Source organism: Algoriphagus sp., assembly GCF_030694375.1.
In the GTDB taxonomy this organism is placed as follows: domain Bacteria; phylum Bacteroidota; class Bacteroidia; order Cytophagales; family Cyclobacteriaceae; genus Algoriphagus.
Genome location: NZ_JAUXYL010000040.1, coordinates 115,344 through 173,014 on the forward strand (window position 1 = coordinate 115,344; position 57,671 = coordinate 173,014).

Sequence of the window (57,671 nt, forward strand, 5' to 3'; positions counted from 1 at the left end):
ACTTGTCTCCTCTTGACGGTTCTTTGGATGAAGTAGTGGTAAGCGGCACAATGCAGGAAGTTTCCAAGCTGGATAGCCCTGTGCCGGTTGAAGTGTACAAAGCCGCCTTTTTCAAAGCAAATCCTACACCTTCCCTTTTTGAATCGCTACAAAATGTCAACGGTGTCCGTCCACAAATCAACTGTAATGTTTGCAATACCGGTGATATACATATCAATGGTTTGGAGGGTCCGTATACCATGATTTTGATTGACGGGATGCCGATCGTAAGTGGATTGGCAACAGTATATGGATTGACTGGAATTCCGCAATCGCTGATTGACCGGATCGAAGTAGTCAAAGGTCCGGCTTCCACGCTTTATGGTTCAGAGGCAGTCGGGGGCTTGATCAATGTGATCACCAAAAGACCCGAAATCGCCCCATTGGTATCTGTGGATGCTTTTGCCACCGGTTGGGGAGAAGTCAATGCTGATCTGGGGATCAAAAGTGCCCTATCGAAATCAATCCAGTCACTGAGTGGAGTGAATGTGTTTTGGTATGACAACCCCATCGACAACAACAGAGACGGGTTTACCGACCTGACTTTGCAAAAGAGGATTTCGCTTTTCCAGAAATTTGAAATTCAACGAAAAGGAGGAAGAGCCTTTAACCTGGCAGGTAGGTATGTGAATGAAAACCGCTGGGGAGGTCAGATGAACTGGACCGAAGCTGATCGGGGAGGGGATGATGTGTATGGAGAAAGTATTGAGACTAATCGCTGGGAAGCCTTTGGAACCTACCAATTGCCGGTAAAAGAACTGGTTAATTTCCAGTTTTCAGCAAATGGGCACAAGCAGAATTCTTACTATGGAACGACCTTTTATTTGGCAGACCAAACTATTGCTTTTGGGCAGCTGACCTGGGTAAAAGAGGCCGGAAAACATAATTTATTTTTGGGTTCAGCCTATCGGTACACCTATTATGACGACAATACTACCGCTACTTCCAAAGAAGGAGGAAGTGAAAATTTTCCTTCTGAAATCCATTTACCGGGGATTTTTGTGCAGGACGAGATTCGCTTCAATTCCAGCCAAAGTTTATTGGCCGGGATCCGCTACGATTACAACAGTGTTCACGGCAATATTTTTTCCCCAAGAGTCAATTACAAGTGGGTATCCCAAGATAGAAGTACGGTGTTTAGGATTTCGGCCGGTAATGGATTTCGGGTAGCCAATGTTTTCACAGAGGATCATGCGGCTCTGACAGGTGCTCGGGAGGTAGTATTTGCAGAGGAATTAGCTCCGGAAAGGAGTTGGAATACCAACTTGAATTTGGTGAAAAAGATCTATTCGGATCAGGGAAATTATTTCGGATTGGACGGATCGATTTTCTACACCCATTTTACCAACCGCATCCTGCCCGACTACGAAACGAACCCCAATCAGATCATTTATGCCAATCTGGATGGTAGCGCAGTGTCCAAAGGGATATCTTTGAATGTGGATGCAGTTTGGAACTCAGGTTTCAAGGTATTGGCCGGCGCCACTTTGATGGATGTAAGTTTGAATGAAGGTGGAGAAAAAATACGCCAACTGCTCACTGAGCGATTTTCGGGTGTTTGGACCATTGGCTATGCGTTTCAAAACTTGGGTTTGAGCATTGATTACACCGGCAATGTGTACAGTCCGATGCGACTGCCGCTCTTGGGGGAATTGGACGATCGTCCGGAGTTTTCTCCTTGGTGGAGCATTCAGAATATCCAGTTGACAAAATCATTTGGAAAAAAGTGGGAGGTCTATGGTGGAGTGAAAAACCTGCTGAATTTCACTCCTCCTGCCAATAGCATTGCGCGGTCATTTGATCCTTTTGACAAGGGAGTGGAGTTTGATCGGGGTGGAAATGTGATTCCTACACCAACCAATCCCAATGCATTGACTTTTGATCCTACTTATGTCTTTGCCCCGAATCAGGGAATTAGAGGATTTCTTGGGCTGAGGTTTACTTTTGATTAAAAAAAAGCCCGAGGTTAATCGGGCTTTTGAGGTGTTTCAATTCTGGTATTAACTGAAGTAATTTTTTAATCCGTCTAATCTTTCCACCAATTCACCCTCAACTTTTCTGTAATCTTTTGGATCGGAAAGCGGGGCGCTCACGGAAAAGTAATACTTGATTTTTGGCTCTGTTCCAGAAGGTCTCGCTGAAATCTTGCTGCCGTCTGATAGATAAAACTGCATGACATTGGACTTGTCCATTTCCAAATTTTCTACCTTTCCTGTTTTTAGATGAGTGATCGTAGAATTCTTTACATCCACAATTCGCTCTACCTCGATGCCGTTCATCTGCGTTGGTGGATTTGTTCTGAATCCGTTCATCAAGGCTTGAATCTGTTCTGCACCGTCTTTTCCTTTTTTGGTCACAGAAATCAAAGACTCTTTATAGAAGCCAAACTTGGAATAAATTTCAGCCAAAACATCGAAGGTGTTTTTCCCCTGTTGTTTATAGTAGGCGATCAACTCAGCGAAAATCGCAGCAGCACTTACTGCATCCTTGTCTCTGACAAAATCGCCAACCAGGTAGCCATAGGACTCTTCCCCACCTCCGATATAGGTTTCTTTGCCCTCTAGTTTGAGTATAATGGCGGCAATATTTTTAAAACCGGTCAATACATTAAAGCATTTCACACCGAATCCTTCGGCAATTTCATTGATCAATTCGGTGGTGACAATGGTGTTGACCATAAATTGATTTCCGTCCAGTTTACCGGCTTCCTGCCATTTACTAAGGAGATAATAGCTCAACAATGCCCCCGACTGATTTCCATTGAGGAGTTCAAATTCACCTTTTTCATTGGGGACGACAGCAGCATATCGGTCACCGTCGGGATCACAGGCAAGGACAAGTTCGGCGTTTACCTTCCTGCCTAATTCGATTGCCATAGTTAGGGCCTCAGCTTCCTCCGGATTTGGATAAATTACAGTTGGAAAATTTCCATCCGGTTCAGCTTGTTCTTTGACGATATGTATGTTTTCAAATCCATAAGCCTTGAGAGCGGCAGGGACCATTTTGCCAGAGGCCCCATGGATTGGAGAGAAAACGATGGGTATGTTTTTTTGACTGCTAATCGCCTCAGGCGATAAGCTTAAGCCTTTGACTAATTCTAAATAGATAGCGTCAAAATCTTCCTCAATGTATTCGAATAAGGCTTCGTTTTTATTCCAATTAACTTGGTCAAAAGAGGTGATCTTCTGAACTTCCTTAATGATGTTGGTGTCATGAGGCGCCACTACCTGCGCTCCGTCTTCCCAGTAGGCTTTATAGCCATTGTACTCTTTGGGATTATGTGAGGCAGTGATCATTACTCCGGATTTGCAGCCAAAATGGCGTACAGCAAAGGAAAGCATAGGCGTTGGCCTCATTTCTTTGAAATAGAGAACCTTTATCCCGTTTGCGGTGAAGACATCAGCAGTGGTTTTTGCAAATAGCGTATTATTGATGCGGCAATCATGTGTGATCGCTACTTTGATGTCCTGCCCGGGAAAGGATTTCAAAAGGTAATTTGCCAATCCCTGTGTGGCCATTCCAATCGTGTAGACATTCATTCGATTGGTACCCACACCCATTAGTCCTCTTAATCCTCCGGTTCCGAACTCCAGATCTTGATAAAAGGAATCCACCAATTCGGTGGGATTTTCCGAAATTAATTTTTTGATTGATGCTTTGGTGTCAGCATCTACATTTCCATCCAGCCAGCTTTGCGCTTTGCTAAGGATTGCAGGGTCGATTGAACTCATTTTTTTAAAAATTTCTGTGTGGTTCCAAGTTAGATAAAATGTCAAAAAATGCCACTTCTTATCAATAAATGATCGAATATGATTTGCAATAGCGATTACAGGTGAATTTTATAAGAAGTGGATTTTTATATGTTAAGATAAAAGTTACTTTAGAATCTAAATTACTTTGATTTCTAGCGTCTATGCCCTTTCAGTTCATAATTTCCATGATTTTGTTGGTTAGTCCAATTGCAAATAGTAACCATAGTGTTGTTCCAAATTTGGCTTTTAACTTTGAGGAATTTGTTCCTTCAGATAAGATTTCGGTGAGGGAATCAAATACCGAATTACAAGTCACTGTCGGGGAGAAAATTTTTGTTTTTGGAAAAGCAAGAGGAACATTGGACAAGGTGAAAGTGGGAATGCATGTATTGCATTTCTCCCAAGTACCTAATAATGAAGGTAATTGGAGCACGTTTACTAACGTAAATTGGAAAAAATTAAAGGACGGCTCGATTCAAATCCAATCTTCTTATAGACCTTGGCCTCATGTATTAACCTGGACAGTCTTGGAAAATGGACAATTGAAGATGGTAGCCTCTGCTCCGCCGTCTGACTTTTCGGATTTGGGATGGTTGGGCTTGGGGTTTAACTACCCTGACCAAATGCTCTATCAGGTTTCTTGGAATTCAGCAGGGGCTGGTTTTGGTCAATGGAAAAATCAGAATTTCACACCCATGGCAAGTCCCGAAATAGCGATTCAGTCAGAAGATTCCGGATTTTTTCAACCATTTCAGACCGCTAAGCTAGAATTTGAATCCGTGACAATTGATGTAAGCACCGAAACAGCCGGCTTATTTTTAGGTCTTGGCCAATCTCACTTCGGTAATTCCACCTTGCCTTTTTTAAAATCAGATTTGGCTTTCTTATTTAATCAACCTGAAATCCAGCCTGCCAAGGAACCTCAAACTCCTTCAGCGCTCGGATCAGCAGATCAGAGAGTTTCTTCAAGCCCCCTTGTACTTTGGTTTCATTTTCAATAAGTTTAATCTTCACCGTCCCTACCTACTATGAGACCTTTTTTCTTTTTTACTCTTTTCCTGTTCTCCACTGTCAGTTTATCACAAACCACCCTAAAAACTCCATGGACTGACTTGGTTAATATGGAGAATCCCCATCCGGAGTATCCAGAACCCCAATTGCAACGGCAAGCATGGCAAAGTTTAAATGGATCATGGGATTTTGCGATTTTGCCAAAAGGCAGCAGTCCTGAGACAGGATTTGCAGGAAAAATCACTGTTCCGTTTCCTGTAGAGTCCTACCTTTCAGGGGTCCAGCTCACTGTGGGACCAGAAAATGAACTTTGGTATGAACGACGTTTTGATTTGCAGTTGAGTCCCAAAGGAAAGCGGATAATTCTAAAGTTTGGTGCCGTGGATTGGGAGGCTGAAGTCTGGGTTAACGAAAAAAATGTAGGAAAGCATCAAGGAGGCTTTGATTCTTTCAGTTTTGACATCACTGATTTTTTGGTAAAAGGGAAATCGCAAAAAATTCGGGTGAGGGTTTGGGATCCAAGCGATGCCGGACCTCAGCCAAGAGGAAAGCAAGTTAAAGAACCAAAAGGAATTTGGTATACTCCGGTAACAGGCATTTGGCAAAGTGTTTACATCCTTGAGGTTCCCTCATCACATGTTTCCTCAATCTATTCAACTACAGATTGGGAAAATTCAGCGCAGATATTCTATCCTGAAATCACCAATCCAAAGCCAGGTCAGGAAGTTGAAGTAACCTTATTGGACGGAGGTAAGCTTGTGTCAAGCTTCAAAGCCCAGGCTAATAAACCGCTGCCTGTTCGCCTTCAAAATCCAAAAACATGGTCGCCTGATTCTCCATTTCTATATGAGGTTAGTATTAAAGTACTGGAAGGAAAAAAGATTGTCGATCAGGTTACCTCCTATGCAGCTTACCGAGACATAAGAATGGGGAAAGACGAAAATGGACACCAACGAATGTTCCTAAATGGGAAAGCTCTTTTTCAATATGGCCCTTTAGATCAAGGCTGGTGGCCAGACGGATTGTACACGGCCCCGACAGATGAAGCGCTCCTTTTTGATATCCAAAAAACCAAAGAAATGGGCTTCAATATGATCAGAAAGCATGTAAAAGTAGAGCCAGCCCGCTGGTATTACCATGCTGATCGGCTGGGAATGCTTGTCTGGCAGGATATGCCAAGTGGCGATATGGGCAACCGTTGGGAAATCCGACCCGGAGTGATCCGAGAGGGAATGAATAAAAAACGAACCGCAGAATCTGAGGAAATCTTCAAAACTGAATGGAAAGAAATTATCAATGAATTTCGATTTTTTCCCTGCATAGTTGCTTGGGTTCCATTTAACGAGGCTTGGGGACAGTTTAAAACAACAGAAATCACCGAAATGACCCGAGAACTTGATCCCAGTCGCTTGATCAATTCTGCGAGTGGTGGAAACTTCGAAATGGAAGGCACAAAAGTGGTTGGAGATATCATGGATTTGCACAATTATCCGGACCCGGTGATGCCGGACCCCAGAATTTTTGGAGCGGAAAATATTTTGGTTTTAGGAGAATATGGAGGCTTGGGATTGCCAATCGAAGGGCATACCTGGCAGATCAAGGATAATTGGGGCTATCAGAGTTTCACTTCAAAAGAAGAGCTGAAGGCTCGCTATATGATTCTGCTGGAAGATATGGCTGAATTAATACCAAAGGGTCTAGCTGCTGCCATTTATACCCAAACCACAGATGTGGAAGTTGAAACCAATGGGCTCATGACTTATGATCGGAAGGTTATAAAAATCGCACTAGAGGAGTTGAGAAAGGCCCACGAAAAATTGTACAAATAAAGACCACTTTGGAGAAACCGATAGAGGTCCTTTAAAAAAAAGCTTTGGCAGCAAGGCAATTTGGGGAAGATTAAAGCAGTATTTAAAGTTTATCAGCTTCCAAAATTTTGGACTACCATAAAGTAGGGCATGTTGTAAAAGCTTTTTTCGAGGTAAAGTCTTGCACCACAACCGAGCGAGGTAAAGTTGGGATTGAGGATGTTTTGGCGATGTCCCGGTGAATTCATCCAAAGTTTCACCACCTCTTTTGCAAAGGAAATGTAAGTGTGAGGAGGGATTTTTTCACGCTTGGAAGTAAGTGCATAAGTAAATTCTCCGGAAGGATAGGGGGGATTTACCTTTCGTCCACTCTGATACTGTAACCCATAAGTTGAGCAAATATTTTCTCCGTAATATTTTGGATTTAATCCTTCCAAGTGAAATCGATCCTGCACTGTTCTTTTGATACGTATACTGCTAGTATGGGAGTAAAAGCCATATTTGACCATATCCTGGGCGTGTCCGGCAGCGACATTTTCGATTTTGGATTGAAATTCAAAAGGCTTAAGATTAGCCTTTTTTCGTTCTTCGTTGGTGACATAGAAAATTGCTGCCTGGAGCAGATCAAAGTTTACTTTTTTGAAATCAATCACTTCGTAGAGCGATTCTAAGCGGTAAAAAGTGCTCTCATTATAAACTTTATAGGATTCAGGAGTCCAAGTTTGAGCCTGTGCAATAAAAGAGAGCAAAGAAAAACTCAAAATCAGCAGTGTTTTCATCTCTTTATAATTTGATTTTTATTGGTCAGATGCCCGCCTGTCGTCGGACAGGGAATGCCCTGATCCCCGATAGCTATCGGTGGGGCATTCTCCTGTGTGAGAAGCTTTTCTCATGGGCATTTCATAATACCTGTTTCTTAGCCTTTAGGACGAAAATGAAGTCCGATTATTTTTAAAAACTGAAAATATTTTTAACATTTTGTCCAATAAAAATAAGTGAGACGTTTGCCCACTTATTTTTATTTGAAATAAGAAGGTCAATTTTGATTTCTTGAAATCGATCACTTTCAAAAAAACTATTTTTTGATTGTGAATGTGAATTCTGTCCCTACACCCACCTGTGATTTTACGGTGATTTCTCCTTCTAAAAATTCCACTGCCTTCTTCACGATTGAAAGACCAATACCCGTACCGTCAAAATCCTTTCTGCCATGTAGTCGTTGGAAAACCACAAAAATCTTGTTGAAGTATTCAGGATCAATGCCGATTCCATTGTCCTCCACAGTGAATTCCCAATACGGTCCAATATCCTTGGATCGAATGGTGATTTGTGGTGGCACATCTGGTTTTGAATATTTCAGTCCGTTCCCAATCAGGTTTTGAAATATTTGTAATAACGGGGTTTTATGGGTGCAGATTACTGGAAGATTTTCATAGGTAATCAGCGCATTTTTACTGTGAATCGGCTTTCTCAAATACATTTTGATTTCGTTGATCAGAACTGCGAGATCTAAAGATTCCTTCTTTTCTTCTACTTTTCCAACCCGTGATAACTCAAGAAGATCCAAGATTACTTTTTGCATCTGCTTTGCACCGTTTGTCGCAAATTCGATGTATTCTAAGGCTTTTTCGTCAAGTACGCTTTTGTATCGTCGTTCCAAGAGCCCCATGAAGCTTGAAATCATTCGGAGTGGTTCTTGTAAATCATGAGAGGCTACAAAAGCAAATTGCTGAAGCTCTAAATTGGATATTGCCAAGTCACGAACATTCTTTTCCAATTGCTGATTGAGATCCTTAAGGGAACGTTCAAAGTCCTTCTGCCTTGAAATATCCTGCATTGCCCCAACCACTCTGGTGACATTTCCTGAGTCATCTCTGATAAATATGGCCTTATCCAGTACGATAGCATAGGTGCCATCACTTTTGAGAAAGCGGTACTCTTCCAGCCAGTTTTTTTTCGTTGACTTTGGATCGATGTAAAGCTGGATTAATCTGAAAATTCTGTTTCGGTCATCCGGATGGATTAAACTGAGCTGAAATTCAAAGCTTGGTTCGATTTTGCTCGGATTGTAGCCAAAAAGAGATAAAAAGCCTTCTCCCCAATAGAGGCTGTTTTTCTTTCTATCGTAATCCCAAATCGCATCACTTGTGGCTTGTGTTACGATTTGATAACGCTCGATATGTTGAGCTGTTGATTTGCGACTTTCTACTAGTTCACTGATATTTTGGCCAGTACCAAAGATGCAAATCTCATCCTGATAAAAAAACCGTGAAACTGAAAAGAAAAAGGGAGTCTTCTTACCTGTTTTAGAAAGTATTTCCAATTCAAGGTCTGTAGCCCCTTCATCTATTACTTTTTTGATATGATATTTGATGGTGAGATGATCCTCGCCTGCAAAAAAGGATTCAGGTGACATCTTTGTAATTTCATCCGATGAATATTCCGATTCCTTTTCCAGTTGATGGTTCCAAAGCAGGAGTTTTCCTTCTGTATTGAATAGAAAGAATACACTTGGTAATTTCTGGATAAGCGACTGATTGAGGTTGATTTCATCTTTAAGCGCTTGACTAATTTGCTTTTCTTTGGTGATTTCGACCATTAAGCCCTGTAATTTGTAAGGTTTTCCCTTCCTTGAAATTACTTTTACTCTGTCATTTAGCCAGATTACTCTTCCGTCTTTGGTCAAAAAGCGGTAATCAAAAACGTGGTCATTTAGATTTTGCGTTTCATCATGGCAAGTTTGAATAGAATCCTGACGGTCTGCAGGATGGATGTGCATTTGCCAGAAGTTTTTGGTTTTAATCCATTCTTTTGGTGTAAAGCCGGTTATTTTCTCGACCTGGGGACTAATGTATTTGAATTCAAACGTTTGGGCATCTGCCTCCCAAAAAATCCCGTCCAGATTTTCGATTAAGGATTTGTTTTTCTTTTTTACTGTTTTGAGTTTTTCTTTTGTTTGGACGTACTCTGTGATGTTTTGAAATACACCAATCAATTTTTTCTGACCACTTTTTTCTTCAGAAATAAGTTTGCCTTTGGAATCTACCCATATGATTTCTCCGTCTTTCTTGATCAGTCTTTTCTTGATGTTGTATTCTCGGTTTTGAGAAATAACCTCCTGCATATGAAAAATTGCTTCATCCCTGTCATCTTCATGAATGATAGCAACCGCTGTGTCAAAGTTTACTTCAAACTCCTGAGGTTCATATCCCAACATTCGAAAAACACCGTCAGACCACTGCGTGGTATCGGTGTCCAAATTATACTCCCATGTTCCTGAGTTCGTCAGTGACTCAAATTGCTCGAGAAGAATTTTTTCATTAGGCTGCTGATCCACAAAATTCCCTTCAATTGCAGTTGTAAAACCCTTCATAGTATCAACTTTTTTCCTACCCGACATTTAATCCTCTCATTCAAATTAAATTCCATCCAAGAGGGGGAAATTTTGGCATTTTGAATGAAAAGCCATTTAAGTGTTCAAAGATGATTGGAATAAGTAAGTATTGGTTTTAAATGCCTTGAAATGTAAATTAAACCCCTTTTTTGAATCCGATTAAAGGTTTTTAAGTTGGATTTAATTGTGGGAAATATCCACACTATTGGAAAAAAAATCCCCAAAAGAAAAAAATAAGAACAATTAATTTCTTGAAAGAAAAACAGAAAAGCGGAGATAAACCTCCGCTTTTCGATTAATTATTTTGTGGAATCGTAAGCAGCATTCGGATAACTTCTTTTGGAGTGCAGGCTTTTCCAAGCATTTCATCTTGGATACACACCTGAAGGTTGTATTCTAATTCGAATATCAAGCCGTTTATAAAAACAGGGTCCATGTTCAGTTGCTGAACGAAATGGTCGTTTTTGCGCTGACCTGAAAGTGAGATTCCATAGGAGTGAAATACTTCTACGGCTTTTTTAAGTTGTGTGAAATGTTGGCTCATGTGATCAAATTTTAGGAGGTAATAATTTATACATCACCGGAGTGACGATTCTTGAAAGTAAAGTGGAACTGATCAATCCTCCAATCAGCACGATAGCGAGTGGAGATATCAGCGGATTGGTACTTAATGCAATGGGAATTAAACCTCCAATCGCCGTAATAGTTGTCAAAACAATCGGCAAAAATCGAATTTCTCCGGCTTCCCGAATTGCCGCGTCTAGTTGTTTTCCTTCCAATCGCAACTGATTGGTGAAGTCAACCAGCAAAATGGAAGTTTTCACTTCTATGCCTGCTAACGCAATCAATCCGATAATTGCTACAAAGGACAAAGAGTTTCCGGTAATCCAAAGTGCTGTCAAGGCTCCAACCATACCAAGCGGAATCACAGAAAGTACGATAATGGTGCTTTTGAACGTTTTGAACAGCAATATTAATACGGCGATGAAGAGGAATACCGTGATAATTATCACGGTGTTAAACCCGGCAAAGGATTCTTGGCGGCTCTCATATTCTCCTCCCATTTTGTAAGAATACCCAACAGGAAGACTAACAGCGTCCATTTTTTTCATGACTTCAGAAATCACCCGGTCGGAAAGAAAATTTTGATCCACGAAAGCTGAAACAGATACTGACCGGACTTTGTCGAAGTGATCAATGGTCAAGGTGCTGCTTTCCAGTTCCAAAGTGGCGATTTGAGAAAGTGGTACTCCCGTGCCAAGTTGATTGGTGATGTATACACCATCCAGATTAGCTAAAGTTGCTTTTTCAGCCCTTGAGGAGGTTAAGAGAATGTCGCGCTTTTGCCCTATTGGATCGGTGAAAGAACCGAGGTTCAATCCCGTCAGTGCAAGCCTTACTGTTCGGTCGATATCCACAATATTGACTCCCAGCTGCCTTGCTTTTTCTTTTTGAATGGCAACACGGACATCTGTTTTTAAATTTGACACCGGGTTATTAACGTAGATTGTTCCCTGAGTTTCCTTGATCAAAAGCTCAACTTTGGCAGCCAAGTTTCTGAGCGTATCGAGATTTTCACCTGAAAGCCTAACCTCCACAGGGGCCGTCACTGGCGGTCCTTGTTCAAAATTTTTAACTTCTACTTTTGCGCCCGTGATACTTGCAAACCTACTTTTTAGGGCAGCAATAACTTCCATTTTTCGCGGAGGAGAGGTTTCCGGATCAAGCTGCACAAAAATCTGGGCATAATCCGGCCGCTCGTTTTCAGGAATTTCATTGTAGTATATCCGGGGATTCCCTTTTCCCACATTGGTTGCAAAGTTCATCAGTTCCGGAATCAAGCGAAGTTCTGCTTCGACTTCCCGTGTCACTTCATTGGTGGTATTGAGGTTGGACTGCAGGGGAGTTGTAATGTTGATCAGGAATTGTGGTTTCTCCGATGGAGGGAAAAGACTGAAACCAATCACCGGAAATAACCCCATGGATGCGCTGAAAACCACCAGAGCGATGAGTAAAGTCTGGATGGGCTTCCGTAGTGCCCGTTCCAAAAGTGGTGCATACGTAGCCTGAATACCTCTTTGAAACAAATCAAAAACTTTGTTGGTATGACTGGCATCCTTGTCTTTCAGAAACCAAGTGGAGAGAAAGGGGATGATGGTCAGTGAAACCAGCATGGAGGCCAATACACTCATGATGACTGCCATGGGAAGACTTCGGACAAAATCCCCTGAACCCTCAGGTAAGAATACTAAGGGTAAAAAGGCAATGATCAAGGTAACCGTGCAGCCAACCACTGATAGTGAGATCTGCTTGGTGGCTTTCATTGCGGCTTCTTTTTTAGAAAAGCCATCGCGGATCCATCGCTCGATATTTTCAACTACCACGATGCTGTCATCCACCAAAAGCCCCAAAGCCACCACCAATCCCACGATGCTGAGTTGGTTGAGGCCAAAACCTAAGGCGTCCAATAAAATAAGTCCAATCGCCAGTGAAAGTGGTATCGAAATCATCACAATAATGGACGCTCGATTACCCAAGGGAAGTAACGTGATAAATACCAGTCCGATTGCAATCAAAAAGTCAATCCCCAATCCACTGAGTCTTCGATTGACATAGTTTGCTTGGTCAAATGCGGTGATCAGATCGATATTTTCCGGCAATTCACTTTTGACTTTAGCGATGGCTAATTGATACTTTTCCTGCACTGTGGAAATGTTGTTGCCTTCTTTGAGTGCCGCAGTCACAAAAATTGACCGATAGCCATTCAGACGGGTGATGTGTTTCGTTTCCTCAAAATCATTTTTCACATCGGCGACATCTTTCAGCTGGATAGTTTTACCCTGTCTCGAAAAGACTATGGTCTCACTGATTTCTTCGGCAGAGGTGTAATTCCCGCTGGTTTTTACATTGAAGGTTTTGCTTCCAGCCTCTACCTGGCCCCCCGGAATATTGCTCAATTCACTTTGGATACTCCCAATAATGGCATTCAGTGGAATGTTCATTTCGGCAATTTTATCCAGTTTGAGATCTACTCTTACAATTTGATCAGGGAGGCCAAATAGCGCCACTTTTTTCAATTCGGTGATTTTCTCCAATTCTTCCTGAAGTCTTTCGCCGTATTTTTTTAAGAGGTCTCGGGAGGCGTTTTCGCTGATTAAGGCGATCTGAAGAATATTGACATCTGAAGGACGGACTTTATTGATCCTGATGGAAAATATATCCTCTGGAAGATCCGGGCGAAGCGTATTTACCTCCCGGACAAGTTCCTGGTATTTTTCATTGACATCCTCGTTGTAATTGTATTCCACAAAAAGTACAGCAACCCCATCCTTAATTTCCGTCTTGATTTTTTTGATGTTTTCCAGACCATAAATCACCTCCTCCAGTGGATTTACGACTAATTCTTCCATGTCCTCAGGACTGGCCCCGGGATAAATTACGATGACTGGGAATTGGGGAGCCTCGATCACGGGATCTTCACTTCTGGGCATATTGAGAAAAGTCGTGATCCCGACCGCGACAGTCATCAGGAAGATGACTAAGGTGAATTGGTAATTTTTTACCGCAAAATCTGAGATTCTCATTATTCCTTGATTTGAATAGTGGAACCATCGGTGAGGTAAGCGCTGCCAGAGACGATCAGCTTGCTATGATTTTCCAATCCGCTTAGGACCTGAACTGAATTCGGGGCAATTTTCCCCAACTTAACTTTGACTTTTTTTGCTTCCTGCCCGTCATCAGTTACAAAGACATATCCTTCCGAACCCTGCGCATCCAAAATGGCTTCGTATGGAATTTGCCAGCCTTCCTGTTTTTGAGAGGGAGTAATGATCACTTTTCCAAACATGCCAGAGGCAAGATTTAAGTTCGAAGCATTATCCGGTGCTACTTCTACCCAATAGGCACCAGTCGCAGGGTCTGCAGCCTGACTTTTTCGAAGCACCCTGCTTGAGACGCCATCGGAATTGGAGGTGGAAATTATGGCTTGATCTCCTGCGGAAATAATATTCCAGTTTTGATCATTGACGGTTGCCTGGAGTATCCAATCTCCCTGATTTGCACCGTTGATTTGGAGTACAGGAGCACCCGAGCTCACCTGTTGACCGGCATTGACGAATTTCCGAAGAACAAAGCCATTCTGTGTCGCTCGAATCTGGGAATAGGAAAGGTTGAATTCGGTTGTTTTCAACTGCTGTTCGGCGATGTCGAGCGCAGTTTTACTGTTTTGGAACATCTCTAAAGTAGCCACACTGTCCTGGTAGAGTCTAGCTGCCCGCTGATGATCCCGAAGCGCCTTTTCATAAACGAGTTTGGACTGGGTCAACCCAGACTGAATTTCAGTCAAATCAAGGGTCGCAAGGATTTGCCCCTTTTTGACAGGATCACCTTCTTGTACCAGAATTTTGGATACAATTCCCCCTACTTTGAAGGAAAGTAAAGTCTCATCTTTTGTAGAAAAAGTACCGCTCGCAGCAATTGTGGAAGAAAAACTTTCCTGCTTTAGGTCCATTACTTTGACAGGGATTCGCTCTCCTTGGGTGTTTGACTTGGTTTCGATTTCCTTTTTGCCGCAGGCGAAAAGAATTAAAGAAAGTAAAAGAATGAAATGAAAGGGTAGGAGTCTCATGGTTTAATAAGTTTCAGATGTTAGTTGGCGCTCAAGCACTGCAAGAGACTTTAGCAGGTTGTAAGTGCTGATGTTTTTTTGGATGGAGGCTTGTGTGAATTGATTTCTGGCATCGATAAATTCAATGAGCGAATTGGCACCCTCCCGAAAGCCCCGATCCACTAAGCGGAAATAGGCAGCAGAGGATTCCAGTTTCTTTTCTGTTGATCTCAGTGCTGCCTGATTGGTTCGCACTTCGTTTTTGGTTAGTTGAAGATCCAAGGACAGCTTCGAGTTGAGCAGCGCTTTTTGATTCTGTACAGCCTTCAGCACCAGCTCACTGCGCTGGATTTGATTTCGATTTCTTCCGCCCTGAAAAACCGGAGTACTGAGATTGAATCCAAAAATTGCATAACGGGATTGCCTGTCAAATGTCCAGTCAAATCCCTGAGAACCAAAATCTGCAAAGGTGTTAACTTTCGGTACCCAATAATTTTTTCCTGCTTTGATAGCTGTTTCCTGAATGTTTTCAGCAGCAAGAATCTGCAAAACTTCAGGTCTTCTGCCCAGTTCATCTTCCCCCATCAGTTCAGCAAGTCTGGATAAATCGGCTGCCTGTTCCTCAAAAATCACAATAGCGTCCATTGGTTTATTCAGTAAAAAATTCAGGTAATGTGCCGCATTTCTTTTTTTGCTTTCTGCCTCAATAGCTAATGCATTGATATTTTCCACTTCACTTTCCGCACGGAGTACAGCCGAGGGAAGTCCTTTCCCATTTTCCAACAGTGATTTGTTATCTCTGAGATTCTGCTCCACAAGCCTTTTACTACTTAGGATCACCTCAATCGCAGTGTGTGCCGTACAAAAGTTATAATATGCAAGTTTGATGTCCTGTATGAGATTTGCCTGATAGATTTTCAACTCCAGTTCCGATAGTAAAACCTGTTTTTCACGAATCTGCCTTTGGAAAATCAAGTCAGTATTTACAATTGGCATGGAGGCGCGGAAGCGGGCATCGTAAAAGTTGTCAGGTAAAAACTGTTCAGATACATTTTCCAGCTGAGGAAATGAATTGGATCCTGTGAGCTGATTAAGCGAGGAGTAAACAGGATTCAATAAGTCACCAATTGGGAAATCTATGGTTCGTCCACCGCTTGCAAGCGTGTAACTTGCGCCGAAGTCCAAGCTGGGAAGAAAGAAACTCTTTGCGTCTTTCAATGCCAGAAGCGAGCGTTGGAGGTCAATAGTTCGCTCTTTTAATACCAGATTATTCTCCAATCCTTCTCCAATGTATTGGTCCAGAATGCGCTGAGCTTTGGCTGCTGAAATGGGATAAAATATGAGGTATGCCAAAAATAACAGAAAGACATTTTTCATTTTTATTCGATGTTATATTTTTAAACACTGTTTAATGATTGCGCAAATTTTTTTAGAGTCTATCTAGAATTTTATAGAATTCTTCCAGTCCATCGGCCACAATGTTCTCCTGACGATGGGGTAATACTACTTCGCATCGCTTCCTGATATTCAAAGAAACCAGTCCATGAACTGTAGCCCAGATCATATAAGACAGTGCCTCGGGTTCGTGACCTTTGAAATGGCCCACTTCCATACAGTTGTCTATTGTCATTCGGAGGTAGTTAAATGTTCCTCCGCCTTCTTTCCAATGATCATGTTCAGAATTGAAAACATGGTCTAAAGGCGCTTCCTTGATAAACATAAGATCATACATGTCAGGGTTTTCCATAGCGAAGCTTATATAAATACTTCCCATGGCTTTCAATCGCTCCATTGGATTTCTCACGGAAGCCAACACCTGCATTTTTTCCATTAATTGAAGGAATCCTCCCTGATGCAATGCGTGAAAAATCTCGTTTTTATCCTTAAAATAGTGGTAGATTATTCCCGGGCTGTACTCGATTCGGTCCGCAATATTTCGGATCGATGTCTTTTCGACACCTTTCTCAAGAAATAGTGATTTAGCGGCAACCAAAATCCGTTCTCTCAACTCCTCTTTGTCCCGCTCTTTTCGATCTGCGATCCCCATACAATTTTATTGATCAATCAAATGTAATTGAACAGTGTTTAAATTTCAAAATATTTTTTAAAATTATTTTAACCGAAAAAGATTTGATCTAATCGAGTCCAGAACAGCGGGATCGGAGGTTATTTGCCAATTGAGGCTTTGGTAAGTTGTGCTTGCGTCATTTCCATGATGAAAAAACATAAGACCTTTGACGCTTGGATATTTTTCTTCAAAACCACGAAATGCATCAGCATACCATTTGGATCGATCTCCTCCTACGGCAAGAGAACCAAATTCAAATATTAAAATTGGTTTCTTGAAGGCTTCCAAACTCGGATAATGATTTCCGAAAATCTCTTCAAATGTCCACCATTGGCTCCAAGGTGCTACTGTTCCATAATTCAAGGTTCCTGTTCCAGTCCAGTCCACCCAATCTGAACCTGGGTAGAAGGCGTCAAATTCACCATAGGCGAGATGTGGGGCCCATACCCAAACGATATTTTTTACTTTCTCACGGCGAAAAAGCTCCACGACATGTTTCCAGGCTGCTACAAAATCGCTCGGCTCGTTATTTTGCGGTCCCCAAGGATAGCGGTATGGGTCATTCATTTCATGGCCCATCCTCAACAATATTGTGACTCCGGAGTTTCTGGCTTCAATAGCCCACTGCCTGAGGTAGTTGTCATACTTTCCGTCCACAATCCTTTTAAGCCCGTTTTTATTCGGATCTTGAGTGGCAGTCAAATCGGCATTTTCTCCCTCCGTGAAGTCATTAAGCCAAGGCTCCCAAGTGATCACAGGAATGGAGCCCAATGTTGAAATAGATCTTACCTTTTCAATGGGGAATTTCTGTTCTCTTTTGCTACCCCATGCAGTATAAATTTGGATCAGTGGAAAAGTGGTTTTTAATGAATCTTCCAGATCTACGATGGGTTGCAGTGAAATGTCGGCTCTGTTATCATAAGCTCCCAGGAGAATTCCTTTGATGTTCTTAAGCGAATCAACATTTCTCAAAGCAGGAGCTAGCCAGCTAAGTCGCTGAGCCCTTGATACTGTTCTCCTCTTTAGAATATAATCTCCTTCCATATTATGGACGGATTTATTCAGGGAATTGAAAAAATCCTGAACCGGTCCAGTGGATTTGTCACCAAAGAACGCTAATCCAGAAACCAAAGCCACACCGATTGCAATTGCTCCTAAAACCAATATCAGTCTATAAATTATTTTTTTCATTGTGTGGGTTGGGATGGATCTTTGGCAGAAATAGATTCAATTTTGACGTCTTCCCATGGGGAAGTTACTGTAAGCCGTCCTGATTCCCAGACTGCATACAGCGAGAAAATTGCCATAAGGAATGGAATAAATGCAAAGAATAACATTCCATAGGTAATTTCGGTACTTGATAGAATTTGAACCTCAGAAAGTATGTATATGCGCTGATAAATAATCCAGCCAAGCGTAATAAGAAAGAGGAAAATCTGACTCAACAAAGGCTTGGCAAAAGGGGAGATTTTGGTAATGACCGCCTGCTTTGCGGTAGGGATATAGGGGATTTTTTTATCCAAGATTGAAAGAATAAATCCCAAAAGGAACACTGGCCAGCAGGCAAATTTCATCACCATGCCTCGCCAATGTAGGCCTCTTTCGTGGCTTGGATGACAAAGCCACTGCTGTACTTGCAGGTAAATAGCCAGAGAAATCAAGGCAATAGGAAAGCCGAATTTGAGGAATTCCATAAAGTACATTTGAGCCGGAAGCAGTCCTGTCCAGAAAAACAGGAAAGGAATGGTGAGGTAGATCAGTGTGGTGAAGCCTTCCAGATAATACGTTCCGATGGTCAGGTAGGAGAGTTTCTGCCAAAAGCTGAGTTTGGTCCAAAGCTTGGGGACTTCATCAAAAAGCACTTCATGGACTCCTCTGGCCCATTTGAGCTGCTGCTTACAGAAGGAACCAAAATCCTCAGGCACCAAACCACGAGCTACAATGGCCGGGTGATATACGGATTTCCATCCTTGTGCATGAATTCGGATTGCGGTCACCAGATCTTCTGCCAAACCGGTTCCATGGCCTCCCGCTGATTCCAGTGCTTTCCTCCGAAAGGTGCAATTGGCTCCGATGGCCACAGCACAATTGTAACCGGACATTCCCATCTGTGTCGGCCCGTAGAAAGTGTAAGTTTGTTCTGCTGCCGCAGCTGCGGTAAAAGAGCGATATTGATTGTAATAGCCTTGGGAAACTTGTACATACCCTACTTTAGGATCTGAAAAAAAACCCAAAACTTCATCCAGAAAATTTGAAAATGGGATGTGATCCGGATCTAATACCAAAATAAACTCTTCTTCAGTTTTGGCTAGTGCTGCATTGATTTTTCCGGCTTTGGCACCGGGGATTCCCACCAACTCAAGCCAGACTGCCCCGTGCTTTTCCGCCACTTTCCTGAAGGCAGGGTCCTGGGTATCGTCAAGCAGGTAAGTGGTATGGGGGTAGCTGATTTTTGCACAGGCTTCCAGTGTTTTTTCAAACATAGAAAGTGGCTCACCCGGACTGCTTGTCGTGAAAATGGCAACACTTAGGCCCTCCGGCGCGGGTATTTTCTCAGGCCGTCTAAGTCCAAGGTAATTGATCCAAATTAGTATCAGGCGGAGCATTCCATACCATAATACCATGGAAAGGATGATGAAAAGTCCAAAATTCCCGATGTGTTCTTCCCTGAACCACCAGTCTCCAAATCTGATAATAGAAATCAAACCAGCTATGATTAATCCGCCAAGGAGGAACTTTTGGGATTTCTTCACGCGTGCAGCTCGTCGATAGATCCAAAGATCTTTGGAGGATTTATTGATCATTCCAGATTCTAAAATTGTAATTCAGATTTATTGAATTGCTATCAAAGAATATGGTTTTTTGATAGGCGTAGGTCAACAGAAAGGCTGCTTTTGGACTTATTTCCCAATTTATAACAGCTTTAAAATCCAAAGGAGTATAAGACGTTTCCACCAAAACGAGACTAATATCTTTATTTGAAATTGGAGCATTTGGATTCGTGCCAGTCGAACCAAAATAAATCATGTTGGGATTGTCAATTTTTGCTGAAAACCCATAGTTACCCGTAAGGCTTAAGGCAATATTTTCGGAAAAGTTGATGGCGACTTTCCCCAAGGCTCCATGGACTTGTTGGTTTATAGGAGTGAAGTAGGGGGTGTACAATCCGGGAATTACAGCTCCAATTTCGGTGTTTTTTGGGGTATTTCGGATCGGTAGCTCCTCGGAAAATCTGACCTCTTCGGAATTGGAAAAATTCAAGGAATAGCCAAAATCAATTCGAAAAGCCGCTTGTTTCAGAATTGGCACCAGTAACCATGCACCTAAGGTATTCACCGTATTTTGGTCTTCGAAAATAGTGTTTTGCCATGAAATTTTCCCTGTCCAGCTATTTCCACTTTCTCTTCCAAAACTTGTCCGAAAAGACATAGGAATGATCGGATCTCCAAGACTGGCTAAGGTGAAGAAATAAGCTTCCTGATCAGCTGAGAGACTCAATTCAAGATTTTTAGGAATTTTTTGGCGAAACTCTGCTCCGTAGGTAAATGAGAAACTTTCCCACACCGATGATTTTGCCATTCCACCTCTGAGAAGCAGTGAAGTATTGGTCTTTGGAATGCTGAATTTATTCGTAGCCTGTGCGATTTGTAAAGCTATCCCTGAGCTATAAGATCTGAATTCTGCTGAAAATCCCGGTTGAAAAATTGCTGATTGGTAAAAATTCCCGGTTGTGGAGAGATTAACAAATTGAAGGGGCTGAGAATCTGAAAAATAACCACTTCCTACGCTCAAATAGGGAGAGGTGCCGGTTCTGATCTCTCTTTTCAGTGTGTTTGCCAGCTCATTGTCAGGAAACGGAATTAAAATTTCATCGAGGTAATCATAAGACTTTTTTGGGGAACCGCCTTTCCAATAATTTAGCTCGGCTAATTTCTGATTGGTTTCAGGCTCATGGGGATTGATTTTCAAGCTTTCCTTTAGAATTTCCTGAGATTCATTCCAATCATTCAATTCATACAGAATTCTACCATAGTCCAACCTTGCCCAGTAGAGATTAGGGTAAGTTTTCAGACTATTTCTAAAGTATGCTCTCATCACATTGAAGTCTTTGCTCCAATACAGAGCCTGTCCCTTGACGCGGATCAGATTTTCTTCTCCGGGATGCTCTTTTTCGAGAGTTTCTAGAAGTTCTAATGCAGTCCGGATATCGCCCTGATTCAATTTGGACCTTGCCATGTCCAATGAATCGTAAAACCCTTGAGTTTGCCCAATTACCTCAGAAATAAAAAAACTGAATTGAAATACACCTAAAATAAGCCAAAGGCTAGCAATGCGTTTTCCAAATAGGAATCGTGCAATCTTCATTTGAACAATATTAGGAAAATATGAATTGGGTGAAATTCTGTCCAATTATACTTATTAAAGTTCAATTTTAGGTTATTCCTATTTTTCAATCCGAAAAAAGGAAGCGCTCTCAAAAGGCTTTCCGATGTTAGCTTGATCCCCTGTAAATCGTGAAGGAGCGTCGAAGGCTATCTGGAACGAATTCAAAGATATTTCGCCTTCCTGACAAATAGGCAGGAAGGCGTTCAATATGACATTCGGGGTGAAAGAGACAGCTTCTCATTAAATTTTATTTTTCGGCTGGTTTTCTCAAAACCAGGAAAAAACAGTAAAGTGTCGCAGCAAGGATGAGTCCTTGAGTGACTATTGCTAAAATCAAGGCGGAGGTGTTCATATCAGTGTTTTTTTGCGGTTTAACGTTGAATACCAAACTATGGCAGTAATTATCAGAAAGAGAAAGACCAATTGAACTCGCGCTAAAGTTGAATAAAACATCTTTTTCTCAAAGAATTCCGCTTGTTCTGGATTTAGAAGAATTTGGGCTTGGATATCATCATGGGTAATTTTGGAAACCAGTGAACTGGAATCCAAGGAAAAAAACTGTCCGTCCAATAAAGCGGTAATTGCGCCTGACCAGTTATTTCCTTCGGGAGTAAACAAAGCACCCACGAAAACCATCAAAAGCATCACTGGGGTTACATATTTGATAATCCATTTATAGACCTTTGGGATTTGGATATCGGCACCTCTATTGAGCTCTGTCCAGCCTTTGTCAATTCCAAAAACCCAGGCAAACAAAATGATTTCCAGCAGCGCAAAGACTACTAAACTGACTGTACCTGCCCAATAGTCATACTCATCGAAATAGCCATACTGGTAAAATAAAACAGTCGGTAAACCCATCGCCAGTGCGATTAGTCCAAATGACACAGCACCTTTGACTTTGCCCCAGCCAAATTCATCCTTCATAAATCCCATCCATGGCGTACCCATTGCCAGTGAGGAGGTAATTCCTGCAAAGAACAATAAGCCAAACCAACATACCCCAGCAAAGGCACCAAAGACTGCTCCCCACTGCTGAAAGAGGTAAGGCATTGTCTGAAATGCCATCCCGAAGCCTGCATTTTCCAATACCCAATCTAAACCCAAAAATCCGGCAGCGATAGGTATCACAATCGCGCTACCTAGAAGTACTTCTACAAATTCATTGGTAAACCCTGCCGAAAGTGAATTGAGTGCGATGTCTTCATTTTCTTTGACATAGGATGCATAGCATTGGATAGAACCCATGCCGACGGATAAGGTAAAAAATATCTGTCCGGCTGCAGCCAGCCAAACTTTGGGATCTGCCAAAGAGGTGTATTGAGGAGTCCAAAGGAAATTTATTCCGTCCCAAGCATTTGCATCTGGAAATTCCTCAGTTGCAAAATCTGCGCCCATGGTCCAGCCTTGGTAAGCCAAAATAATCCCGAAGATGATAAGCAGTGGCATTCCGATTTTTGCTACTTTTTCTATTCCCCCGAGTCCTGTGGAAAGGATGTAAACGTTCACTCCCAAAACCAAAATGTAGACGATCAAAGGAAGGAGAGGAATTCCCAAATTTGAACCGGTAAGATTTACATACTGATCAAAGAATAGACTGACTTCTTCTTTTCCCATTCCTGTAAATGTCCCAAATACGGTGTGAAGTACATAGATGAAAGTCCAGGATTCGATGTAGGTGTAGTAGGCCACCACAGCGATATTGGTAAATATTCCAAAAACTCCGATGTATTTCCATATGGGTTTTTTACTCATCGAATCCAGAATATATGGCGTACTGTGATTGCCCAATTTACCCCCGTAGCGACCGATCGACCATTCTGTGAAAAGCAGTGGAATTCCCATCAGCAGAAAACAAATCAGGTACGGAATGATGAAAGCACCACCACCATTCTGAACGGCCTGAACAGGAAAACGGAGAAAATTCCCAAGCCCTACGGCATTGCCTGCCATCGCCAGGATCAGCCCAATGCGCGAGCCCCAAGTTTCATTTGTTACGCTCATAATAGAAGATTTTCAAAAGAAAAGGGCCCCTGAATCAGAGCGCCCTTTTATTCTTATTTACTTAGCTGTTGATTAATAATTTGCGCCCAATTGGAGGCCAAAACAGTCTCACCGAGTAAATCGGAGAAATCTTCAGCAGAGTAAATGGGAAGATTGAGAGCAGGTTTTCCCGGGTTTTTGAATTGGATTTTAAGGAAAAGGTTTTCGAGAACTTTTCTTGAAGTTGAGGATTGTTCAAGTTCCCGAAAAACTTCGTGGACAACTACCTTGCTCACTTCAGGCAGTGAAATGGCTATTTTCTCTTCGCTTTTCCCGAAATCACAATAAACTAGCGTTTGCTTCTGCGGATCAATACCAATGATGTAGCGATTTCGCCAATCTTCTTTCTTTTCCGGTTTTAGATTCAATCCTGAAATGAACTGATTGAATTTATCCTGAAACTCCTTTCGTTCCTTTTTGATTTTCAGAGAATAATAAATGAAAATGGCGGATACAGCCGCAATAAATACACTTGCTATAACAAGTGTGGGAATATCAATATCGAACATGATTTTTTGGTAGATAAAATTTAAAATGTGTTTTAAGGCTTAAGTGCCCGGATCAAAAAACACAGTCTACCAGGTATAGAAGAAATAGAAAAAAGTGATTAATACGTCAAATAGTGGCCTTGACTTTTTAATAAAAGAAGGCGTATGAGTTTTAACTTTTAAGGAAAGCAGCTGGATGTACCTAACTGAACTGATCAGATCAAAAAATTTCCATTCCGCCTTGAATCCCGGTACTTCAGGAATCTCACCTGAAGTGCGGATGATGAGTTCCGGGGATGACCACTCACTTAATAAAGCGGTAGAAGATCCGTGATCCGCGTCTGATTTAATGTCGGGGGGAAAAGAAAAAACAGCAATTAACCCAAGTAGCCAGGAAAGGCTCAAGAGTAAGGCGATTTTCTGTTTTTTCATTTTATAGATTTCCAATTAACCTTCAAATTTAACAGATAAATAAGTGTTATTTCAAAGTGTAGTTCATCTATTTTTTCAGATTAAAAATTGATCCCTTTTCGATTCCCTGATTGAAGGTTAATTTTTTCCAAGGCGAGCTTGGGAAAAGGAGAGAAGTCAAAACAAGTTCGCCGTTGTTTACAAAAACTTCAACAGAACTTGCATCCAGAAATATCCTCAGTTCCTTAGCTTTCCAGCTCATCGGGGCAGAATGCATGGCGGCGAAATCAGGATGGAAAGTACTTCTTCCTGCCTTAGACCTGTCAATAGAAACTAATCCCAATTCTTTATTGATGCCGAGACTTTCTCCAAGTTCATTGGTAAGAGTTAATGAAAAACTGTCACTCCCATCAAGCGCTGCCACGATTTCCACTGCCTGTGATGGCAGTCCACTACTCAAATCCACATCGAATTTTTCTCCCCGAAGCTTTTCCAGCTCTTTAACAGGCGCTGATTTCAAAAGTAAGACCCCGTTTATATCGATTAGGCTGAGTTCCCGCGCTGTAGTCATGGCTGATCTCCAAGATTGGGTAGGGACGACTTGTGCATAAAGCCAATTACTCATCCAGCCTATGAATAGGGTTCTTGTATCCTCCTTGGGAAGATTTGCCCAAGTCACTCCGGCATAGTTGTCAGGACCATAGTCCAGCCAGCGGATCATGGTATCGTCTGGAGTAAATATTCCATTTTCAAAGTTTCCGATGAAATACTGTGTTGCGGAGCCCTTTTGAGGCCCTCCGGGATTTATGCTGACGAGCAGGACCCATTTTCGAGCTCCGTTTGGTGCAGTAATGGGTATTAAATCAGGACATTCCCAAACTCCTCCATGGGCACCGATCCCTTGACCAAATTCGCTATTCAATTTCCAATCTTTTAGATTGGTTGAGGAGAAAAACTGAATCCGATCCTGTGCAGCCAAGGTCATCAACCATTGCTTAGTTCCGTCTGCTTGTGCTATTTCAGACACTTTGGGATCTCTAAAATCCCGAATCCCCTGATTTGGTAAGACCGGATTACCCTCATATTTGACCCAATTTCTGCCTTTATCCGTCGAAAATGCTATGCCCTGGCTTTGGTAATCGCTGGCTCCGGATCTTTCGCCCTCCATATTATGATAGGTGTAAATGGCAACTATCGGCGGATTATCCGTTGTACCTAGTCCGGAAGTGTTTCCCTGATCATATACCGCACTTCCTGAAAAAATATATCCCAAACTATCAGGGTAGATCGCAATCGGCAATTCCTCCCAATTGACCAGGTCTGTAGATATCGCATGCCCCCAATGCATTGGCCCCCATACAGTGCTATCTGGGTAATATTGGTAAAACAGATGATATTCACCATCCAAAAAAAACATGCCGTTGGGATCATTCATCCATCCTTTGGCAGGAGTAAAGTGGTATTCAGGTCGAAATTCTTCTAACTGAGAAGGAGTGAAATTCACCTCTGAATTGGATTGGCAGGAGAAAATAAGGATTACCAGTAGTGACAATGTGAGGTTTGAAATCGTCCGGATCGGCATATTTATTAATTTTAGTAAATAGGATGGGCTATTGGATCACAATTTAGTGCCAAATTCAACTTATATGCCTTAGTTTTGTCCGAACTTTTTTTTAATAAAATGAAAGGAATTATTCTAGCCGGAGGATCCGGCACCCGACTTTATCCATTGACCATTGCTGTAAGTAAACAGCTGATGCCGGTCTACGATAAGCCCATGATTTATTACCCGCTTTCTGTATTGATGATGGCCGGGATTCGTGAGATATTGATCATCACGACTCCGGAAGATTCCGACTCATTCCAGAGGTTGTTGGGGGATGGTTCGCAGGTAGGTTGTCGTTTTGAGTATGCGATTCAACCGAGTCCGGATGGGCTAGCACAGGCTTTTATTATCGGTGAAAAATTTATTGGAAGTGATAAAGTTGCTCTGGTATTGGGGGATAATATTTTCTACGGTTCAGGTCTTCACAATACGCTTCAGGAAAACACCGATCCAGATGGAGGGGTTGTGTTTGCCTACCATGTAAATGATCCGGAGCGCTATGGCGTGGTCGAATTTGATGAAAATCAAAAGGCGATTTCAATTGAAGAAAAACCTGATGATCCAAAGTCAAATTTCGCTGTACCTGGACTTTATTTTTATGATAATCAAGTTGTTGAGATTGCAAAAAATATCAAACCTAGCCCACGCGGTGAACTTGAGATCACCGATATTAATAATGTGTACCTGAAGATGGGTAAACTCCAAGTTGCCATTCTTAACAGGGGAACGGCTTGGTTGGATACAGGAACGCACCAATCGCTTCTTCAGGCTGCGCAGTTTGTGGAAGTGATTGAAGAGCGACAAGGCTTGAAAATCGGCTGCATCGAAGAGATTGCTTACCGTAATGGATTTATTGGCAAAGAGGAATTGCTCAAAGCAGCCGATAAATTAGGCAAAAGTGGGTATGGAGGTTATTTGAGGCGCTTAGTAAAATAGCTTTGTTTACAATCATAAAAAAGCCCGAGAATTTTCCCGGGCTTTTTTATGATTGTAAGAGAAAAAAAAAACATCAGTAAAAAAGTATTCTATGGTTTTACTTTTCAATCCTCGTAAAGTTTATGCTTCTTCAAAAAGTCGGTGATATGTTTACCAGAAAGAGGTTTGGTGATATAATCTAATACTTCTGGATAGGAAAATGCTTTGATACGATCATTTGAATCTATCGAGCTGGTAATAATTGATATTAAAAATAATTTTTTGATTTTAGGGTCTAGCTTAGTGAATTCATCTAAAAACTCCCAAGCATCCATAACTGGCATATTAATATCCAAAAGCAGTAAAATCTGCTCACCTGTGTCCTCGAATTCGTTATTTGAGACTTTTTTGCAAATCTCATCCATGGCCTTTTGGCCATTTTCAAAAATTGAAATGGTCCTATCAAAATCAATATTCCTTAGAATTTTACTGGCCACCATTCTTACAATAGCGTCATCATCAACCAAGTAAACTTCCTTTATTTTAAATGAACTCATTTCCTTCTCTAAATTTCAAAAATTATATGTCAAAATTAATAAATAATAGGACAAAGATGATTTCATTTCACTTTAATTTGATTTTGCATTGATAGTATTAAAAACATTTTTATAGAAAAACATAGTTATAAAAGACTGACTTTAGATATTTTGACTTTAATTTAAAAACACTTTTCATTAAAAATCACATAATCTTTTTCCTCTTGAACCAAAGGAAAATCACCAAAGAAATCCCAATCATTACAATCCAAGTCAAATAATAGCCATTTGCCCAATGAAGTTCCGGCATATTGTCAAAGTTCATCCCATAAACCCCTACTATAAAAGTCAGGGGTAGGAAAAAAGCCGAAAAGACAGTCAAAAGCTTCATTACCTCATTACTTTTTTGGGTAGTGAGGTTGAGGTGTGTATTTAAAATTGAAGTGCCATCTTCAATTACCTCATCAAAATGAAGAATAAGATTAATACAGGTTTCTTTTAGATCCTGTAAAGCAGAATAATGGGCTTCTTTGACTTGAATTTGATTTAATACAACCTGAGTCAGTTGCAGGATTTTTTTACTGATTCGCGCTTTTGATTTTTGATAATAAAGTGCCTGAACAGAAATTTTCCCATGCTTACCCAAGAATATTTCTTTTTCATAGTCATCCATTTTATCACTTAACCAATCCAAAGGAGCTTGAAATGTGAGCAACATTTGTTGAAAAATAGCAAGCATCAATTGTTCCGGGTCCTGAAAATCATCGTCATAGAGATTTTCAAGAAATCCAAACGGCTTCTGGTGAATGGTGATCAATCGTCTTTCATTCATCACAAACGCAATCTTATTGGTTAGCTTGGTGACTGTGGCGTAATTATGACTGGGTTCTACAGAATATGCTCTAATGATGACAAAGGTAGTCCCATCCTGTTTTTCAATTTTAGGCAAATGGCCTGTCTGAAGTGAATCTTCGAGCAGCTTTAGTTCAAGATGAAAAGGTTCGGTAATTTCAATCAGTTCGTTTTTCTTAGGTTTTTGAAGGTCTAACCATTCAAAGCTGCCGTAATTTTTGATGAATTGGCTCATAAGGATTAGATTCCTAGGATTAAGTTTTGAGTTATGCCTATTTAAATTAAGTAAAAAAATCAACCTGATTTTAGAATTGTAAATGTTACCTCATGATCTGTTCTAAACTTAGGCGAAGTATTTCTGCCATATTTTTACACTCCAGAAAATCCGGATTTTTGTAATGCTTTGAAAGTTCTTCGCGCAACTGCTCCACATTATAGAAAGGGGCGATATGATCATGTTCCATGGCCCGAAGCACGTCTTCGATTTCTTTGTGAGAGGACTTGAATCTTGTCGCAATTAGTGCGCGCTCCTCGCGTTGATACTGCCGCATTGATTCGGGAGTGATGTATTTCATCCCAAGTTCGATGAGGATGTTATTTTCTTTAAAATATTGAGGCAGGTAAATGGATTTTTTGCCTTCATAGGACTGTTGGTCAAAATCAATCGCCCTAATCCGATAATGGGTTTCCTCAAAGTCTGGGGTGACATCCACTACAAAATTGGAGCTGTGCATATCTCCCAAAAGCCGCACAAAGCAGCGTTCATTGAATTTAACAAACTCCTTGGCTAACCGAATGGGATTGAGGTTAGGATCATCGTTAAGTTGGCGCATGAATTTATCCCCGGGAATCCCCGCAATATGCTCCTCGATCAGTGTGTCTCGATGTACTAGGTAGCTGATGCGATTGGGGGAGAGTAAATCCTCCAATTCAAGTCCATAAACACGGGAGGCATCGGCATTTTTGATGTAGAAGTAGTCAAAATTATCATTAATCCGGTTCACAATCCGTACCCGGAAAGGTTGGGTGTTGCCATAGATACATAGGTCGATTCGATCTACATAAAGGTGATTCATTACGCTCATGTCGCCTCCGGCTTTCAGCAAAGCATAGATTTTTTTGACATTCAAGTGAATCTCTTCCCGGTCACTCTGATCATAAAAAACTGTTTCCCAAAGCGTATCTTGATCTTTGGAATCATACAGCGCGATGGAATTGGTGTACCGCAACAGCTCATGGTAATGGATAGGAATGTCCACCTCGCGGGCATACTTGACCAAGTAGCGCCTTAGTCCGGAGCTGATTTGATAAATCTGCTTTTTTCTGCTGATCAAAGCCATCGCTTAGAGCTCTACTTTCTGACTTTTTTTCAGGTTACGATCAAAAATGAAAGGGCCGAAGGGGAGGACTGAGGCAATAAGTGCAAAGAAGGTTCTGCCAAATTCCCATTTTAAGCTGGTAGCGGTAGGAAATACAACATAGATGTAAATCACAAACAAAAGTCCATGAATCCATCCTACATATGTGACTGCCATAGGCTCATCGAACATATACTTTAAGGGCATAGCGATGAATAGTAGTATTAAAAAAGAAATTCCTTCGATTAGGCTGATCCATTTAAATCGTTTGGCCCATTTGGTTTGTTCGGTGTTCATTATCTTCCTGGAGTGAGATTGAAAAGGGCTTGAAGTGCCATCCAAAGCTTCTTTTTAAGTGCTTTGTCTTCAGAAATACTGCTTAGCGAGTCCGCAAAAAGATATTCTGTTTCATTCTCAGAATAAACTTCATAGGGGTGTGCTGGAACGGCATTGATAGGGTGTTTGATTCGGCCAAATTTTAAAACAATATGCGCATTCAATGACAGAAAATCTTCCATGCTGCGATCTTCCAACACTTCCGAAGATACCATACCAACTTCCGTCATAGAATGGCCGACTGCATTGATCATATTGACGAGCATTTCCAATACTTCAGTAGAAAGCTCGCTTTCCTCGTGCAATATCAATACCCCTTTTGAAAAATTTCCTTTTACCGGAATGGGTTCAATAATCGCATCAGACGATTCTACTTCTTTAGCAGCTACTGTTCTTCCTTCTAATTGTGCCAAAATTGCTTCTTGATCCTCCGGAATCAAATAGAGATCTTCTGTAATCAGGGACTGGAGTTCTGCGATAGTGTCATTTTCCATGGGAGGAATTTGGGTAAAAAATGCCGATTGGCAAAGTATAGGATGGATTAATAAAAAGAGTTTCCGAGAAGGTCAACCTGAACAAGTCAGAATTTATGAATAATTCCAAATACCTCTTTTTTCCTCACATTTTTTATTTCACATCCAAATTGAATATGGATCTCAATTCAACGGCATCCTCAGGCTTCATCCGCTTAGCCAAAACCAGACGAAGTTGCCTTCTTCTCAGCGCCCCGTCAAAAAGGTCTTTTTCCTCATCCGATTCTGGCAGAACTTCGGGGACCTCAATAGGTCTCCCATTTTGATCTACTGCCACAAATGTGAAAAATGCACGGTGGGTCATGATTTTTTTTCTGGCAGGGATATCCTCTGCTGTCACCTCAATAAAAACCTCCATGGATGAATTGAAAGCCCGAGTCACTTGAGACCTTAGGGTTACTACATTCCCAAGATTGATGGGTTGCTTAAATGAAATGCTATCTGCTGAAGCAGTTACTACGATACGGTTGGAATGTTTTTGAGCGGCGATTGCTGCCACTACATCCATCCAGTGCATCAGTCTACCGCCCATGAGGTTGTTCAGTGTATTGGTATCGTTAGGAAGGACCATTTCGGTCATGATGACCATAGATTCCTTTGCAGTCTTTTGCTTTGTCATAAAATAGAATTTAAGCAAAAATAGAAATAAAATTTTGTCTCCCTAAATCAAAAATCGTATTTCAGAATTTTATACTGTATCGTTGGTGTGGGAATTGGAAATCGTTGATAAATTTTCAGTGAAATCCCTACCCACTATTTCCATCCTTCTTTTCCCAAGAGTGGAACAAATGCAAATCCGTCGAATTCCTCGCGTATGACTTCTTTCGCGGATTTTTTGGTGATTTTCACCATGGCCTGTCTTTTTCGATCGCCTACCGGAATGACTAAAATCCCACCCACTTTCAATTGTTGGATCAATGCTTCGGGGATAACGGGCGCACCGGCAGTGACTATGATTTTATCATATGGTGCATGCTGTGGCAGTCCGGCAGTACCGTCTCCATAGAATAAATGAAGATCGATGCCCAGACGTTTGAGAAATCGCTGAGTTCCCTCAAAAAGCTTCTTCTGATATTCTATGGTGTAAACTTCAGCTCCTAATAGATGCAGAATTGTTCCTTGATACCCTGATCCTGTGCCGATTTCTAAAATTTTATCACCCTGTTTGACATCCAAAAGCTCAGTTTGAAAAGCGACTGTATAGGGCTGGGAAATTGTTTGGCCTTCACCGATTGGAAAGGCCTTGTCTTCATATGCATGAGAAATCAGGGCCGAATCAAAGAAAAAGTGACGAGGCAGATTATTAATAGCGTCCAAAACGCGCTCGCTTTTGATACCCTTAGTACGAAGCTCGGCTACAAGTGCACGACGTTTTCCTTTGTGAAGGTAAGTATCTTCAAGTTTTAGCATGATGGGTGGTTTGGGTTCTCGAAGATAAATGAATATTTGCCTTACTTTGAACCTCGGATGGCATTTATTGCTTATCCTTTTGATCTTTCGAAGTTTAATTTTCAATCATGTTTACAGGCATAATCGAGTCTTTTGGTACAATAGAAAAAATCACCCAAGAAGGGAGCAATTTTCATTTTGACCTCAGTTCGTCTATCAGTCAAGAACTCAAAATCGACCAATCACTAGCCCATGATGGGGTATGTTTGACCGTAGTCAGTGTAAGTCCAGATACCTATCGGGTTACCGCAATTGATGAGACGATCAGTAAAACCAACTTGTCCGGCTGGAGAGTAGGGAAGAAGGTTAACCTAGAGCGGTGCATGCCAGCAAGCGGTCGATTTGATGGGCATATCGTCCAAGGTCACGTAGATCAAACGGGAATCGTCAAAAGCATAGTTGATCAAGACGGATCTTGGGTTTTTGATTTTGAATTTGATCAAACCACCGGAAACGTTACAGTCGAGAAAGGATCAATCACCATTAACGGAACCAGCCTGACTTGCTTTAATTCCGGCCCCGGAAAATTTTCTGTAGCGATCATACCTTACACCTATGAGCATACCAGTTTTCATCAGCTACAAGTTGGGGATTTGGTCAATCTTGAATTTGACATTGTGGGGAAATATATCGCTCGTATGATCAAAGGATACACCTAAGATAGGTGGCTGATTTACAGTGCTTTTTTATCTTGTTGATAATCTATTGATTACTAGGCTAGCACCTTATTGAGGATATTGTTTTTCCAAAAGATACAGATAGGGCTGAAGGGCATGATGCTTGAATATCTTTTCCTTTTCATCAGGATAAAGAAGATAATAGTCCAAGTCTGGATACAGAACGATGAAGTTACCTGCGCGAGTGTAGTGATTACTGTCTAAAAACTTTGGCGATCGATAGGAAGGAAGTGTCTTGGTTACCTCCTTCCCGGCGTAAAAACCCAAGTATTTCTGAAATTTCTTTTCAGCCTTTTTAGTGGGTTTATCCATGCTGTTATAAACCTTTTTGAAGATCAGATTTTTGGGAAACTTCTGCTTCTTGATGAAGTTTCTGGCATCAGTGAATGGATTGGAAGTATTAAAATCATTCACAGTTTGAACTGAAAATGGGCTCTCGGGCACCCAGTCTGCGCCATTGACAATGTTAAAAGCCCAACCACCTCTGGTAATATATTCATAGTGATAGGCAAAGAAAAGGTTGCCCGGTTTGGGACCAGCGCTTGATTATGTTTTGATTCGAATCGGCTCCTCCCAACGTCCAATTTCCCTCAAATGGTAGAGATGTGCGGTCATCAGGTATGCTATAGCTCCTCCCTGACTATGGCCTGAAATCATAAAATCACGATAGCCGGAGTTATAAAGCGAATCCAACTTCGGCACTAGGGTCTCAGCCAAGGCGCCCGTGGATAATGTCCAGCCTACATGTACTGCAGCTTTTGGGTTTTCGCTAAAATTATATTCAAAGGTATTTTTGTCAGTAATTTGCATTTCCCCTTTTGCAGGAATCATTGCAGAGTAGAAATTGGCAAGCCAAGAAGTTGGGTTATTTACAGTGCCTCGGATTGTGAACCAAGCAATTTTTTGATTTTCGTCGACGAATAGATACCACTTGTTTTCCAACCCTACTTTTGGGGATTCATATATTTTTTCAAGATTTGGATTTTGCGGAATCCCTTTCCCAAACGTGGTATCTGGGACACTGGCGGCAGTGATTCCAAGGAAATCCCGGTATTCTGTTGGAAAAAATCCCGGGGAAAGTTGTGCTATGCATGGATTTACCGTGGCAAGAACAATCATTAGAATAATGAACTTTTTAATTTTCATAGCGCTAAAATGAATTGGGTTTTTGAAAATCATACCTCTTAAAAAACTATAAAAAGTTTTATTGGTTTGATCCCAATGTTTTATTCGCAGGATCTTTTACAAGGCGAAAACCCACATTGGAAGTACCGGAATCATAGGCTGTGCCCTGTCTTGCAGAAGGCCGATAGTTTACACAATAGTTGGCAGCACAAAGAAATGAGCCTCCCTTCATTACTCTTTCCATAGCAAAGGGATTGTCCGGATTATAGCAAGGATTCATTCCCGCATCCAATTTGGGTGCTTGTCCGGCAAGCCGTGCATATTTTAGAAAATCATACCAATCGGAGGTTAACTCCCATACATTGCCAATCATATCATAAAGACCAAATGAATTGGGAGAAAATGAACCAACTGGAGCTGAACCCATAAATCCATCTAAGCCATCATTTTTATGCGGGAAAACTCCCTGAAAGGTATTTGCCAAATATTGACCATTTGGTGTAAGTTCATCACCCCAGGCAAATCGCTTTCCATTTACCCCACCTCTTGCAGCAAATTCCCACTCAAATTCAGTGGGTAGTCTTTTTCCAATCCACTTGGCATAGGCCTCTGCATCTTCAAAGGCAATGTGTACCACCGGATGATTTTCTTTCCCTTTGATGGAACTTCCAGGACCTTCGGGATGCTTCCAACTCGCACCGTTTACCCATTGCCACCAAAGGGAAATGTCGTTAGTAGGTACGGCATAGGGGGGCGGAGTGAAAACCATGGATCCAGCTACCAAGATGGATTCGTCGGGCTTTGGAGTACCGGGAGGAAGCTGCTTTTTAAGTTCTTCCCATTCCGGTTTGCGTTCCGCCAATGTGAGGTACCCAGTAGCTTCTACAAATTTTGAATAGTCAGCATTAGTCACTTCGTAAGCATCCATCCAAAATCCCTGCACTTCAACTTGTACCGCCGGTTTTTCTGCTGGATAAGCGTCTGCATCGTTGGTTCCCATGGTAAACTTCCCGCCTGGAATCCAAACCATACCCTGTTCTTTTTGAGTAGGTTGTGGATCTGAAAAAATGACTGGAGCGGGTGCCAGAGCATTTTCTGATGTGTTTTTTTTCGGAGAATCGCAGGAAAAAGCTGGTAATAATAAAACAAGCGCAGAAATTGGCAGCAAATGAAAGGCGGGTGTTTTCATTTTACCAAGGTAATTGAAAAAGTTTTTTGTAACCAAGTCTAAGTGCTTGTATCAATCTTAATATCAATTTTGGAAATTTTGCTCTCCACTTTTTTTCGAAGTTTATTGAAAAACTGTTTTCGCTCTTTTTCACCTGTGCCACTGATCAGGGTGGATCTTTTCATCAGATTTTCCAGATTTCTAAACATTGAGTCATTGAATTTTGGATCCATGGACCCGATAAAATACATGACGCTGTGGTTGAGATAGGTGATTTTTGTGTCTCCCAATTCAGCCATAAAAGTATTGTCACCGAGGACAATTTCATTTAAATACATTTTGTATTCGGCACTGTCAACAGTTGGAGACTGGCCCAAAATCGATTTTTTACCAGTTTCTGCCATTTTTTCCAAGTGATCAATCACTTCCAATACACATTTATAAAGGAAAATTGTGTCTTCAGTATGTTTGATCAATCCCATTTCATGATACACTTCAATCTGCCGTAAGGTGGTATTTAGCCCCTCTTCATTCCAGATTTCTGAAGTTGGTACCCGGTTATAGATTTTGATTGTTTTTTGGGTGATCTCACGATATTTTTCAAAATGGTTGTCCTCAATTGAAAATTTAACACTTTTGAGGTTTTCAAAAAGGAGTATTGACTTCATCCAAAAAAAGAATTTGAACCCTGCCAAAGCTGGATGATAGTAATGATGAAAAGGAGGCATGTCCTTCACCAAAAAATAAACGTGCTTATGGCTAAAGCTGTTGACGAGATTGAGTTGGGCAAGAACATCCTCCATCCACTCCATAAAACTATCTTCCTTATAGGAATTGGTTTTGCCTTGAAACATGATGGAGTCAGAGTTCAAACTAAAAAACTTATCCAAGGAAATATTAAACCGTTGACAAAGAATTCTCAATTCTTCGAAATCGAGTAGCTTTTCCCCACGAATTCTCCGGTAAGCACTATCCATGCTGACATCAAGCGTTTCGGCTACTTCATCCACCAAGGAAGCATAAGATGGAATGGCTGACTTAAGACTTTGGAAAAACTGCGCCTGAATCGTAGAAGAAATCGTCATAATGGGCTTGGTTCAGAATGTTATACGCACAAAAATGTACTTCAATGTATGAAAAGTAAAACTGAGATTCAAAAGGTTTAAAAATAAAGTTCTGTTGTTAACTAGTTCTAGTTAAGTATATTTGGTACCAGACTAAAAAATCAAAATAATATTAATTTTAGAAAATTTTACCTTTAAATAAGGTTGCATGATTTTAATTTTAACATTCCTCTTTTTTTTTATTTAAATACCCTTACAAATTCAGAGTTCTAAATTCCGGATTGTGGATAAACGGAATTCTGCCAGTAAACAAATTTTATTTAGGAGCACTTCAATTTGGTTCAACTTGTTTCAGCATCGCTTACCAATCGCCGCTTGGTGACCGATATTTTTGTTTTTAGGGGAGAGGAGGAAGTCTAGACCATTTTGACCCGCTGGCAAAGAAGCGGGTAATCAGATTTTTTAAAATACCGCTACGATCAAATCGAGAGAAATCCGGTCAACAACAATCTATTTTTAAAATGTGTTTTCAAATAGTTTGCGTCGATACTTTATTGTAAGATCTGCTCTAAGTCACATTTGATTGGAGACTTTGATGAATTGATTGAAATAGTTCTTTTTCATCTGAGCTGTGACTTTCGCGTCATTTGGTGGCAATGTATCAAAAAGCCAATCCCACAAAATCGTACTAAAACTGTACCCACAGCGTGGATATCGTGTATGGTGAAGAATATGTGCTCTTTGGACATTTGGTAAGATGTACTTCCCAATAGGTCGGTGAAGTAGGTAATGCAGCAAATTGTAAAGTAAAAAGCCAATGAAAAATCCCGCCAATAGCGTAAAAGTAGTATTAAGGTAAATAGCTAGCCAAAAGACTCCTATTCCGGATATTCCGAGAAAAAGTCGATGAAACCAACGGACGCGAAGATCTCCTGGATTTTGATGATGGTGATGATGGTGAAATAATTCGTCTTTTTTGCCGGGAAGGATCAATTCGTGCATCAAAAATCTATGGATGCTGTATTCTACAAAAGTCCAGAATAACCAACCTGACGCAAATAGAACTATAAAAACCAAAACTCGATTTTCAAGCGCACTACTTATAATCAGAAGACAAATTTCTAAAAAAAGAAAAGTGAGCAAACATAGGACGAGATTGCTTTTAGGAGAGGATGTGGATCGTTTCATGGTGCAGGGTGTCTTGTTAAGGAAAGTTATCCCCATATCAATACATCTTAAATCCCATGTCAATAAGCCTTGGAGCCTGATTTGTCTTAAATCGATAATTTTAAGCTTTTCAGTAATTTTGATTAGTTAATTATCCCAAATCCAGAAAAATAATGTGCGCCAATTTTGATTTTTTCCCAAAATCAAATTAGCCCTTACACAAAAAAAGAAGCGGTTCTGAATTTCAAAACCGCTTCCATTCCATAAAAAGATAGTTTTTAAGCTCCTGTTTCAGCAGCTGCGTGGAGCTTACCCAATTCCTGATCGATGGTCCAAAGTCCAATTCCTTCTTCACCGATAATTTCGAACAGTTCAAGCGCCCTTCTGGACATGGTTTCTTCTTCTCTTTGTTCTGTGACATACCACTGCATGAAGCTGAATGTGGCAAAATCTTTTGCGGTAAAAGCATGATCAACAATACTGTTAATTGACTTTGTTACCTTGATTTCATGTTCAAGTATCAGTTCAAAAACCTCTCTCAAAGAATTGAAATTGTGACGAACACCTGTGATTTCCGGCTGTATGGCGTGCCCGCCAGCTTCATTGATATATTGAAAGATCTTCATCATGTGCATTCTTTCCTCATCTGCGTGAGTATAAAGATATTTTGCAGCATTGGCATAGCCCATCATGTGGCACCAAGAAGCCATAGAGAGATAATAGGCTGAAGACTTACCTTCCATTTCAACCTGTTTGTTGAGCAAAGCTTCTGTATCGTGGAGTAGAGAACGCTGAAGCGTTACAATTTCTTTCTGTTTCATAACTGTTATTATTAAGTATTGTAAGTTAACAAATACAGGGTTCATTCGTTCCAAAACCATAGTTTGGAAAAGGAATTTAGAATTGTTTTAATTAAATAATCAGCGGGTTAGAGGAGAGGGAAATACGGCAAGACTTTCTTCACCGCTTTCGGTAACCGACTGGACAGCAAAGAAATAATTGTCTTTGGAATAGGGGATAGTTAGGCTTGTTTCTGTAGTAAAGAACTTCTTCTCCCACACCGGCGAGGAAGTCTCACGCATCAAAACATAGTACCCTTTAACTTTTCCTATTGTTGGAGTTTTCCAGAGCAAAATCGAATTGTTGCTTAATCCTCGTACATCAATTCTTACTTCCTCAGGCATCCCAGCGGAATTGGCAAGCGAGGCCGATGCTGCCAGATTAACAGCTGAAACTTTTCTCAGGTATTCAAAATCCATAAACTCAGGTAAATCTCCGTACTGAATGCCATTTTCCACACGTACATTCTCATGCTGTTGGAAGAAATTTTCGTTCATTTCGGACATTCTGATGGCAGTGAATCCATTTCTCAAAAATGGAGTTTGATCCCCACCTCTAAGGAATCTGTCACTTCTATAAATCAACTTCACTTCCAATTGATCAACATAACGCTCTCCGACCTCCTTAATATATCGGGCAAGCTGTCGGGATTTGCTGTCATTGTCTGAATTGGTATAGCGACGGCTAGCGGCTTGTTGCTCATCTTCAGCCAAAGGAATTGTCTCTGAGAAAACACGAACTTTGGTGTTATCGCTAATATTGGTATCCGAGGATTTGCTGTTACCCACGATATCGTTGTTTAAGATTCCTGCAATATTCCAGCCTTCTTCTTTTGCCTTATCGGCCAGATTAGTAGCACCTTTTAAGCCCTGCTCTTCGCCGGTAAAAGCAACAAAGAGGATGGTTGCTGAAAATTCCATTTTGGCCATCACTCTGGCCAATTCTATGACCACAGCCACACCACTTCCATCGTCATTGGCGCCGGGAGCTCCGCCGACAGCATCCATGACATCTTTGTTTCTTGAGTCAAGATGTCCTGAAATGATGAAAATCCGATCATCCGCCGGATTCGTGCCTTTCAATTTTGCGATCACATTTGCCCCAGGGGAGTCCTGTGTGATCCTGCGTCCGTCGGAAGGAATAGTGAAATTCTCAATCTCAGCACTCATTCGGCCATTTGAGGATTTTGCAAATGTGTTGAACTTGGACAGGACATAGCGCTGTGCTGCAGGCATACCATTTTTTTCGTCTCGACTAAGGGTGTGTCGCGTATGAAAATTTGCCAGGTCGTAGGTATACTTTTTTAGGGAATCAGACGAAACCTCAAAAACGAGCTTTTCAATTTTTGGATTTCTGATCACGACTGTCTGAGCTTGTACACCCCAAGCCAAAAGCCCGAAGAAAAGCGACAATAATATTTTACGCATGTTGTGTTTGGTTATAAGCTTAGCCCTAAATTTATCCCAGTAGAATTTATCCCAAACAAAAATTACATGAACACATTCTCATTGCCTAAAAAAGGTGATTTCCCCACTTATTATGAAACTTATATTTCGAAAATCTCCGATGAAAATTTTTCAGGACAAATTCTCCGTCAGGTAAATGAACTTCGGGAGTTTTTTCAATCAAAAGAATCAGGCTGGGACTCGAAAGCTTATGGAGAGGGGAAATGGACTCCAAAGGAAATCTTGGGTCACTTGCTCGATACCGAGCGGATTATGATGTTTAGGGCCCTGTGTTTCGTCAGAGGTGAGCAGCAAGCACTTCCCGGATTTGATCAGGATCAATATGTTCAAAATGGCAAATTCAATGGGGTATCAATTGATCTGCTTTTTAAAGATTTTGAAGCTCAGCGAAACTCGTTATTAACTTTCATCCATACTTTGGACGAAAGTATTTTGGACATTGTGGGTAATGCCAATGGTAAGCCAATAACTCCCAGAGCCCTTTTTTGGATAATTTCCGGGCATTTTATCCATCACTTTAACATTCTGAAAGAGCGATATTAAGCTATGAAATCAAGCATGACGAGTACGTCACACACTGGGATGCCCCGAGCTATCGGGGAATTCATGCGAAGATTCCCTGTCCGACTACAGGCGGGCATGTGGCAATTAAAAAACAACATGATTATCCGCAATTCTGCCAGTAAGAAAAAATGAGCCAGGAAGATGGCGAATAATTCCACAGACGACAGTCAACTGTCCACACCTGTGCGCCGTGACGTAGCTCGTTTTTTGGAACTTCAATACTTAATTAATTTGGCACTGGTAGGAAAGCCGACATACAGAAAAAACAAAATATAAACAGATGAAAATTCCTATTGCAGTAATTGATGCGTTTACAAACCGGGCTTTCTCAGGAAATCCGGCAGGTGTCTGCCTTTTAGACCAGGAGCTAACCTCAGAACAAATGCAATCTATCGCCATGGAAATGAATTTGAGCGAAACGGCCTTTGTTCAAAAAACTCAAAAACGAGGATACTATTCTTTAAGATGGTTTACTCCAACCTTGGAAATAGACCTTTGCGGGCACGCAACATTGGCTGCTTCTTTTTGGATGCTTCGATCAGGGTGGGCAGTTGAGGGTGAAATGATTCATTTTGCGACCTTGAGCGGGGAGCTTCGGGTAAAAAGTGAAGGGGACTGGCTCATTATGGATTTTCCTTTGATTCCGACATTTACCGATACACATCCCAAATTTAAATCATCCTTGTTTGGACATGCTATAGTTCAGGCTGCACAGCTCAACAAAAACTGGATTTTCGAACTGGAAAGTGAAAAAGCTGTGCGAGCCCTTATTCCTGACTTTGCCGAAATCGCAAGAAACAGTGAGGAAGGATTTATTATCACAGCAAAAGGGGAGGGAGAATATGATATCGTAAGCAGATTTTTCGGACCGAATGTTGGAGTTCCTGAGGATCCTGTTACCGGTTTTGCTCATTGTGCCTTAATGGATTACTGGAATCAGAAGGTAGGAATGACTCAAATCAAAGCTTATCAGGCCAGTAAAAGAGGAGGAGAATTATTTCTTGAAAAATATGATGACAGAGTACTGATCAAAGGTCAGGCTGTTGCGGTTTTGGAGGGTTTGATCAATGTTTAATCTTCAATACCTGAAAAAGTAATGTGGCCCATAATTCAAAAAATCACGCAAAGTTGGCTGACAGAATTAAGCATCAAAGCACTGCTAGTCGCATTACTTTTTACGGTTTTTTTCCTTCCCGTATTGATTGAAACTGGAGGTGTAAGTTTCATTTTTGTCAACACTGTTTTCATATTTATTTTCTTCATAGGTATTTGGTCTTCGGATACAAAACTTATGGTGATTTTGACAAGCTTATTGTTTTTCACCCAACTGTCTTTACGGATCCTCCGCTTCAGCGAATTGCCTGTAGATTTTTATCTTGCGGAGCGAGTAGTAGGATTAATCAATATGATTGCCTTTATATTTTTGAATATCAATCTTTTATTTAAAAAACATGAGAATCATTTGTATCGCATTATCGGAGCAATAAATGTTTATTTATTGGTGGCTATTTATGGCGCATTTGGCTTCGAGGTGATTCAGTTAATAATCGGTGATTCCATCTCTGGAGCACATGAATTATCAGGACTGGACTCAGATTTTGCCTCCTATATCTATTTCTCCATGGTTTCTTTAACTACAGTGGGCTTTGGTGATTATTTTCCTGTCAATATTTTTTCAAAAATGCTTTCAGTTTTTTTAGCAATGGTTGGAATTTTATATCCTGCTATCGTAATCGCCAAACTCATCCATCCCGGAAGTGATGAAAAAAAATAGAAAATCCATTCCTGTAATTTGAGATAGACTATTAACAGATACCTGTTTAATTTCCATTGATATATACTCTTCCCAATTTCAATCAAGTATGAAAAAATTCTACCTAATCTTTCTGAGCGTCGTCCTGAGCGGAATCACTATGGCTCAGGAAGTCCGAAAAATTCCCGTCGAATCCAAAGTAGAAACTACTAGCGAGGTCACAATCAAAGGCAAGCGTGTACCCTACAGGGCTACAGCGGGGACTCAGCCCGTTTGGGATGAAAAAGGAGAGCCGATTGCCTCGCTTTTTTACACCTATTATGAGCGGACTGATATATCTGATAAGGCCTCAAGGCCTCTTGTGATTAGTTTCAACGGAGGTCCGGGCTCAGCATCGATTTGGATGCATTTGGCCTATACCGGTCCTGTGATTCTGAATATTGATTCAGAAGGATACCCGGTGCAGCCTTACGGCACAAAGGCAAATCCACATTCTATTCTTGATGTGGCAGATATCGTCTACATCGATCCGGTAAACACCGGCTATTCTAGAATCATTAAAGAAGATACCCCCCGAGGTACCTTTTTCGGAATCAATTCAGATATCAAATACCTTGCGGATTGGGTCAATACCTTTGTCACTCGGGTCAATCGCTGGGCTTCTCCCAAGTACTTGATTGGAGAAAGTTATGGGACGACCCGCGTTGCGGGATTGGTTGCCCAACTACAGAATTCACATTGGATGTATTTTAACGGCGTGATCTTGGTATCTCCTACCGATATGGGGATTGAGCGTGGCGGACCTATAAAAATGGCTAACTACTGGCCTTATTATGCCGCTACAGCTTGGTATCACAAGGCATTACCGGCTGAGCTACAAGGCAAAGATTTGGATGAGTTGTTGGCCATCGTCGAGCCATTCGCAGTGAATGAAGTCCTCCCGGCCATGTCAAAAGGCGGAATGCTTTCTAATTCGGAACGAGATGCCATAGCAACCAAAATGGCTTATTACTCGGGGTTGAGTAAGGAATCTATCCTCCAGCACAACTTAATGGTTCCGACAAGCTTTTTCTGGAAGGAACTACTCCGTGAACGGGACGGCATGACCATCGGACGCTTGGACAGCCGATACAAAGGATTTGACCGCATGGAAGGCGGGGTGGCCTATGACTTTGATCCTGCATTGACGAGCTGGAATCATGCCTTTGCGCCTGCTTTTCAGATTTATGCTAAAAACACATTAAAGTTTAATACGGATTTGACCTATAATCTTTTCGGTCCAGTCCATCCTTGGGATAGAAGCAATGAGACCACAGGATACGATTTGGGCACTGCCATGCGTCAAAACCCTTACCTACATCTGATGGTTCAGTCGGGCTACTTTGATGGAGGTACGGATTATTTCAATGCCAAATACAGCACATGGCATATCGATCCAAATGGTAAAATGAAAGATCGAATTGATTTTAAAGGCTATCGATCCGGCCACATGATGTATCTGAGAGCCGAAGATCTGGCGACCTCTAATGAGGATATTCGCCAATTTATCCAAAAGTCAGCGGTATCCCCCAATCAGCCTGCTAAATACTAGAAATCATTGATTTATAAGAATAAAACCGGCCCGAAAACTCATTTTCGGGCTTTTACTCTATAGGTTTAAAGAAATTCCCTTAAAATGGACTTTCAAAAATTCTAAAGTGCACTTCAAATCTAATCCCGAAAACAATTCGCTATTTTATTAAAGATTAATAAATGATAAGGATTTTTTATTTAAATCGATTTAGGCAGAAAATCGGATATAATTTGCAAAAAAAGGAATTCTCAGAATCTTTAGATTTTTGGAATTGAGAAAAATAATTCGGTTAGAATGATTAAACTGATAAGACCTGATAAAAGTGAACGGAAAGCTATTTGAAAAATGAATTTGACTATTGAAAATATCCTACTAATCGGTTCGATTTTACTTTTCATCAGTATCATTGTAGGGAAAACCTCATACAAATTTGGTGTCCCGACATTATTGCTTTTTTTAGCGATTGGGATGTTAGCAGGTTCAGAAGGAATTGGCAGAATTACATTTAACAATCCCGAAATTGCACAGTTTATTGGGATTGTATCCTTAAACTTTATCCTGTTTTCGGGCGGACTTGATACAAGTTGGTCTTCCGTAAGGCCCATACTTAGAGAGGGTGTTTTACTTTCTACTCTAGGAGTTTTTTTGACAGCGATCTGCTTGGGAACTTTTGTTTGGTTGGTCACTGACTTCACCATTTACGAAAGTATGCTACTAGGCTCAATAGTATCATCCACAGATGCTGCTGCGGTATTTTCCATATTACGGTCAAAAAGCCTTGCCTTAAAGTCAAATTTGAGACCGACATTAGAACTGGAAAGTGGGAGCAATGACCCAATGGCTTATGTATTGACCATTGCTTTTTTAACTTTAGTGGTGAATCAAGACCAAAGTTTACTATCCATTATTCCTCTATTTTTAAAGCAAATGGTAATTGGAGGCTTGGCTGGTCTGGGCTTTGGTAGGCTAAGTAAACTGATTATTAACAAAATAAAATTAGACTTTGAAGGTCTTTACTCTGTCTTAGTCATTGCCTTGATGTTTATCACTTTTTCGGCTACTGATTTTGTAGGCGGAAATGGATTTCTTGCGATTTACATTTGTGCGGTTTATTTAGGAAATCAAGATTTAATTCATAAAAATTCCATTTTTAAGGCATTTGATGGCTATGCATGGCTAATGCAGATCGTTTTGTTTCTCACTTTAGGTCTTCTTGTATTTCCTTCTCAGGTATTACCCTATATGGGAATTGGATTACTTATTTCCGTTTTTCTGATTTTTGTTGCAAGGCCAGTGAGTGTCTTTCTTTGTTTGATCTTTTTTAAGATGGATTTGAACCGAAAATTTTACATCTCTTGGGTAGGACTGCGGGGAGCTGTTCCAATTGTGTTTGCCACTTATCCACTCTTGGCAGGCATTGATAAAGCAAACATGATTTTCAATATTGTTTTCTTTATTGCCGCATCTTCAGTCCTTATTCAGGGAACAAGCCTTCCTTTAGTCGCTAAATGGCTTAAAGTTTCGAAACCGGAGGAATCCAAGGAAATTTCTGATTTCGATAAGTTAATTTTGGACTTTCCGAAATCTTCCTTGAAAGAAATTAAAGTTTTCCCCAAATTTTTAGCGGTAAATAAAAGAATCGTCGATCTGAATTTTCCGAAATCAGCTTTCATAGTGATGATAAAACGGAAAGGGGTTTACATCAGACCTGGTGGATCAACCCAAATTGAAGCAAATGATGTTTTAATGGTTCTTGCTGATAGCCCGGAAGATTTTACAAAAGTAAACCAGTGTCTTGAGGACCCGGGAATAATGCAAAATTCATAGGTGGTTGGTGGTTTTATATTTTTAGTTGATACGAGAACTTTTTCAAAATAAGAACTCTACCCTAATTCCTGAGTTTGGCAAAAAATTCATTTTTTATCTACCGATGGGAAAACGAGTTCAACTATATCCTCCAACTTTTTCCCTTGTTTTCTCAAATACTGAATGGAAGTTGCCCCTTCCGATTTGGAAAGTTTCTCCTGCTTGGGGCCTCTGATAATAGCATGATGATGAAAGGTGATCTTCTCAAATTGAGACGCACCCAGGATTCTAGCCAGATCCAACTGTGCCAGTGTCGAGGCATGCAAATCATTCCCCCTCACAATCAAATCCACTCCAAAATGCAGATCATCTACCAATGAAGTAAGGTGATAAGCGGGTAAACCGTCTTTTTTCCGTACAGTGTAAAATGCTGTATCCTGAGGAATCAGAGCGGATTTCTGCTGATTAGGGAATTCAGTGTAGGGAATGAAGTCGGCTTCCGAAGTATCTATTCTCCAAGCCACCTCAGGTTTGTCCAAGGGGAGCCTCCGTTCCAGACACTGTCCCAAATAATAGCCTGAGGGGTCAAGCTGCTGGATTTTTTTACGGGAACAATCACAGGCAAATACCTTTTTAATGGATTCCAATTGAGTAAGTGCCTCCTTGTATTTTTCCATGCGATGCACTTGTGACCATTCGGTTTCAAATTCCTGAAGATTTTTTGGCCCTTGGTCAATTTTGATTTCTAAAAAATCCAAGCTGTCAAATATATCCTGTACGTATTCCTGTCGGTACCTTTCCCGATCCAAGTCATCTATACGAAGCAAAATTTTTGTACCATGTTTTTCTGCCAAAGCTTTGGTTTTCAAAAAGGAATAGGCATTGCCTAAATGCAAAAATCCGCTGGGAGTAGGGGCGATACGGGTCAGTTTGAAATTCATCTGGCGAAAATAAGGAGATTGAGCTAAAAAAGGCAGGAATTGTTGAGTCCAGCTAAAACCCATCTTCCTTGAAAATGGATATTGCTAAAATTTCAATTTTGTGCATTAAGTTACTTTAACGGCCCTTTTTAGAACACATGGCTTGGAAGTCTTACCTTTCGGGAATTATGAAATCCTTTGTTTTTCTGACTGGATTATTCCTTATCACGATTTCCGTGAATGCTCAAACTAGCTATTCCGGAAACGTCCTCGATTCTTTTGACAATAAGTACCTGGAAGGAGTCACGGTCTCGATTAAAGATAAAGCGTCAGTATTGACCAATTCCCGGGGTTATTTTTCAATTCAGGGGATCTTGGGAGACACCCTTCAACTCAGTTTTCCGGGGTTTTATGAGCAACTCATTGTATTGACTGCCGAACGCTTTTTGTTAGTTCAGCTTCAGGACAGAGCCAGACTACTGCCGACCTTTCAGGTGAATGCAGAACCCTACAGGTTTAGGTTTAAAGACGGCAAATTATACTTTGCCGAGAATGAAACTGAGTCTGAAAAAAGTCTTTCACAGAAAGTGAGTCTTGGAACAGGTACTTCTGATGGTAGTGGCGGAATAGCGATCTATGGCCCAATAAGCTACTTTTCCAAAAGAAACACACAACTCAGGAGATATGCAGAGCGCTTAGATTGGATCAAGCGTCGACAAGGATATTTGGAAGTAATTGACTCAGATTCGATCCGGACCGAACTCATGACTGCCTATGTTATCACTCGAGAGGAATGGGATGAAATGATTATCCGGTTCAATGAATTCCACCTTCAACATGAATTTATGGATTGGCCCAAAGCGCGTGTTTATGCCAGCTTGAAAGAATTTATCCGCATCGAAGCCATGCTTCGGGATTAACTTTTCCGCTTAAAGGACCATGTAACAAAAAACTTGGCTACAGTTTCATCTCCTTGATTTTGCCCCGTTGAAATCATGGTCAGTTGAGCAGATTCTCCTACCTCCAAATGATCAATCAATTCAAATAATTCCTCACCCTGAGTACATGAGAAAGTGATTTTTGAATTGGCTTTTTTAGAATATTCTGCTCTGAAATCAACGACTAGCATGCTGAATTGGCCCTTGCCTGCCAGGGCCAACTGACAAAGGGCGCCGGTGCTGAGTTCCGCTGCTCCGGCTAATGCCGCAAAATAGATGGATTTGAAGGGGTTCTGCGATCTCCAAAAAAAAGGAATCGTAACTTCACATTTTTCTGTAGTCAGATCTTTAATCCGCAATCGCCAAAACACAGCCGAAGGCAATTTGACAAGCATAGCAAACCAAAATATTATAGGATTAGTCATCTTTCGCTGATAATCCAGCGCTTCAGATGAAAGTTTTCTGGCGGTAAGTTGGTTTTCCATTTTTGAGATTTTGTTCCAAAATACTAAAATTAGTCGAAGTGAAAGACCTTGGTATTGTTTTTGAAATTCAATCGGTAAGAAATGAAAAAATTTATGAAGAAGATAGTTTTAATTTTTACCGCCGGACTGTTGCTTTATTCCTGCACCACTGTTCCGCTGACAGGTAGAAAGTCACTTTCCATGGTTTCCAACGAGGAGATTCAACCGCTGGTGAACGAAGAATACAAAAAAGCGATCACTGCAAATAAAAATGTGACCAATACAGCAGACGGACAACGAGTGGTGCGAGTAGGTCAAAAGATGGCTAAAGCAGTGGAAGCTTATTTGGTGGCTGAAGGTTTTCAAAGCTTGGCAAATGACATGTCATGGGAGTTTAATCTCCTGGAAAGTGATCAAATCAATGCTTGGTGTATGCCGGGTGGTAAGGTTGCGTTTTACACTGGAATTTTACCGGTCACTAAAGATGAGGCTGGCATTGCAGTAGTTATGGGGCATGAAATTGCCCATGCTGTGGCATCTCATGCCGGAGAACGTATGTCAAACGGGATGCTGTTAAATGGACTATTGGGCGGAGCTTCTTCGGCAATGGGTCAGAATCCTACGATGATGCAACAAATATTGCTTCAGGGAGTGGGTGCAGGTTCACAGCTGGGAATGTTAAGTTTCTCGAGAAAACATGAACTCGAAGCAGATGAGATGGGATTGATCTTCATGGCAATGGCGGGATATGATCCACGTCAAGCCCCAGCGTTTTGGCAAAGAATGGCTGCAGCGGGAGGTGGAGCACCGCCTGAATTTCTATCAACTCACCCAGGCCCAGACCGAAGAATCGAGCGCCTTAATGCTAATATGCCTAAGGCGATGAAATATTATAAGCAGTAGGGAGTTTTTAGTCACAGTGATCAGTCTCAGTCTTCAGTAATTTTTGAGTGGTAAGAAGTGAATAGTTAGTTTGATAATACAACTTACTATTTACTACTTACCACTTACTTTTTACCAAATTTACTTGCCACTGCGACTTATTTACTTCGATCCAAATCCCCTCAGCTTCACCTGAGTGAGCTTTCGCTTGGTGTCCAATGGGAAATCGCCTTTCATCATCCAATCATAGTATCCCGGCTCTTCTTTCAATGCCTGATCGATTGTTTTTCCTTTGTGCTTACCGAAATTGAAAATCTCCTGTCCCTGTGAGTTGAAGACAAACCGTCCAGCCAAATCCACCATTTTTTCATTGACCATTTCGTGGATTTTTTTCATGTCATTCTGAAAAATTCCAACCTTATTACCTTGAAGATCTTCCATTTCTTCTCCTTGGTAGCGCTCCACTTGTGCCTGAAAAACGTCTAGTGTAGCTAAAGTGTCGGCTTCTGCACTGTGTGCATTTTCCAGATTTCTTCCACAGTAAAACTTGTATGCTGCAGTTAGGTTCCGCTTTTCCATCATGAAAAAGATCTTTTGCGCATCAAGCAGGTTTCGATTTTCCAGATCAAAATCGATCCCTGACCGTAAAAATTCCTCCACCAAAAGCGGAATATCATATTTCAAAACATTAAATCCTCCCAAATCTGATTTACCGATGAAGGCTTGGATTTCCTTTGCGATGTCTCTGAAGGTAGGCTCGTCTTTTATGTCTTTATCATAGATTCCATGGATCAACGAAGCCTCCAGAGGAATTGGAATTCCGGGATTTACCCGTTTGGTATAGATTTCTCGTCCTTGATCTGGGTGGAGTTTTACGATGGATATTTCTACAATCCGGTCTGTACCCACATTAGTGCCTGTGGCCTCGAGATCAAAAAATGCGATTGAATTTCTAAGGTTAAGCTTCATTTGAATTGAATTTGGCTTTTAAGGGTTCGAGATCGAGGTTGTCATAATTGCCCGAACTCATCAAAAGCAGGTTAGTATTGGAATAATTTTGTGCTAAAAGGTAGGCTTTTAATGACTGACTTTCGGTAAAAAGCATCAAATCCGGTCGTTTAAATCCTTCTCGCAAGGTTTCCTCATCCATCAAGTCCAGCTTTTTTAGGGCAACAGCGTGTGGATTTAGATAGATCACTGCAACATCTGTCTCCTCCATGGAGTGGGCATAGTTGGGGAGAAAATCCTTATTTAATGAAGAATAAGTGTGGAGTTCCTGAACTGAGATCAATTTCCGATCAGGAAACTGATTTTTCACTGCATTGACAGTAGCTTTGAGTTTGGATGGAGCATGGGCAAAATCCCGGAAAAGGATTCCTGATTTACCTGATGCAAGGATCTCCTGACGTTTTGCTGCCCCTTTGAAACTGGGAATGGATGCGTAAAATTGCTCATTTGAAACACCCAAGGCTCGACATATTTCCATCGCACCTTGAAGGTTTTGAAGATTGTGATCTCCAAAAATTCCGATTTTCAATAGGCCCGAACCGGTTTTTAAAAAAGTTTTTCCATCCTTGATTACTGCAGGATGGGCATTGTAAGGAGTTTTTTGACCCGGGGTCGATGATTTTTCTGCTGCTTCTTTTACCAATTGATCTACTTCGCAATAGATCAACTCTCCCGATTGGGTGGTTAAGTCCATCAGTTTAGAGAATTGATCTTTGTAAACCTCAAAGTCAGGGAATACATTGAAATGATCCCAGGCAATACCACTCAATAAAGCAATGTCATGCTTATAATGAAAAAACTTTGGCGTTCGATCAATCGGGGAAGTGAGGTATTCATCTCCTTCAATGACTATCACCGGGGCATCTGAAAGTCTCACCATCAAATCAAATCCTTCGATCTGAGCTCCCACGAGGTAATCGAAGTCAATTTTTTGGTCTTGAAGCACATGAAGTATCATGGAGGTGATGGAAGTTTTTCCATGTGAACCCGCAATGACAACCCGCTTTTTTGTTTGGCTTTGGTTATAGATAAACTCAGGAAAAGAGAAAACCGGAATGCCCAATTCCTGTGCTCTGATCAGTTCGGGATTATCGATCCGTGCATGCATCCCGAGAATGATTCCATCCAGGTCAGCTGTGATTTTTTCCGGAAACCAGCCATATTCAGAGGGTAAAATTTTGGCATTTTCCAGACGAGTTCGTGAGGGTTCGTAGATTTCATCATCAGAACCGGAAACCTGATATCCTTTTCGCACTAAGGCAAGTGCTAGATTGTGCATCACGGATCCACCAATGGCGATGAAGTGGTACTTGTTCATAAGGTAAAAATAGGGTCTAATTTTAGATTCAAACTTAAAAATAAAATGTGGGTACCGAGGGAGTATTCTTTTTTCATTTTAGAGATTTTTTGTCAGGAAATGTTTTAGCTATTTTCGAGAGTTGATAACTATTTTAATGCTTGATGACAAATTTGCGTATTTGACGCTCTCCCTGTTGTATATAGTGGCTTGGCTGGTGATTTTCGTCAAAAACCCCTGGAAGGGCGGAATGATCAAAGTGGGGATTGTGGGAGGTATTATGGGAATGATAGCAGAGATTTGGTATTTTCATGACTATTGGAAGCCTCCTACACTCTTTGGAATTGGGATAATCGGAATTGAAGATTTTATCATTGGATTTGCGCTGTTTGGTGTAGGTGGATATATCCATTCTTCCTTTACCAAACTTGAGATTGATTATGATCGACAAACACCAGCCAGGAATAGGGACTTCTTTTTCCTTTGGTTGATAGGCTGCGCAAGTCTGACTCTTTTCAGTCTTACTTTAAACATTCATTCAGGATATGTTACTTTTTTGACTTTTATGGCTTTATCGGTCTATATCTGGAGCCAAAGGCCCGATTTAATTTACCTTTCTTTGGTTTCGGGAGTTGCTACTTTGGCGATTACCCTAGGTATCTATTTTATTAATTTTCAGCTTCTTTTTCCTCATTTTTGGGATACCTATGGGATGTTGGAAGAGCCAATTCTTGGCTCAAAAATTCTGGGAATACCGGTTTCTGAAATTCTTTGGCACTTTAGCTGGGCTGTCCTCTGCTCTATGTTTAGAGGATTTCGAAATGGGGTATATTATAAAGAAACTTCCTGATCAGGGCTTGATTTTTGCTCATTTGAGGATGTTGATAAGTTTTGGAAAACTTGTTCAAAACTCCTGCCTTCTAGCCGATACATTTGTTATATGACCGATAATACCAACCAACCAAGAATCACCCGCAAAAAGCCTTCTTACGATAATCCAACCAACTTTTTGGGCAAAGTTCCCCCTCAGGCAGTAGAATTAGAGGAGGCTGTGCTTGGAGCATTGATGCTCGAAAAGGATGCCCTGACTAATGTAATCGATATTTTGAAGGTAGAAAGCTTCTATAAAGATTCGCACAAAGTCATCTTTCAGGCGATTTTGGATCTATTTACAGAAAGTCAGCCCATCGACTTGTTGACGGTGACTTCACAGCTTCGAAAAAACGGTGCATTGGAAATCGCAGGTGGCGCATTTTACGTCACCGAACTTACTTCCAAGGTGGCTTCTGCTGCCAATATTGAATATCATGCTCGAATCATCACCGAGCAATCCATCAAACGGGAACTGATTAAAATTTCAGGAGAAATACAAAAGGAAGCCTTTGAGGATACTACAGATGTTTTTGAGCTTTTGGATAAAATGGAGCAGTCCCTTTTTGAGATTTCAGAAAAGAATATCCGGAAAAATTATTCTGACATGCGGTCGATTATGCGTGAGGCCATTATTGAATTGGAAGCACGAAAAAACCAAAAAGATGGACTTACCGGAGTTCCTTCAGGATTTACTGCATTGGACAGAGTGACCTCAGGTTGGCAAAAATCCGATTTGGTGATCATCGCCGCAAGACCTGCGATGGGTAAGACTGCTTTTGTACTATCGGTTTTGAGAAATGCAGCTGTGGATCACAATCGTCCCGTGGCGATCTTCTCACTTGAAATGTCCTCGGTCCAGTTAGTTAATCGTTTGATTTCTTCCGAGGCCGAATTGGATTCTGAGAAAATTAAAAAGGGCTCTCTGGCAGATCATGAATGGGCTCAATTGGTCCATAAAACAGCCAAACTTTCAAAAGCACCGCTTTTTGTAGACGATACTCCCGCACTTTCAATCTTGGAATTGCGAGCAAAATGCCGAAAACTAAAAGCCCAGCATGATATCCAAATGGTAGTAGTCGATTACCTGCAGCTGATGTCCGGTGATTCCAAAAACGGAGGGCAAGGTGGAAACAGAGAACAGGAGATTGCCAGTATTTCCAGAGCGCTTAAGAAAATCGCGAAGGAACTCGCTATTCCGGTCATTGCGCTTTCTCAGCTTTCCAGAGCGGTAGAAACCCGAGGAGGTGACAAAAGACCGCAGCTTTCCGATCTTCGAGAATCAGGAGCGATTGAGCAAGATGCCGATATGGTGATGTTCCTCTATCGACCGGAATACTATGGCATTACCCAAGATGAGGACAATAACTCCACTGCAGGTGTGGGTGAGGTAATCATCGCCAAGCATCGTAACGGTTCTTTGGATAATGTCAAACTTCGTTTCATAGGAAAATATACCAAATTCATGGATTTGGATTCCGGAGTGGGGTATGCTCCCAACCAAGCTCAGGAAGTATCCTACACCCACTTCACTTCGGGTGCATCAGGTGCTGCCTCATTTGATACCGGGGGTACGATCAAGCTTCAAAGCCGGGCAAATGAGGAGAATCTGGATGATATTTTTAAAGATGACAATGGTCCTGTAACTTTTTAACCAGCTATAAAATCAAGCCTACCATAGCTCGACAGTCCGTCGCTAGCGACACGAGGCGGGATAATTAGCAATCGCACAAATACCTGAATGTCGGTTGGAAAGTTTTAGAAAAGCTCTACAATCAATTGAAAATCATAAAATTAACAAATGAGAGGAATTGTACTCAATCTCCAGCATGATTCAAAAATTGAATTGACTTCAGTAGCTGATCCTCAACCTAAAGCAGGTGAGGTGTTGGTCCGAATCAAAGCAGCTGCGCTAAACCATCGGGACGAGTGGTGTCGTCAGGGCCTATACCCAAATTTAAAGGACGGAATAATCCTTGGCTCGGATGGTGCAGGAGTGGTAGAAAAAGTTGGGGATGAAAAAGATAAATCTTGGGTAGGGAAAGATGTCATCATCAATCCCGCAATGAATTGGGGTTCAAATCAACGTGCTCAATCTAAGGAATTCTCAATTCTGGGGATGCCGCGCCATGGAACACTCGCAGAATTTTTGGTTGTTCCAGTCGACAGATTACATGAAAAACCTGAGCATCTCAATTGGGCCGAAGCGGCAGCCTTGCCATTGGCTAGCGTGACAGCATACCGAGCTTTAGTTTACCACGGGGGAATTCAAAAAGGTGACCAGGTTCTAGTTACAGGAATTGGGGGAGGAGTTGCGCAATTTGCAGCCCAATTTGCCATAGCCAAAGGAGCAAAACTTTCTGTGAGTAGCAGTAAAACTTATAAATTAGAACGTGCCAAAAGTGACGGGGCTGATTTTGTTTATAATTATCTCGATTCAACCTGGACAGGAAAATCACTTGAAGAGACAGGAGGCTTTGATGTAATTATTGACGGAGCAGCAGGTGATTCGCTAAATCAGCTTATTTCCGTGTGTAAACCGGGAGGAAAAATTGTCATTTATGGAGCAACAATGGGCAATCCCGGAAAAATTGAGGCACGGAAAGTATTTTGGAATCAGTTAAAAATCATGGGCTCCACCTTGGGGTCCGACCAGGATTTTCTGGAAATGCTTGCATTGGTCCATGAAAAACAAATCCGTCCAGTTGTTGATCGCGTTTTTACTTTTGCCGAGGCCACTTTGGCTTTTGACCGAATGAAGGCAGGGGATCAATTGGGAAAAATTGTTCTCACTCCTTGATTTCTTCATAAGTTTCAAGAAATTCTTTCTTAGCAACCCGATAAATCTCACTCTTTTCCAATGAAATAACGAGGTAATCTCCCGGTTTTACTACAATGGATTCCTTCCATGGAGCTTGGAATTCCATCAACCCTTCTGTGCTAAACTCATTAAGGTCTGCTGTAGAAACTTTCATAGCATAGATTTCACCTTTAGGACGATAGCAGCCCCATCCATTCCCGAGCGAATCCATCATCGTATATTTCTTTTCAAACGTGTCGGCTTTGATCAGGTAGCTTTCTTTGGCTGAGGTCTGATTTTCCACCAACCAATCTCCTTTTTCGGCTGTATTTCTGGTTTCAATCCCATCACTGGTTCGGGTCACTACAACCATACCGGGTTCAGCTTTTTTTGCTCGGATCAAGCTTTTCTTCTTGAAACGTTTCCCTTGACTTTCCATCAGGGGCAAAAAATGATTCAGCATTTCTTTCTGGGTGATCATGGTTAGACGAGATTTAATTGCTATCGCTCGCTTTTAAAATTAACAAAATGATTTTCATTCGGAAGTAGATTTTTTTTAAAAAACATGCTAATCCAAATCAGTTTCAAAAAGAAAATTTTGATAGGCATTTTGGAGTTCTTTAAGGGTTTTATCGGCTTTTTGAATTTTAGCCAAGTCAATTCCCTGTTCGAAAATATTCTTTGCCTTTTCGATTTGACCTAGCTCAAAAAAGAAATGAGCCGAAGGGAAATAAACAGGCAGGTAGTCCGAGTGGTTAAGTAATAATAAATCAAATAATCTGCCTGCTTCCGGGATGTCAATGTCCCTGATTTCCAATGCCAAAGCATAAAAATTGAAAGGGTTTTGAGGTTCTTCCCTTATATACTCTTTTAATAGCCGAAGCCTTTCCGAATTGCTCATGAATAGTTTTTTTATTAAGCCTAGCCTGTTATTTTCACGCAAAATAAATTTAATATAACCTAACTCTAAACCAATGAAGATTCTTGTTTGTATCACACACGTACCGGATACGACTTCCAAGATTCAGTTTACTGCCAACAATACCAAATTTGACACTGCTGGAGTTCAATTCATAATCGGACCATACGATGATTATGCTTTAGCAAGAGCTGTGGAGCTTAGAGATCAGACTGGAGGCACCTTGACTGCAATCAATGTCGGAGAAGTGGAGACCGAACCTACCTTAAGAAAGTCGCTTGCAATAGGAGCCGATGACGCCATTCGGGTCAATTCATTTCCCAAAGATTCCTTTTTTGTTGCCAAACAAATTGCTCATTATGCCAAAGAAGGCGGTTATGATCTGATTTTGATGGGGCGCGAGTCTATTGACTTCAATGGTGGAATGGTTCATGGTATGGTCGGTGAATTGCTGGGAATGCCTTCTTTTTCACCAGTGATGAAGCTGGAAGTTGAAGGTACAACTGTGAAAATGGCCCGTGAAATCGAAGGCGGTAAGGAAATGCTGGAAGCTAAACTGCCCCTGATTGCAGGATGTCAGGAGCCGATTGCAGAGTGGAAAATTCCAAATATGCGCGGAATCATGTCAGCACGGACCAAACCTCTGAAAGTGGTGGAGCCTGTAACGGACGAAACACAAGCAGCGGCAAGTAGCTATCAACTTCCACCGGCCAAAGGTTCTGTAAAGCTAATCGACAAAGACAATGTGGCCGAGCTGGTAAAATTGCTTAAAAACGAAGCAAAAGTACTTTAATCAAAATTTGGTAAACCCCATTATTTCAAGAAATTATGTCAATTTTAGTATATATCGAACATGCAGAGGGAAAGGTCAAAAAAACCAGTCTGGAAGCAGTTTCATTTGCAAATAAATTAGCAGCCCAGACAGGAGAAGGCGATGTGATCGCAGTAGCATTGGGTACTGTGGATTCGGCTGAGTTGGCTTCTGTTGGTAAGGCAGGTGCGGCAAAAGTGTTGCACGCCGATGATTCCAGGCTGACTGATGGAGTAATTCAGGCTCACGCATCGGCAGTAGCTCAAGCATTTACTGCCATTGGTACCAAGACTTTGGTTTTGGCCAAATCCTCCCTGGGTGATGCGGTAGCTGCGAGGCTGGCGATTAAACTGAATGCAGGTTTAGTATCCAATGTTGTGGAGCTTCCAAATACATCCAATGGTTATGTTGTCAAAAGGAGCATTTATACCGGTAAAGCTTTTGCAGAGACCACAATCACTACCGATAATAAAATCCTCGCAGTAAAGAAAAATGCGGTGGATTTGAAAACAGATGGAGGGGATGCCATCGTTGAAAAGCTGTCGGTCAACCTTTCAGATTCAGATTTTGCTTCGAAAATCATCACTACAGAAAGAGCTACCGGAGAAATTTTACTTCCAGAAGCAGATATTGTGGTGTCTGGCGGTCGTGGATTGAAAGGTCCGGAAAACTGGGGTATGATTGAAGATTTGGCCAAGACGCTAGGCGCTGCGACCGGATGTTCTAAGCCTGTATCAGATATTGGATGGAGACCGCACCATGAGCACGTAGGTCAAACAGGGGTAAAAGTTGCACCTACTTTGTATGTTGCAGTAGGAATTTCAGGAGCGATTCAACATCTTGCAGGGGTTAATTCCTCAAAATGCATAGTGGTGATCAACAAAGACCCAGAGGCGCCATTTTTCAAAGCTGCTGATTATGGGATCGTGGGAGATGCTTTTGAGGTGATACCTAAACTAACTGAGGCACTTAAAGCTGAACTTTAATTTTTGTGGAAAAACTGGTAGAACTTGAGATTTTGGGACTTTCTTCCAATCACTCCCAATCAGGGTCGTTTACCTTGGTTATGGGTGAAGTTGAAGGGAGTAGAAGATTGCCAATAGTCATTGGAATGTTTGAAGCTCAAGCTATAGCTATTGAGATAGAAAAAATTATTCCAAATCGACCCATGACGCATGATCTCTTCAGATCTTTTGCTGAAAGTTTCAAATTCAAAATTGACAAAATTGTCATCTCGGATATGAAAGAGGGAGTCTTCTATGCCAAAATTAATTGTAACAGTGATTCTACTCAGGTTGAAATAGACAGTCGTCCTTCTGATGCTATTGCAATTGCAGTGAGGTTCTCTGCAAGAATTTTCTGTTCGGAAAAAGTAATGGCTGAAGCGGCTATTGAATTTACCGAAGAGGACAAAAAGGAGGAAAGTAAAAAGGAAACGAAATCCGAACCTCAAAAGGTTGCCGTGAAAAAAGAAGGGTCTTTGAAGGATTTCAGCTTGGACAAGTTAAATCAACTGCTCGAGAAGGCCATCAATAATGAAGATTATGAACGGGCGGCCAGGATTCGAGACGAAATTAATAAGAGAAACTAATTCATTTAAAGCCCGGACTTCTTCGGGCTTTTTTCTTGTACTGGTTTGGCCTATTTTTAGCCTTTCTTTAATTTAATTGGAATTCATGGACTATTTGAGAGGAGCCCTTGGTTTATTTGTTATCGTAGTGGTAGCCTATATTTTTTCATCAAACAGAAAAAGGATCGACTGGAGACTAGTCCTGATTGGAATTACGCTTCAACTGGTATTTGGATTTCTTATCACCAAAGTTGAATTAGTTCGTGCTGGCTTTGAATTGCTCTCTCAAGGATTTGTTAAATTTCTAAGTTTCAGCGGAGCTGGGGCAAGTTTTATCTTTGGAGATCTGGCAGGGGACAGCTTTGGTTTCATCTTTGCCTTTAAGGTTCTTCCTACGA

General features: G+C 41.2%; 54 protein-coding genes (2 of these 54 cut by a window edge). 19 read left to right on the forward strand and 35 right to left on the reverse strand.

Annotated elements, in window-relative coordinates:
* Positions 1-1,991, forward strand: partial view of a TonB-dependent receptor gene (locus tag Q8M62_RS14915; protein ID WP_304901644.1) — the 3' portion only. It extends 265 nt beyond the left edge of the window; the window shows 1,991 of its 2,256 coding nt (coding positions 266-2,256); the start codon falls outside the window, past its left edge; it ends in the stop codon at positions 1,989-1,991.
* A 48-nt stretch (positions 1,992-2,039) separates the two neighbouring features.
* Here Q8M62_RS14915 and Q8M62_RS14920 read toward each other — a convergent pair whose 3' ends face one another.
* A complete protein-coding gene (locus Q8M62_RS14920; protein ID WP_304901639.1) occupies positions 2,040-3,770 on the reverse strand; it encodes a phospho-sugar mutase in 1,731 nt (576 codons plus the stop codon).
* Positions 3,771-4,030: 260 nt separating this feature from the next.
* Between Q8M62_RS14920 and Q8M62_RS14925 the strand changes: the two genes are divergently transcribed.
* Both Q8M62_RS14925 and Q8M62_RS14930 read left to right on the forward strand, forming a co-directional pair.
* Complete coding sequence (locus tag Q8M62_RS14925; protein ID WP_304901638.1) at positions 4,031-4,792, forward strand: hypothetical protein; 762 nt, start codon at positions 4,031-4,033, stop codon at positions 4,790-4,792.
* Between the two features lie 27 nt (positions 4,793-4,819).
* A complete protein-coding gene (locus tag Q8M62_RS14930; RefSeq protein WP_304901637.1) occupies positions 4,820-6,631 on the forward strand; it encodes a glycoside hydrolase family 2 protein in 1,812 nt (603 codons plus the stop codon).
* 92 nt (positions 6,632-6,723) lie between these two features.
* Here Q8M62_RS14930 and Q8M62_RS14935 read toward each other — a convergent pair whose 3' ends face one another.
* From Q8M62_RS14935 to Q8M62_RS15000, 14 genes are all read right to left on the reverse strand, one after another.
* A complete protein-coding gene (locus tag Q8M62_RS14935; protein ID WP_304901636.1) occupies positions 6,724-7,389 on the reverse strand; it encodes a CAP domain-containing protein in 666 nt (221 codons plus the stop codon).
* Positions 7,390-7,685: 296 nt separating this feature from the next.
* Positions 7,686-9,983, reverse strand: coding sequence for a PAS domain-containing protein (locus tag Q8M62_RS14940; protein WP_304901635.1), 2,298 nt, complete (start codon positions 9,981-9,983; stop codon positions 7,686-7,688).
* Between the two features lie 316 nt (positions 9,984-10,299).
* Positions 10,300-10,548 carry an acyl carrier protein gene (locus Q8M62_RS14945; protein WP_304901634.1) on the reverse strand — a complete coding sequence of 83 codons (249 nt, stop codon included), beginning with the start codon at positions 10,546-10,548 and terminating at the stop codon, positions 10,300-10,302.
* Between the two features lie 4 nt (positions 10,549-10,552).
* Positions 10,553-13,588 (reverse strand): efflux RND transporter permease subunit, encoded by a 3,036-nt coding sequence (locus tag Q8M62_RS14950; protein WP_304901633.1) that lies wholly within the window; start codon positions 13,586-13,588, stop codon positions 10,553-10,555.
* Positions 13,588-14,631: an efflux RND transporter periplasmic adaptor subunit gene (locus tag Q8M62_RS14955; RefSeq protein WP_304901632.1), complete on the reverse strand. Its 1,044-nt coding sequence runs from the start codon at positions 14,629-14,631 to the stop codon at positions 13,588-13,590. Before Q8M62_RS14955 ends, Q8M62_RS14950 begins: the two co-directional genes overlap by 1 nt.
* A 3-nt stretch (positions 14,632-14,634) precedes the next feature.
* Positions 14,635-15,987, reverse strand: a complete 1,353-nt coding sequence (locus Q8M62_RS14960; RefSeq protein ID WP_304901631.1) for a TolC family protein — start codon at positions 15,985-15,987, stop codon at positions 14,635-14,637.
* A 52-nt stretch (positions 15,988-16,039) separates the two neighbouring features.
* Positions 16,040-16,657: a TetR/AcrR family transcriptional regulator gene (locus tag Q8M62_RS14965; RefSeq protein ID WP_304901630.1), complete on the reverse strand. Its 618-nt coding sequence runs from the start codon at positions 16,655-16,657 to the stop codon at positions 16,040-16,042.
* 63 nt (positions 16,658-16,720) lie between these two features.
* Positions 16,721-17,869 carry a glycoside hydrolase family 26 protein gene (locus Q8M62_RS14970; RefSeq protein ID WP_304901629.1) on the reverse strand — a complete coding sequence of 383 codons (1,149 nt, stop codon included), beginning with the start codon at positions 17,867-17,869 and terminating at the stop codon, positions 16,721-16,723.
* Entirely contained in the window at positions 17,866-19,482 is a 1,617-nt protein-coding gene (locus tag Q8M62_RS14975; RefSeq protein ID WP_304901628.1) for a glycosyltransferase family 2 protein, read from the reverse strand. The genes Q8M62_RS14970 and Q8M62_RS14975 overlap by 4 nt, the downstream gene beginning before the upstream one ends.
* Positions 19,472-21,043 carry a M48 family metallopeptidase gene (locus Q8M62_RS14980; RefSeq protein ID WP_304901627.1) on the reverse strand — a complete coding sequence of 524 codons (1,572 nt, stop codon included), beginning with the start codon at positions 21,041-21,043 and terminating at the stop codon, positions 19,472-19,474. The genes Q8M62_RS14975 and Q8M62_RS14980 overlap by 11 nt, the downstream gene beginning before the upstream one ends.
* 369 nt (positions 21,044-21,412) lie before the next feature.
* Positions 21,413-23,068 (reverse strand): sodium-dependent transporter, encoded by a 1,656-nt coding sequence (locus tag Q8M62_RS14985; protein WP_304901626.1) that lies wholly within the window; start codon positions 23,066-23,068, stop codon positions 21,413-21,415.
* A gap of 53 nt (positions 23,069-23,121) precedes the next feature.
* Positions 23,122-23,616 carry a hypothetical protein gene (locus Q8M62_RS14990; RefSeq protein WP_304901625.1) on the reverse strand — a complete coding sequence of 165 codons (495 nt, stop codon included), beginning with the start codon at positions 23,614-23,616 and terminating at the stop codon, positions 23,122-23,124.
* Positions 23,617-23,682: 66 nt separating this feature from the next.
* A complete protein-coding gene (locus tag Q8M62_RS14995; RefSeq protein ID WP_304901624.1) occupies positions 23,683-24,027 on the reverse strand; it encodes a hypothetical protein in 345 nt (114 codons plus the stop codon).
* A gap of 67 nt (positions 24,028-24,094) precedes the next feature.
* The gene (locus Q8M62_RS15000; RefSeq protein WP_304901623.1) at positions 24,095-25,588 is read right to left on the reverse strand and encodes a glycoside hydrolase family 32 protein; all 1,494 of its coding nucleotides are present in this window, start codon (positions 25,586-25,588) and stop codon (positions 24,095-24,097) included.
* A gap of 99 nt (positions 25,589-25,687) precedes the next feature.
* Here Q8M62_RS15000 and rfbA point away from each other — a divergent pair, with 99 nt between their 5' ends.
* A complete protein-coding gene (gene rfbA, locus Q8M62_RS15005; protein WP_304901622.1) occupies positions 25,688-26,548 on the forward strand; it encodes a glucose-1-phosphate thymidylyltransferase RfbA in 861 nt (286 codons plus the stop codon).
* A 104-nt stretch (positions 26,549-26,652) separates the two neighbouring features.
* Here rfbA and Q8M62_RS15010 read toward each other — a convergent pair whose 3' ends face one another.
* From Q8M62_RS15010 to Q8M62_RS15040, 7 genes are all read right to left on the reverse strand, one after another.
* On the reverse strand, positions 26,653-27,084 hold the full coding sequence (locus Q8M62_RS15010; protein WP_304901621.1) for a two-component system response regulator: 432 nt from the start codon (positions 27,082-27,084) through the stop codon (positions 26,653-26,655).
* 184 nt (positions 27,085-27,268) lie between these two features.
* Positions 27,269-28,150: a CorA family divalent cation transporter gene (locus tag Q8M62_RS15015; RefSeq protein ID WP_304901620.1), complete on the reverse strand. Its 882-nt coding sequence runs from the start codon at positions 28,148-28,150 to the stop codon at positions 27,269-27,271.
* 85 nt (positions 28,151-28,235) lie between these two features.
* On the reverse strand, positions 28,236-29,255 hold the full coding sequence (locus tag Q8M62_RS15020) for a hypothetical protein (protein WP_304901619.1): 1,020 nt from the start codon (positions 29,253-29,255) through the stop codon (positions 28,236-28,238).
* 3 nt (positions 29,256-29,258) lie between these two features.
* Complete coding sequence (locus Q8M62_RS15025) at positions 29,259-29,570, reverse strand: DUF3817 domain-containing protein (protein WP_092728217.1); 312 nt, start codon at positions 29,568-29,570, stop codon at positions 29,259-29,261.
* Complete coding sequence (locus Q8M62_RS15030) at positions 29,570-30,103, reverse strand: hypothetical protein (RefSeq protein WP_304901618.1); 534 nt, start codon at positions 30,101-30,103, stop codon at positions 29,570-29,572. Before Q8M62_RS15030 ends, Q8M62_RS15025 begins: the two co-directional genes overlap by 1 nt.
* 133 nt (positions 30,104-30,236) lie before the next feature.
* A complete protein-coding gene (locus tag Q8M62_RS15035) occupies positions 30,237-30,761 on the reverse strand; it encodes an acyl-CoA thioesterase (protein ID WP_092728219.1) in 525 nt (174 codons plus the stop codon).
* Between the two features lie 134 nt (positions 30,762-30,895).
* Positions 30,896-31,552, reverse strand: a complete 657-nt coding sequence (locus Q8M62_RS15040) for a protein-L-isoaspartate(D-aspartate) O-methyltransferase (RefSeq protein WP_304901617.1) — start codon at positions 31,550-31,552, stop codon at positions 30,896-30,898.
* 107 nt (positions 31,553-31,659) lie between these two features.
* On the opposite strand from Q8M62_RS15040, the gene Q8M62_RS15045 reads away from it, so the two are divergent.
* Positions 31,660-32,250 (forward strand): riboflavin synthase, encoded by a 591-nt coding sequence (locus tag Q8M62_RS15045; protein WP_304901616.1) that lies wholly within the window; start codon positions 31,660-31,662, stop codon positions 32,248-32,250.
* 66 nt (positions 32,251-32,316) lie between these two features.
* On the opposite strand, the gene Q8M62_RS15050 is transcribed toward Q8M62_RS15045, so the two are convergent.
* The 7 genes from Q8M62_RS15050 to Q8M62_RS15080 all read right to left on the reverse strand — a co-directional run bounded on the left by Q8M62_RS15050 (position 32,317) and on the right by Q8M62_RS15080 (position 39,059).
* Positions 32,317-32,682: a hypothetical protein gene (locus tag Q8M62_RS15050; protein ID WP_304901615.1), complete on the reverse strand. Its 366-nt coding sequence runs from the start codon at positions 32,680-32,682 to the stop codon at positions 32,317-32,319.
* Positions 32,683-32,814: 132 nt separating this feature from the next.
* The gene (locus Q8M62_RS15055) at positions 32,815-33,414 is read right to left on the reverse strand and encodes a hypothetical protein (protein ID WP_304901614.1); all 600 of its coding nucleotides are present in this window, start codon (positions 33,412-33,414) and stop codon (positions 32,815-32,817) included.
* Positions 33,415-33,472: 58 nt separating this feature from the next.
* Positions 33,473-34,582, reverse strand: a complete 1,110-nt coding sequence (locus Q8M62_RS15060) for a formylglycine-generating enzyme family protein (RefSeq protein WP_304901613.1) — start codon at positions 34,580-34,582, stop codon at positions 33,473-33,475.
* A 38-nt stretch (positions 34,583-34,620) separates the two neighbouring features.
* Positions 34,621-35,646: a hypothetical protein gene (locus Q8M62_RS15065; protein WP_304901612.1), complete on the reverse strand. Its 1,026-nt coding sequence runs from the start codon at positions 35,644-35,646 to the stop codon at positions 34,621-34,623.
* 552 nt (positions 35,647-36,198) lie between these two features.
* A complete protein-coding gene (locus Q8M62_RS15070) occupies positions 36,199-36,813 on the reverse strand; it encodes a sterol desaturase family protein (RefSeq protein WP_304901611.1) in 615 nt (204 codons plus the stop codon).
* Between the two features lie 257 nt (positions 36,814-37,070).
* Complete coding sequence (locus Q8M62_RS15075) at positions 37,071-37,613, reverse strand: ferritin (protein ID WP_304901610.1); 543 nt, start codon at positions 37,611-37,613, stop codon at positions 37,071-37,073.
* Positions 37,614-37,712: 99 nt separating this feature from the next.
* Positions 37,713-39,059 (reverse strand): M28 family metallopeptidase, encoded by a 1,347-nt coding sequence (locus Q8M62_RS15080; RefSeq protein WP_304901609.1) that lies wholly within the window; start codon positions 39,057-39,059, stop codon positions 37,713-37,715.
* A 66-nt stretch (positions 39,060-39,125) separates the two neighbouring features.
* Here Q8M62_RS15080 and Q8M62_RS15085 point away from each other — a divergent pair, with 66 nt between their 5' ends.
* The 5 genes from Q8M62_RS15085 (at position 39,126) to Q8M62_RS15105 (ending at position 44,815) form a co-directional block, all read left to right on the forward strand.
* Positions 39,126-39,641: a DinB family protein gene (locus Q8M62_RS15085; protein WP_304901608.1), complete on the forward strand. Its 516-nt coding sequence runs from the start codon at positions 39,126-39,128 to the stop codon at positions 39,639-39,641.
* A 301-nt stretch (positions 39,642-39,942) separates the two neighbouring features.
* Positions 39,943-40,737: a PhzF family phenazine biosynthesis protein gene (locus tag Q8M62_RS15090; protein ID WP_304901607.1), complete on the forward strand. Its 795-nt coding sequence runs from the start codon at positions 39,943-39,945 to the stop codon at positions 40,735-40,737.
* 21 nt (positions 40,738-40,758) lie between these two features.
* Complete coding sequence (locus tag Q8M62_RS15095) at positions 40,759-41,436, forward strand: potassium channel family protein (protein ID WP_304901606.1); 678 nt, start codon at positions 40,759-40,761, stop codon at positions 41,434-41,436.
* Positions 41,437-41,524: 88 nt separating this feature from the next.
* Positions 41,525-43,006 carry a S10 family peptidase gene (locus Q8M62_RS15100; protein ID WP_304901605.1) on the forward strand — a complete coding sequence of 494 codons (1,482 nt, stop codon included), beginning with the start codon at positions 41,525-41,527 and terminating at the stop codon, positions 43,004-43,006.
* 327 nt (positions 43,007-43,333) lie between these two features.
* The gene (locus Q8M62_RS15105; RefSeq protein ID WP_304901604.1) at positions 43,334-44,815 is read left to right on the forward strand and encodes a potassium/proton antiporter; all 1,482 of its coding nucleotides are present in this window, start codon (positions 43,334-43,336) and stop codon (positions 44,813-44,815) included.
* Between the two features lie 86 nt (positions 44,816-44,901).
* On the opposite strand, the gene Q8M62_RS15110 is transcribed toward Q8M62_RS15105, so the two are convergent.
* Complete coding sequence (locus Q8M62_RS15110; RefSeq protein ID WP_304901603.1) at positions 44,902-45,735, reverse strand: glutamate--tRNA ligase family protein; 834 nt, start codon at positions 45,733-45,735, stop codon at positions 44,902-44,904.
* Positions 45,736-45,872: 137 nt separating this feature from the next.
* On the opposite strand from Q8M62_RS15110, the gene Q8M62_RS15115 reads away from it, so the two are divergent.
* Complete coding sequence (locus tag Q8M62_RS15115) at positions 45,873-46,634, forward strand: hypothetical protein (protein WP_304901602.1); 762 nt, start codon at positions 45,873-45,875, stop codon at positions 46,632-46,634.
* On the opposite strand, the gene Q8M62_RS15120 is transcribed toward Q8M62_RS15115, so the two are convergent.
* A complete protein-coding gene (locus Q8M62_RS15120) occupies positions 46,631-47,137 on the reverse strand; it encodes a DUF4442 domain-containing protein (RefSeq protein ID WP_304901601.1) in 507 nt (168 codons plus the stop codon). The two genes, Q8M62_RS15115 and Q8M62_RS15120, sit on opposite strands and share 4 nt — an antisense overlap.
* Before the next feature lie 93 nt (positions 47,138-47,230).
* Here Q8M62_RS15120 and Q8M62_RS15125 point away from each other — a divergent pair, with 93 nt between their 5' ends.
* A complete protein-coding gene (locus Q8M62_RS15125) occupies positions 47,231-48,019 on the forward strand; it encodes a M48 family metallopeptidase (protein WP_304901600.1) in 789 nt (262 codons plus the stop codon).
* Between the two features lie 141 nt (positions 48,020-48,160).
* Here the strand turns inward: Q8M62_RS15125 and Q8M62_RS15130 are convergent, their stop codons facing one another.
* The gene (locus Q8M62_RS15130; RefSeq protein ID WP_092729789.1) at positions 48,161-48,967 is read right to left on the reverse strand and encodes a 3'-5' exonuclease; all 807 of its coding nucleotides are present in this window, start codon (positions 48,965-48,967) and stop codon (positions 48,161-48,163) included.
* A complete protein-coding gene (murC, locus tag Q8M62_RS15135) occupies positions 48,957-50,324 on the reverse strand; it encodes a UDP-N-acetylmuramate--L-alanine ligase (protein ID WP_304901599.1) in 1,368 nt (455 codons plus the stop codon). Before murC ends, Q8M62_RS15130 begins: the two co-directional genes overlap by 11 nt.
* 136 nt (positions 50,325-50,460) lie before the next feature.
* Here murC and Q8M62_RS15140 point away from each other — a divergent pair, with 136 nt between their 5' ends.
* From Q8M62_RS15140 to Q8M62_RS15150, 3 genes are all read left to right on the forward strand, one after another.
* Positions 50,461-51,153, forward strand: coding sequence for a lycopene cyclase domain-containing protein (locus tag Q8M62_RS15140; RefSeq protein ID WP_304901598.1), 693 nt, complete (start codon positions 50,461-50,463; stop codon positions 51,151-51,153).
* A 90-nt stretch (positions 51,154-51,243) separates the two neighbouring features.
* A complete protein-coding gene (gene dnaB / locus Q8M62_RS15145) occupies positions 51,244-52,827 on the forward strand; it encodes a replicative DNA helicase (RefSeq protein ID WP_304901597.1) in 1,584 nt (527 codons plus the stop codon).
* 147 nt (positions 52,828-52,974) lie between these two features.
* The gene (locus Q8M62_RS15150; protein WP_304901596.1) at positions 52,975-53,973 is read left to right on the forward strand and encodes a zinc-binding dehydrogenase; all 999 of its coding nucleotides are present in this window, start codon (positions 52,975-52,977) and stop codon (positions 53,971-53,973) included.
* Here the strand turns inward: Q8M62_RS15150 and Q8M62_RS15155 are convergent.
* Both Q8M62_RS15155 and Q8M62_RS15160 read right to left on the reverse strand, forming a co-directional pair.
* Complete coding sequence (locus Q8M62_RS15155) at positions 53,963-54,454, reverse strand: hypothetical protein (RefSeq protein ID WP_304901595.1); 492 nt, start codon at positions 54,452-54,454, stop codon at positions 53,963-53,965. The genes Q8M62_RS15150 and Q8M62_RS15155 overlap by 11 nt on opposite strands.
* 87 nt (positions 54,455-54,541) lie before the next feature.
* A complete protein-coding gene (locus Q8M62_RS15160; protein WP_304901594.1) occupies positions 54,542-54,874 on the reverse strand; it encodes a M48 family metallopeptidase in 333 nt (110 codons plus the stop codon).
* Between the two features lie 73 nt (positions 54,875-54,947).
* On the opposite strand from Q8M62_RS15160, the gene Q8M62_RS15165 reads away from it, so the two are divergent.
* From Q8M62_RS15165 to Q8M62_RS15180, 4 genes are all read left to right on the forward strand, one after another.
* Positions 54,948-55,685, forward strand: coding sequence for an electron transfer flavoprotein subunit beta/FixA family protein (locus tag Q8M62_RS15165; RefSeq protein WP_092729795.1), 738 nt, complete (start codon positions 54,948-54,950; stop codon positions 55,683-55,685).
* 35 nt (positions 55,686-55,720) lie between these two features.
* Positions 55,721-56,689 carry an electron transfer flavoprotein subunit alpha/FixB family protein gene (locus Q8M62_RS15170; protein WP_304901593.1) on the forward strand — a complete coding sequence of 323 codons (969 nt, stop codon included), beginning with the start codon at positions 55,721-55,723 and terminating at the stop codon, positions 56,687-56,689.
* A gap of 5 nt (positions 56,690-56,694) precedes the next feature.
* On the forward strand, positions 56,695-57,294 hold the full coding sequence (locus Q8M62_RS15175) for a bifunctional nuclease family protein (RefSeq protein ID WP_304901592.1): 600 nt from the start codon (positions 56,695-56,697) through the stop codon (positions 57,292-57,294).
* Between the two features lie 85 nt (positions 57,295-57,379).
* Positions 57,380-57,671 carry the 5' end (the start) of a NupC/NupG family nucleoside CNT transporter gene (locus Q8M62_RS15180; RefSeq protein ID WP_304901591.1) on the forward strand. Its footprint extends 992 nt past the window's final position, so the window shows 292 of its 1,284 coding nt (coding positions 1-292); the start codon lies at positions 57,380-57,382; its stop codon lies beyond the right edge, outside the window.

Excerpts from the sequence above, each read along its gene's own strand:
- Q8M62_RS14920 (WP_304901639.1), bottom strand. The coding sequence starts at position 3,770 with ATGAGTTCAATCGACCCTGCAATCCTTAGCAAAGCGCAAAGCTGGCTG.
- Q8M62_RS14930 (WP_304901637.1), top strand. The coding sequence starts at position 4,820 with ATGAGACCTTTTTTCTTTTTTACTCTTTTCCTGTTCTCCACTGTCAGT.
- Q8M62_RS14935 (WP_304901636.1), bottom strand. The coding sequence starts at position 7,389 with ATGAAAACACTGCTGATTTTGAGTTTTTCTTTGCTCTCTTTTATTGCA.
- Q8M62_RS14940 (WP_304901635.1), bottom strand. The coding sequence starts at position 9,983 with ATGAAGGGTTTTACAACTGCAATTGAAGGGAATTTTGTGGATCAGCAG.
- Q8M62_RS14945 (WP_304901634.1), bottom strand. The coding sequence starts at position 10,548 with ATGAGCCAACATTTCACACAACTTAAAAAAGCCGTAGAAGTATTTCAC.
- Q8M62_RS14950 (WP_304901633.1), bottom strand. The coding sequence starts at position 13,588 with ATGAGAATCTCAGATTTTGCGGTAAAAAATTACCAATTCACCTTAGTC.
- Q8M62_RS14955 (WP_304901632.1), bottom strand. The coding sequence starts at position 14,631 with ATGAGACTCCTACCCTTTCATTTCATTCTTTTACTTTCTTTAATTCTT.
- Q8M62_RS14960 (WP_304901631.1), bottom strand. The coding sequence starts at position 15,987 with ATGAAAAATGTCTTTCTGTTATTTTTGGCATACCTCATATTTTATCCC.
- Q8M62_RS14965 (WP_304901630.1), bottom strand. The coding sequence starts at position 16,657 with ATGGGGATCGCAGATCGAAAAGAGCGGGACAAAGAGGAGTTGAGAGAA.
- Q8M62_RS14970 (WP_304901629.1), bottom strand. The coding sequence starts at position 17,869 with ATGAAAAAAATAATTTATAGACTGATATTGGTTTTAGGAGCAATTGCA.
- Q8M62_RS14975 (WP_304901628.1), bottom strand. The coding sequence starts at position 19,482 with ATGATCAATAAATCCTCCAAAGATCTTTGGATCTATCGACGAGCTGCA.
- Q8M62_RS14980 (WP_304901627.1), bottom strand. The coding sequence starts at position 21,043 with ATGAAGATTGCACGATTCCTATTTGGAAAACGCATTGCTAGCCTTTGG.
- Q8M62_RS14985 (WP_304901626.1), bottom strand. The coding sequence starts at position 23,068 with ATGAGCGTAACAAATGAAACTTGGGGCTCGCGCATTGGGCTGATCCTG.
- Q8M62_RS14990 (WP_304901625.1), bottom strand. The coding sequence starts at position 23,616 with ATGTTCGATATTGATATTCCCACACTTGTTATAGCAAGTGTATTTATT.
- Q8M62_RS14995 (WP_304901624.1), bottom strand. The coding sequence starts at position 24,027 with ATGAAAAAACAGAAAATCGCCTTACTCTTGAGCCTTTCCTGGCTACTT.
- Q8M62_RS15000 (WP_304901623.1), bottom strand. The coding sequence starts at position 25,588 with ATGCCGATCCGGACGATTTCAAACCTCACATTGTCACTACTGGTAATC.
- rfbA (WP_304901622.1), top strand. The coding sequence starts at position 25,688 with ATGAAAGGAATTATTCTAGCCGGAGGATCCGGCACCCGACTTTATCCA.
- Q8M62_RS15010 (WP_304901621.1), bottom strand. The coding sequence starts at position 27,084 with ATGAGTTCATTTAAAATAAAGGAAGTTTACTTGGTTGATGATGACGCT.
- Q8M62_RS15015 (WP_304901620.1), bottom strand. The coding sequence starts at position 28,150 with ATGAGCCAATTCATCAAAAATTACGGCAGCTTTGAATGGTTAGACCTT.
- Q8M62_RS15020 (WP_304901619.1), bottom strand. The coding sequence starts at position 29,255 with ATGGCTTTGATCAGCAGAAAAAAGCAGATTTATCAAATCAGCTCCGGA.
- Q8M62_RS15025 (WP_092728217.1), bottom strand. The coding sequence starts at position 29,570 with ATGAACACCGAACAAACCAAATGGGCCAAACGATTTAAATGGATCAGC.
- Q8M62_RS15030 (WP_304901618.1), bottom strand. The coding sequence starts at position 30,103 with ATGGAAAATGACACTATCGCAGAACTCCAGTCCCTGATTACAGAAGAT.
- Q8M62_RS15035 (WP_092728219.1), bottom strand. The coding sequence starts at position 30,761 with ATGACAAAGCAAAAGACTGCAAAGGAATCTATGGTCATCATGACCGAA.
- Q8M62_RS15040 (WP_304901617.1), bottom strand. The coding sequence starts at position 31,552 with ATGCTAAAACTTGAAGATACTTACCTTCACAAAGGAAAACGTCGTGCA.
- Q8M62_RS15045 (WP_304901616.1), top strand. The coding sequence starts at position 31,660 with ATGTTTACAGGCATAATCGAGTCTTTTGGTACAATAGAAAAAATCACC.
- Q8M62_RS15055 (WP_304901614.1), bottom strand. The coding sequence starts at position 33,414 with ATGAAAATTAAAAAGTTCATTATTCTAATGATTGTTCTTGCCACGGTA.
- Q8M62_RS15060 (WP_304901613.1), bottom strand. The coding sequence starts at position 34,582 with ATGAAAACACCCGCCTTTCATTTGCTGCCAATTTCTGCGCTTGTTTTA.
- Q8M62_RS15065 (WP_304901612.1), bottom strand. The coding sequence starts at position 35,646 with ATGACGATTTCTTCTACGATTCAGGCGCAGTTTTTCCAAAGTCTTAAG.
- Q8M62_RS15070 (WP_304901611.1), bottom strand. The coding sequence starts at position 36,813 with ATGAAACGATCCACATCCTCTCCTAAAAGCAATCTCGTCCTATGTTTG.
- Q8M62_RS15075 (WP_304901610.1), bottom strand. The coding sequence starts at position 37,613 with ATGAAACAGAAAGAAATTGTAACGCTTCAGCGTTCTCTACTCCACGAT.
- Q8M62_RS15080 (WP_304901609.1), bottom strand. The coding sequence starts at position 39,059 with ATGCGTAAAATATTATTGTCGCTTTTCTTCGGGCTTTTGGCTTGGGGT.
- Q8M62_RS15085 (WP_304901608.1), top strand. The coding sequence starts at position 39,126 with ATGAACACATTCTCATTGCCTAAAAAAGGTGATTTCCCCACTTATTAT.
- Q8M62_RS15090 (WP_304901607.1), top strand. The coding sequence starts at position 39,943 with ATGAAAATTCCTATTGCAGTAATTGATGCGTTTACAAACCGGGCTTTC.
- Q8M62_RS15095 (WP_304901606.1), top strand. The coding sequence starts at position 40,759 with ATGTGGCCCATAATTCAAAAAATCACGCAAAGTTGGCTGACAGAATTA.
- Q8M62_RS15100 (WP_304901605.1), top strand. The coding sequence starts at position 41,525 with ATGAAAAAATTCTACCTAATCTTTCTGAGCGTCGTCCTGAGCGGAATC.
- Q8M62_RS15105 (WP_304901604.1), top strand. The coding sequence starts at position 43,334 with ATGAATTTGACTATTGAAAATATCCTACTAATCGGTTCGATTTTACTT.
- Q8M62_RS15110 (WP_304901603.1), bottom strand. The coding sequence starts at position 45,735 with ATGAATTTCAAACTGACCCGTATCGCCCCTACTCCCAGCGGATTTTTG.
- Q8M62_RS15115 (WP_304901602.1), top strand. The coding sequence starts at position 45,873 with ATGGCTTGGAAGTCTTACCTTTCGGGAATTATGAAATCCTTTGTTTTT.
- Q8M62_RS15120 (WP_304901601.1), bottom strand. The coding sequence starts at position 47,137 with ATGGAAAACCAACTTACCGCCAGAAAACTTTCATCTGAAGCGCTGGAT.
- Q8M62_RS15125 (WP_304901600.1), top strand. The coding sequence starts at position 47,231 with ATGAAGAAGATAGTTTTAATTTTTACCGCCGGACTGTTGCTTTATTCC.
- Q8M62_RS15130 (WP_092729789.1), bottom strand. The coding sequence starts at position 48,967 with ATGAAGCTTAACCTTAGAAATTCAATCGCATTTTTTGATCTCGAGGCC.
- murC (WP_304901599.1), bottom strand. The coding sequence starts at position 50,324 with ATGAACAAGTACCACTTCATCGCCATTGGTGGATCCGTGATGCACAAT.
- Q8M62_RS15140 (WP_304901598.1), top strand. The coding sequence starts at position 50,461 with ATGCTTGATGACAAATTTGCGTATTTGACGCTCTCCCTGTTGTATATA.
- dnaB (WP_304901597.1), top strand. The coding sequence starts at position 51,244 with ATGACCGATAATACCAACCAACCAAGAATCACCCGCAAAAAGCCTTCT.
- Q8M62_RS15150 (WP_304901596.1), top strand. The coding sequence starts at position 52,975 with ATGAGAGGAATTGTACTCAATCTCCAGCATGATTCAAAAATTGAATTG.
- Q8M62_RS15155 (WP_304901595.1), bottom strand. The coding sequence starts at position 54,454 with ATGATCACCCAGAAAGAAATGCTGAATCATTTTTTGCCCCTGATGGAA.
- Q8M62_RS15160 (WP_304901594.1), bottom strand. The coding sequence starts at position 54,874 with ATGAGCAATTCGGAAAGGCTTCGGCTATTAAAAGAGTATATAAGGGAA.
- Q8M62_RS15165 (WP_092729795.1), top strand. The coding sequence starts at position 54,948 with ATGAAGATTCTTGTTTGTATCACACACGTACCGGATACGACTTCCAAG.
- Q8M62_RS15170 (WP_304901593.1), top strand. The coding sequence starts at position 55,721 with ATGTCAATTTTAGTATATATCGAACATGCAGAGGGAAAGGTCAAAAAA.